Origin of the sequence: Azospirillum sp. 11R-A, from assembly GCF_049472615.1 — a bacterium.
Lineage (GTDB): Bacteria > Pseudomonadota > Alphaproteobacteria > Azospirillales > Azospirillaceae > Azospirillum > Azospirillum palustre.
Genome location: NZ_JBCEBL010000043.1, coordinates 1 through 41,123 on the forward strand (window position 1 = coordinate 1; position 41,123 = coordinate 41,123).

Here is a 41,123-nt window from a genome sequence, read left to right on the forward strand (position 1 = left end):
CTCGCTTGGTTCGCGCGCTTCCGTCGCATCGCCGTCCGATACGAACGGCGCGCTGACATCTTCACCGCATTCCACCAAATAGCCGCCAGCCTCATCTGCTGGCGTTTCGTCCAAAGATGGTTCTGTTAGGCGCTCTCAATGGCTGCCGGGACAACCAACCGGCCTCGAATCGGAAGCATTAACCCGTATGTGTTTCCTCTTGCGCCAAAAACCTACTTTTGGTTTTATGAACCGGTGGTTTAGATGCGCTGTCGAGGTTCGCGTGCGTATACGCATTGGATTGGCTGCGGTTCTTCTTGGTGCTGGGATGCTGTCTGCATGCCAGACAATGAACGATGTGGCGAAAACGGTCGGCAAACCGCCGGAGAAGGCGCTTGAGATGCGTGCGCTTCAGACGCGCCGTTTCGACAGCGAGAACGAGAAGCTTCTGCTCGAGGCAGGAACCCAGACCCTTCAGGATCTTGGCTTCACCATTTCCGAGGCGTCGAGCGATGTCGGCGTGGTGGTTGCTTCCAAGCAGCGCAGTGCGGAGGAGGGCGGGCAGGTTGCGGCACAGATCGGCCTGACGATCGCAATGGCTCTGCTTGGCGTGGCAAACAATCCCACCTGGGACCAAGAGCAGACCATTCGGGTGACGTTCATTGCCAGCCCGGTTTCCGGCGGCCGTCAGACCGAAGTGCGCACCGCTTTCGACCGGATCCTGATCAACAATCATGGAAACGCCTGGAAGGCGGAATTGCTGATGGAGCCGCAACTCTACCAGGAGTTCTTCGAAAAGCTCTCCGCCAGCGCGTTCCTTGAGGCTCACAAGATATGACATTGAGCAAGAGCATCCGTTTTGCGATCTTCGGCGCCATGGCGCTCGCGGTCGCAGGCTGTCAGACCAACACTCAACCGCAAATCGTGCTCAGCAAGAAAAGCCCCGTCGAATTGAGGGCAATGCAGGCACGTGCATTCGAAACCTCCGATCAGAACAAAGCCCTGCGGACCGTGATCGCCACGCTCCAGGATCTTGGCTATGGGGTCGACAAGGTCGAGCCGGCTGCCGGAACGGTTTCAGCCAGCAAGCTGGCCAAGCTTCGCATGACCGCCACGGTTTATCCGCGCGGCCCTTCCCGTATGATCATACGCTCCAACGCCGTGGTCATGAACCTCGGGGTGGAAAGTCAGGTGGACGATCCGGCTTTTTACAAGGATCTGTTCTTTGAGCCGCTGGGAAAGGCAATGTTCCTGACAGCTCTCGAACTGGGCAGTGAAGAGGATGTTCCGCCGGTGGCGGATACCGCATCGAAAACGACTGCCAAGCCGTAATCCCCTTCATATCGAGGTCTCCTTCCATGCTCTTCAAGAATTGCACGTTGGTCGTGATGGGGCTTGCCTCGGCGCTGCTGGCCGGTTGCCAGACGGCTGGGGAGCATGCCGCCGCTGTCCGTCAGGCACAGGATGCGGATCGCTTGACCGTCGGCAAGGTGCAGCGCGAGATCCGCATCGGTATGACGAGTGCGGAAGTCGTCGAGGTGCTTGGTTCGCCCAACATGGTAACGACGGATGACCGCCGCCGCGAGAATTGGGTCTATGACAAGATCTCGACGGAGACGGCGTACTCGTCCAGCAGCGGCGGCGTGAACGCACTGATTCTGGGCGGTGGTCCGATTGGCGCCGGCATTGGCGGTGCCTTGGGCGGCGCCGGCGTCAGCGGCTCCGCGGGCGCCCGCAGCACCTCGCAGCGGACGTTGACGGTGATCGTCAAATTCGACGAGGGCAGCCGGGTTCGCGATTTTTCGTATCGCTCCAGCAGCTTCTGACCGGAGCGGCAGCATGAAGTGCCGGGTCGTCGCATCCGTCCTGATCCTATCGGTGTTGGCGGGCTGCCAGCAGACGTCGGGAACGCAGCAGCAGACCGCTGCGCTTACGCTGGCGGCCGAGAGTCTTGGGCAGCGTCAGATGCAGACCCGGCGCTTCGACACGACCGATGAACGGAACATCCTCGCTGCTTGTGCCGGTGTGCTGCAGGACCTCGGCTTTACCACCGAGGAAACCAACCTCAAGGCCGGGTTGATCGTCGCCTCCAAGGACCGCGATGCGGTCGAGTCAGGACAGGTTGCCGGGCAGGTCTTCTTTGCTCTCCTGGTTGCGGCCATGGGAGGCCGTGCGGACCCGGTGTGGGACGCCAATCAGAAGATCAGGATCTCCATCGTGACGCGGCCGACAGGCGATCGAAGCGGCATCGCCGTCCGTGCGACTTTCCAGCGTGTGATTTGGAACACGAAGAATCAGGTCTCGCGCGTCGAGACGATCGACAAGTCCGAAATCCATCAGCAGTTCTTCGAAAAACTCTCGCAATCTGTTTTTCTTGAGGCGCACCAGATATGAGCATGACCGATCGCCGGAATTTGTCGGTCCGCGCTGGGGTCATGGCACTCGGGTTTGCTTTGCTTTCGCTTGGCGGATGCCAGACGGACTCGAAGCAACAGGTGATGGCCGTCGACAAGAGCCAGGTTGAGCTGCGCGCGATCCAGACGCGGGCTTTCGACACCAGCGACCGTAACCTGACGATTCGCACGGTAATCAGCAGTCTTCAGGATCTCGGCTTCGTCATCGATAAAGCCGATGAGCAGTTGGGCATCATCAGCGGAACCAAGCTGTCCGGCTATGCCATGCGCATGACGGTTACGGTTCGCCCACGCGGTAAGACCCAAATGGCGGTGCGGGCGAGCGCGCAATACAATCTGGTCGCAGTATCGGATGCCGAGCCTTATCAGCAGTTCTTCGCCGCCCTGTCGAAGGCGATGTTCCTGACCGCGAACGAAGTGGACTGACGCCTCGCGGCTGGTTCCCGAATGCTCCGGTCGGCCGGTTCGGCGCGGCGGACATACTTCCCGAGTCGTTTCCTGGCACAATAGAAAAGCCCGCCCCGCACTTGGCGATTGCCGGTGCGGGGCGGGCTGTCAGTCGTTTCCGGTGCCTGGAACGGAAGGGACCTTGCCCCTTACTTCGACCGCGACACGCGGCGCAGGAAGTCGATGAACTGCGTCTGCTCTTCCGGAGAGAGGTCCTTGACCATGCCCTGGTCATGAGCCTGGACGCGTGGGATCAGGTCGTCCATCAGCGTCTGGCCTTCCGGCGACAGGCGCAGGGCGTAGGAGCGGCGATCGTTGGGCGACGGGGCGCGGACGACCAGGCCGCGCGACTCGAGCCGGTCGATCACGGCGACCATCGTCGACCGGTCGATGCCGACCGCCGTGCCCAGATCGGACTGCGACAGGCCTTCATTCTCCCGGATCATGATCAGCACGCCGAACTGGCCGGGCGTGATGTCATGCGGAGCGACCGCGTTCTGGAAGCTCTGGAACACCGCGACCTGAGCCTTGCGCAGGTTGTACCCCACAAGCTCGGGAAGGGGGCCGAGGGCAAGCTTGCCGTTCTTTCCGGGCCGCAGACGCGACCGCCGGTCGGCGGGGGTGGAACGCTCGTTGTCAGTCACCGTGGATGCCATATTTTGGGTGAATTATCGGATGAACGGATAAAATGCGGGTATGGCTTTCGTTTGTCAGCAAGAACTGCACAGGCGATAGGCTATGCATGCCAGATATGCGTCTGGCGTATTGGTGGGAGCGCGCACAAATTCCATCTTGAAGAGTCAAGAAGTGATCGACGCCGATTCGACGCCGATCGCCCGCCCTGCGGTTTCCCCTGCCGCGCGCGGGTTCCCGAATCGGAGCTTCCGACGCCCGGTCCCCCCCAGACCGGGCGTCTTCGTTTCCAGACGGACCCGCCCCGAACCTTGCCCCCGGCACGCTGGAGCGCTTTGCAGGGCAGGGCGGATGGTTGGGCGCTTGGTCCGTTGCCGGCTTTCGGGTTAGCTGTTCGACAGTGTCCCAACCAGAGAGCCGATGCCATGGCCTTCGCCATTCCCCTGTGGTCCCAGCCGGCCGTCCCCGTCACGGGCGGCGATCCGTTCCCGGTGCGGCGTATCTACTGCGTCGGCCGCAACTATGCCGCCCATGCGCGCGAGATGGGCGCCGATCCCGACCGCGAGCCGCCCTTCTTCTTCATGAAGCCGGCCGATGCCATCGTTGCCGACGGCGCCACCATCCCCTATCCGCCGAAGACCGCCAACCTGCATCACGAGATCGAACTGGTGGTGGCGATTGGGACCGGAGGCCGTGACATCCCGGTCGACCGGGCGCTGGAGCATGTGTTCGGCTATGCCGTCGGGCTCGATATGACCCGGCGCGACCTGCAGAACGCGGCCAAGAAGGAAGGCAAGCCCTGGGACATGGGCAAGGGCTTCGACCAGTCGGCTCCCTGCTCCGCAATCCGCACCGTCGCCGACATCGGCCACCCGGCCAAGGGTGCCGTCACGCTGGAGGTGAATGGCGAGCCGCGGCAGAAGGGCGACCTGTCCGACCTGATCTGGTCGGTAGCGGAGACGATCTCCTACCTGTCCGGGCTGGTCGAACTGCAGCCGGGCGACCTGATCTACACCGGCACGCCGGAGGGTGTCGGCGCGGTGGTGGCCGGCGACGTGCTGACCGGTGCGGTCGAGGGCGTCGGCACCCTGACCCTGACCATCGCCTGAGCCGCCGCCGATGCGCATCGCGACCTGGAACATCAATTCGGTCCGCATGCGTCTGGACCTTCTCCTCCGCCTGATGGAAGAGGAGCAACCGGACGTGATCTGCCTGCAGGAAACCAAGGTGGTGGACGCCGACTTCCCGCTCGGCCCGCTGGCGGAGCGCGGCTATGTCCACGCCCACATCCATGGGATGAAGAGCTACAACGGCGTCGCCATCCTGTCGCGCCTGCCCTTCTCTTCGCACGACGTCCAGCACTGGTGCGGCAAGCAGGATTGCCGCCACGCCCTCGCCCATCTGCCGGGCGGGATCGAGCTGCACAGTGTCTATATCCCGGCGGGCGGCGACATCCCCGATCCGGCGGTGAACGACAAGTTCGCCCACAAGCTCCAGTTCCTGGACGAGATGACCCACTGGCTCAGCACGGAACGGACGCCCGACCGTCCGATGGTGCTGGTCGGCGACCTGAACATCGCGCCCCTGGAGCAGGATGTCTGGAGCCACAGGGAACTGCTGTCCGTGGTCTCCCACACGCCCATCGAGGTCGAGAAGCTGGCGGCGATGCAGGCTTCGGCCGGTTGGGTCGACGCTCTGCGCCGCTTCGTTCCGCCGGAGGAGAAGCTCTACACCTGGTGGAGCTACCGGGCGAAGGACTGGGCCGCCTCCAATCGCGGCCGGCGCCTGGACCATATCTGGGTGACGCCGCCGCTCGAAGGCGCGCTGAAGGGCATCAAGGTGCTGCGCGATGCCCGCGGCTGGGAACCCAAGCCGTCGGACCATGTGCCGGTGATCGTCGATCTGGATGTCTGATGGCTGACTGCCTGACGGGGGGAGGGGGCGGTCGCGCCCCCTCGCTCCGGTAAAGCCTTACTCGAGCAGGCCGATGTTCAACCGCAGCAGTTCCGGCGTGCCGTCCCTGGTCAGCCGGAACAGGTGGGCGCAGCCGTTGCGCAGCTCCTCCGCCGGATCGTCGCGCATGTCCCAGCCGGTGGCGAGCGCATAGAGCGCGCGCAGGATGCCGTTGTGGGCGACGGCGCCGGTCGGATGCCCCTCTGCCGCCAGATCGGCGAGCCAGGAGCGCAGGCGGGCCTGCACCTCGCGCGGGCTTTCACCGCCGGGTGCCTTGAAGTCCAGCCCCAGCCGGTCGTGGCGGACCGGCATACGGCCGTCGGCCCGCAACTCCTCGGTGCGCTGGCCTTCCCACTCGCCCCAATCCATCTCGACGATCCGCGGTTCCGGTCTGGGATCGAGGCCGAGCAGCAGGGCGGTTTCCCAGGCCCGGCGCTTCGGGCTGGCGACCCAGCGCAGTCCGACCGACCCGGACGGCAGGCGGTAGCGGGCGACCCGTGCGCGGCCGGCGTCGGACAGCGGCTCGTCGATGCTGCCCTGGATGCGCCCTTCGGCGTTCCAGGCGGTCGGGCCGTGGCGGGGGATCAGCAGGGTGGTCATGACGGTACCGGGACGCGGATGACGGGGATGCGCCGGCAGTTTAGCGCTTCGCCGTCTTCTGCACCGGCATTTCCTTCACCTGGGCCAGGGCCACGCGGACGCGCGACAGATCGGGCGGCGCGAGGGCGGCCGACTTCCCCGGAGCCTTGGCCGGCTTGCCCGCTTTCGCCCCCGCATCAGCCAGTTGGACGCGGCCCTTGCCGACGCTCTTCTGGGCCAGCGCCTGGGCCCTGGCGCGGGCACGGGCCTGCGCCTCCAGGATCTGCGGCGCGCGCGGCTCGCCGGTCTTCGGCGTCCAGGTGCGGAAGGGGCCGGTGTCGACATGGACATGGCCGGTGTGGGCGTACATCGCGTAGCCGCCGCGCTGCATCGCCGCCGCCTCTTCCGCCAGACGCGACGGCGGGATGCCGGCGATGGAGAAGTCGGCCGCCTGTCCGCGCAAGTGGTAGGAGTTCTCGGCGACGTTCGGGTTGGTGCGGGCGAGGCTGGCGTTGCTGGCGCTCGACCGGTAGCCCGAGGTGATGCGGATCGGCGAGTCAGGGAGGGCGCCGACGCGCTGGCGCAGTTCCACCAGCATGTCGACCAGGCCCGGATCGACCGGGATCACCTCGTCGCTGCGGCGGTCGCGGAACAGGACGGCGATCTCGCGCATCGCGGCCGGATCGTATCCGTCGCCGGGACGCCAGTAGGTGACGGATGTCGTCTCGCCGCTGGCGGGATGGTGCAGCACCACGCTGCGCGGGTCGCCGTCCAGCTTCGCGCTTTCCAGCGGCGGTGTGGTGGCGCAGCCGCCGAGCTGCGTCGCGACGGTCAGCACGGCAAGCATCCCCAAGGCACGACCGGTCATGCGCATCGCTTTCCCCCGAGCTTTGCACGCTTCAACGACCCCGCCCGCCCCAATCCAGGCGGGGTTGCACACCGATCTAATACCAAGATTGTCACAGGAGGCCAGTGTGACAAAGCAACCTGTGGCGTATTGAACACGCACAAGCACTTTTGTTCAGTGGATCTGATTGTTGAGGATTCAACCGGTAAGAACCATGCCGGCTCTTAGAGGGACAACTTCATCCCTTCGCGGGCGACCAGCGAACCGGGGCGCATCGCCTCCGCCTCTGCCGCAATGACGTCCAGCGCGTCGTCGGTGCGGGCGGGATCATGGTGGAAGATCACCGCGCGGCCGACTCCGGCGGCCTCGGCCAGCCGCAGGCACTCCTGCCAGGTCGAATGGCCCCAGCCGACACGCGACGGGTATTCGGCGTCGGTGTAGGTGCTGTCATAAACCATCAGATCGGCACCGCGCAGCAGGTCCAGGATCACCGGATCGCGGCCCTCGGACGGATGCTCGGTATCGGTCAGGATGCACAGGCTGCGGCCGCCATGCTCCACCCGGTAACCGGTGGCGCCGTCGGGATGGTTGAGGCGGCAGGTGCGCACCACGACATCCGGCGCCAGCTTCAGCGTCTGACCGGCCTGGAAATCGCGGAACTGGCAGTCGGCGCGGAAGATCTCGACCGGCACCGGGAACAGCGGCGCCGTCATCATGTCGGCCAGCACGGTGCGGAAGGGCCGCTCCGGCGGCAGATGGCCGGCCCACAGCCGAATCCGGCTGGCTGGATCGAAGGCCGGGGCGAAGAAGGGCAGGCCGCTGATGTGGTCGAGATGGCTGTGGGTCAGCAGCAGGTCGATGTCCACCGGTCCGCTCTCGCGCGACAGCGACTCGCCCAGCGGCCGGATGCCGGTGCCGCAATCGAAGACGATGTGGGTGCCGCCGCAGCGAACCTCGATGCAGGCGGTGTTGCCGCCATAGCGCACGGTTGCCGGGCCGGGCGATGCGATACTGCCGCGCACCCCCCAGAAGCGCATGACAAAGGGGGAGACGCCGCCGGCCCCGTCTTGGGCTGGCGGTTGCGCGGGATTGATGGTGGAACGAACGGTCATGACGGCGCCATCGTGGCTGCCAAGCTTGTCCAAGTCTAGTAAATCTCTCCCGCCCTTTTCTCTTCCGGACGACTCCCACGGATGGCGACCAAGGCTTTCGAACGCGGCCTGTCGCGAGTCGCCACCCTACGAAGGGCATCTGTCCAAACCCATAAGATGTGGTAGGTTGGGGCCTCGTCGCGTGGTGCGCGGCATGACTTCTCCCAGGTCCCCGCGCGGGTGGGGACCGGCTCCGGCGGAACCCGACGCGGATGGATCCTGACAAGCTCGCCAAAGTCCTCGCCATGGCCGAGTCGGAGCATCAGGGCGAGGCGCTGTCCGCACTGCGCGCCGCCCGCATCATGCTGTCCCGTGCCGGGCTGTCTTTCCGCGATCTGGCGGAGCGCGCACGCACGCCGGTGTCGTCCGCTCCCGAACCGCCACCGACCGTCCACCCGTCCGAACCGGCCCCCGCGCCGGCTCCGCCGCCGCCGCCGGACGAGCTGGTCCGCGGTCTGCGCCGGCAGGTGAAGGATCTGGAGCTGGAACTCGCCACCCTGCGCCGGCAGCTCGACAAGGCGGCGGGCGATGCCGACCGCCAGCGCGAGGAGGCCGACCGCTGGCGCACCCTGGCGCGCGAAACCGCGGAGAAGCTGTGGGACATGGGCAAGGCGCTGGAGCGCAAGCACTCCCGCCATGCCGACACCGACAAGCGGCGTGCCGTTCTGGAACTGCTGCAGGATCCCGGCAGCGCGCTGCTGTCGGATCGCGAGATCGCGCGCCGGGTCGGCGTTTCACCGCATGACGTTGCCCATTGGCGCCGCCGGATGGCGATTGTCGGGCGCAAGCTGCGGCTGCTGCCGGTGGTGCCGCGCGGCCGCGGGCTGTGGGTCGGTCCGTCCGCCTGCGGCCTGGGCGCCGCCCGGCTCAACCACCAGACGAAGTCTTATGCCAAACCCAATGCCAAGCTTCAGGCGGGCGAGCGTCACCGCTGGCTGGGTTTCGCCGGCGAGATCACCATCGCCGAACGGGGAAGCCGGCGGGGGCTTGCCCCCGTCGGGCGGTGATGTCGGGCGGTGACCGGCAGCCTCAATCGGTCAGCCGTTAAGGCACCAGCCGGTAGCCGCCGGGCTCCGTCACCAGGATGCGGGCATTCGACGGATCGGCCTCGATCTTCTGGCGCAGGCGGTAGACGTGGGTCTCCAGCGTGTGGGTGGTGACCGCGGCGTTGTAGCCCCAGACCTCCCCCAGCAGGGTTTCGCGCCCGACCACCAGATCGCCGGCACGGTACAGGTATTTCAGGATCGCCGTTTCCTTCTCGGTCAGGCGGATCTTGCGGTTGGCGGCCTCGTCCAGCAGCAGCTTGGCGCCGGGGCGGAAACTGTAGGGGCCGATGGCGAAGACCGCGTCCTCCGTCTGCTCGAACTGGCGCAGCTGGGCGCGCAGTCGGGCGATCAGCACCCCCAGGCGGAAGGGCTTGGTCACATAGTCGCTGGCGCCGGACTCCAGACCCAGGATGGTATCGGCATCGCTGGCCGACGCGGTCAGCATGATGACCGGGCAGCGCACACCCTCGCGCCGCAGCAACTTGCACACGTCGCGCCCGTCCATGTCCGGCAGCCCGACATCGAGCAGGATGGCGGAAAAGCCGGTCCCCGCCCCGGCCGCCGTGCGGACCGCCTTCAGTGCGCCGGCGCCGTCGCCCGCCTCCTCGGTCTCGACCTCCTCCAGCAGCCGAAGCTGCTCCGCCAGGGACTGGCGCAGGGCGGTGTCGTCATCGACCAGGAGGATGCGCTTTGCGATGGTCATGGGCTGTATGGGGGCTGCACGGGGCTGCGGCACGGGACCGGGAGGCGGATGCCGTCGGCGGCGGTGCCGGGGCCGCGCCTTAGTAGCATGGCGCCGGTGGATTGTCGTGATGGCTTGTGGCGAGAGGGGCAGCGGCCCTCGCCGAGGCGCTCAGAGGACCGCCAGCAGTGCCGCCGCCCCCTCCGCGTCCGGATCGGCACGGACGATCCGGTCGGGCTGAACGCCCAACTCCCGCACGGTGGCGGCGACCGCGTCGTCCGGCACCGCGATGCGGCGCATCAGCGCCAGCGCCCCCTGTTCCAGATTGCGGCGGGCCGCGGCCTCGTCGGCCGGCAGCGCGGGGTCCGTCCAGTGCAGGCGTTCGACCAGCGCGGTGAAGCGCAGGCGTTGGCTGTCGACCGGCAGGCTGGCGGCGAGATTGGCCAGGGCGTTGCCGTCCAGCAGGACCGGAGCGCCGTCGGGCAGCCGTGCCAGCGCGACGTCGGCCGCCAGGATCGCCGACGGGTCGACCTGCGGGTGCGGGCCGGGCAGGGCATGGATGGTGATGCCGGCCCCGGCGGCGCGCAGCGCTTCGACCATGCGGCGGCCATAGGCGTCGGCCGGAAGATCGGCAGGCATCACCAGATGCACGGATGCGGGCTGTTCAGGGGGCGTCGAACGGGTGGTCACGGGGGAAGGGCTCCCGGTTGAAGGGCTGTGGCTGTCATCCTAACGCCCGGGGTTCCGGTGGCGGAGCGGCCCGTTGGAGGTGCCGACTCCGTCCGGCATTCCGTCCCGATCCGGTCCCGAAGGGCTCCTGGGTCGGGCTGGCTGGCGGGATCGTTGCGCCTTCGGCAACGGTGTGGCGCGCGGGAATCGCTGGACAGGGGCGCGCCACCTGCGCTTTGCTTCGCCCGCCGAACGCACCATGTCCCGTTTTTCGCGCCGGAGCCGGCGCACCCGCTACGCAAAGCCGCTGACGATGCAAGCCGAACACTCCTCCGCCACCACCACGGTCACCCTGTCCGCGCCCGCGGCAGCTCCCAAAGCGGCTCCGATCGACGAGGCCGCCGTGCGCGCCGTCGACCGGGCTCTGGCCGCCCTGCGCCGGGGCGAGGTGGTGGCGATCGAGACGGCCGACGGCACCGTCGGCGCCGCGGTCTCGGTGGAGTCGGTGGCGCTCGATACGGTGGACCGGCTGAAGGCGCTGACCGGCGGCACTCCCCGGCTGGCGGTCACCCGCCGCCGCGCCGTCGTGCTGGGGCTGGCCGCCGCCGGTGCGGCGCAGCCGGCGAGCGACATCGCCGACGATCAGGCGCCCGGTGCGGCGGCGGAGGCATTCGGCGCCATGACGCTCGACCGGCCCGACGGGCTGACGGCCGACCAGGCCCATGCGCTGGCCGATCCCGAACAATATCCGCAGGCCCAGGATGCGCTGCCGGCCGGCTTGACCGCCACCGAGGCCTGCCCCGGCAGCCGCGAGGCCGCGGCGGTGGACCTCGCCCGGCTGGCCCGCCTGCTGCCCGCCGCCATCACCGCCGACCTGCCGTTGCCGGTATCTGGTGGGCCGGTTTCTGGTGGGGCGGTCCGGGGTGGGGCAGTGGTCAGCGCCGCGGAGTGGGCGGCGGAGCATGACCTGCTGCTGGTGCGGGCGTCGGACGTGGCCGATTACCGCGTGCATGTGGTGCGGACCCTGCGCCGCGTCGCCGATGCGCGGGTGCCGCTGGTCGGGTCGGAGAACACACGCATCTACGCCTTCCGCCCGGCCGACGGCGGGCCGGAGCATCTGGCCATCGTCATCGGCGAGCCCGATCCGACGCAGCCGGTGCTGGCCCGCCTGCACTCGGAATGCTTCACCGGGGACCTGCTGGGGTCGCTGCGCTGCGACTGCGGCGACCAGCTGCGCGGCGCCATCGCCGAGATCGCCCGGCAGGGTAGCGGCGTGCTGCTGTATCTGGCGCAGGAGGGGCGCGGCATCGGGCTGGTCAACAAGCTGCGCGCCTACCGCATCCAGGACCGTGGTTTCGACACGGTGGACGCCAACGAAATCCTCGGCTTCGAGGCCGACGAGCGCGTCTATCTGCCGGCGGCGGAGATGTTGCGGCAGCTTGGCTTCGATTCCGTCCGGCTGATGACCAACAACCCGGAAAAGCTGCGCCAGCTCGCCCGCTGCGGCATCGCCGTGGTGGAACGCGTGGCCCACATCTTCCCCGCCAACGGCCACAACGAGGCCTATCTCCGCACCAAGGCGGAACGCAGCGGCCACATGTTCTGAGCCTTCAGCCCGGCTTGAGCCGGCAGGGCAGGAATCGCCATGCCGGCCCGGCAGTTCTTGCCGCCCCTCCTACCGTTCATGCGGTGTTGGGAATCGGATTCCGGGTGCGACCGTCAGGATCCTCCCGAAACGGGTGATTCCGCACCGGTTCGGCCATGGGGGCTTGGCACGGCGCTTGCTGTACCTGCCGTGACCACCGAGCCGGGAGAGACCGCCCATGGCCATCGACGCCACCACCATCGACAGCAGCGCCGTTCCGCGTGCGGTGCCGCGCGAGAAGGCGTCGCCGGTCATCAACGACGGCCACAATGGCGGCCCGGTGGAAATCCAGGGCGACATGTCCTTCTGGGACTTCCTGGACATCATCAACCCGTTGCAGCACATCCCGATCGTCAGCACCGTCTATCGCGAGATCACCGGCGACACCATCCAGCCATCCATGCGGATCATGGGCGACATGCTGTATGGCGGCGTGATCGGCGGCATGGCCTCCATCGCCAACGCGGTGATGGAACAGGCGACGGGTCAGGATGTGGGGGAAACGGTCATGGCCTCGCTCGGCTTTGGGGGCGGTGACCATCCCGCCGCCTCCACTGCCGTTGCGGACGCCTCGGGGGGGCCGGCGGCGTCCGGCTCCCCCGCGGAGCCGCAGCAGGCGCCTGCCGCCGGGCTTGCCGCGGCACTGGCCGCCGCCAAGCCGGCCGACCTGGCCTCCGCACCGTCGCCGGCTCCCGCCGCCACCGGACAGCCGATCCGGCTTGCCGCCGCGTCGCCGGCCGCTGCCAAAGCCGCATCCGCGGAGGCCTCGCCGGCCCTCACCGCGCAGCTGGCCGCGGGTGCCGCCCCGCACCCCAGCAAGATGCCGGCGCGCGACACCCCGCTGGCCAGTTCGGCCCTGGCGAAGCACAGCGCCCCCCGCTATGCGGCGTCGGTTCCGGGAGCGGTGACAGCCTCCGCCCGCGCCATCGGTGCCACGGCGGCCAATGGCGGCCAGCCGCAGGCCGGCGCCGGGCAGCCGGCCCCCGCCCAGCCGGGCGATGCCGCGCCGGCCGCTTCACCGGCTGCCGGATCGGCTCCGGTCACGCCGGACATGCTGTCGGAGACGATGATGCGCAATCTGGCCAAGTATGAGCAGTCGCGCAAAGCGGCGCAGACGGCCACCAGCACCACGCGGGTTTCGGGATGAGCATCGAGATCGGTGTGACGCCGGATCGCCGCGGCACCGACAAGGTCGGACCCGACGGCGTCGGTCCGGTCACCACCGGCCGCCTGCGCTGGCCGGGCGGGGAGGCGCCCTGCGTGCTGGGTCGTGGCGGTGTCCGCCCCGACAAGCGGGAGGGCGACGGCGCCACCCCCGTCGGCCGGTTCCCGCTGCGCCGCGTGCTGTGGCGCGCCGACCGGCTGCCGCCGCCGGAGACCGGGCTGCCGCTCCACCCCATCGCCGAGCAGGATGGCTGGTGCGACGCGCCGGAGGATCCCGCCTACAACCGGCCTGTCGTCCGCCCCTATCCGGCCAGCCATGAGGAGATGTGGCGGGACGACCACGTCTACGACATCGTGGTGGTGATGGGGCACAATGACGACCCGGTGGTGCCGGGAATGGGCAGTGCCGTGTTCCTGCACCTCGTCCGTCCCGACCGGACGCCGACTGCGGGCTGCGTCGCGCTGGCGCCCGAGGACATGCTCCGGCTGCTGAAGGATTGCGGGCCGGGCAGCGCGCTCAGCGTTGCCGACCCGGGTGCCTGATGCTGCTGTCGAACCCCGGGCCGGGCCTTATTGGGCCGGGTAGGGACGCGCACCGAAGATCGCCGTGCCGACCCGCACATGGGTGGCGCCGAAGCGGACGGCGGTTTCGTAATCTCCGCTCATGCCCATGCTGATCTCCGGCAGCCCCAGCCGGCGCGCCATCCCGGCCAGCAGGGCGAAATGCATGGCCGGCTCCTCGTCCACCGGTGGGATGCACATCAGCCCGGCGACCGGCAGCCCCAGCCGGTCGCGGCAGTCGGCCAGGAAGGCCTCGACCTCCGCCGGGGCGATTCCAGCCTTCTGCGGCTCCTCGCCGGTGTTCACCTCGATCAGGCAGCGCGGCCGGCGGCCAGACTTCGCCATTTCTTCCGCCAGCGCCTCGGCCAGCTTCGGGCGGTCCAGGGTCTGGATCACGTCGAACAGGGCGACCGCATCCTTGACCTTGTTGGTCTGGAGCGGCCCGATCAGATGCAGTTCCAGGTCGGGGAAGCGCTCCTTCAGCGCCGGGAACTTGCCCTTGGCCTCCTGCACGCGGTTCTCGCCGAACACGCGCTGGCCGGCGGCAAGGGCCTCCTCCACCGCTTCGGCCGGATGGGTCTTCGACACCGCGACCAGAGTGACGGTATTCTTGTCGCGCCCGCAGGCGGATTCCGTCTCCGCAATGGCACGCCGCACCGAGTCGAGCCGTGCCGTCACGCTGTCCGCCACCGTAGAACCGCCTGCTTCGGCGCCGGTTTGCGTATCTTTGCCAGTGCCCTGCGTCGTCGTCATGGCCGCCCCCAATCCGGTCGCTGCGGGTGTACAGCGCTTCCGCGGCGTGTTAGCGGACGGTCCGCGGAAACGCAAGTGCCCCAAGCGACCATGCCCGACGCATCCACATCGCCGGCGGATCGCCGGCGCGGGTATCGTCATCGTTTTGCATATCGAGGAGACCTCCGCATGCGGAGTCCGTTTCGTTCCCTGCTCTCCGCCCTGACGCCGGCCGTCCCTGCCGGCCTGTTCGCCGCCGCAGTGGCCGTCTGGTGCGTCGCCGTTCCCGCCGCCAGCCCCGCCCATGCCGAAGAGCATCCGAAGCAGGCCCCCAAGGCCGCCGCCCCGGCGAAGCCCGGCGCCAAGCAGAGCAAGGCCAAGGTCATGCTGGGGTCGCCGATGACCAAGGTCCGCTTCAGCGAGCCGGCCTACCCGCTGACCGACGACGGCACCTATCGCAGCTTCATGGACAAGGTCCTGGACGAATACGGCCGCCGCTGCGTGCGGCAGGAACAGTTCGGCTGGGAGGTCGCGAAGGACGATCAGGAGCGGCTGGACTTCATCTTCCAGGGGACCATGGCGAATTACGGCCGCATGGGCTACCTGCTCGGCGAGATCCATCCCAAGTCCGTCGCCGATTCGGAGACGATCGTCTTCCTCGGCGACCGCGACAAGGAGCGTTACCTGCTGGTCTGGACGCCGCTGGAGTCGTCGGTGCTGTTCATGCTGTGCGACACGACCGACAAGGACGCCAAAACGGCTCCCAAGAAATAAGCCGGTCCCGAAAAACGACGAAGGGCGACGGATTGCTCCGTCGCCCTTTTCGTATCCGCCGTTGGAACCCTGCCGCTCAGAAGGCGAAGCGGGTATCCCACAGCACGATGTTGGCGTCGTTGTTTACGCCGCCGACCTTGTTGTCGAGATAGCTGTATTCCAGACCCGTGGTCAGGCCCGGCGCAACGGTGTAGGTCACACCGGCCTGCCAGACATGGGCGCGGGAGTTCAGGCCGGCGAAGTTGCTGTCGATGCCCTTCGCGTCGGTGTAGGTGGCGGCCAGGATCACCGAACCGAAATCGTAGTTGGCGCCGACAATCCAGACCTGCTGGTCGTCCACGCCGCGGGTGCCCTTGGCATAGCCGCTGTCGCCGCTGAAGGCGTAGCTGCCGCCGACCTTGAAGCCGGCGTAGGATACGTTGGCGCCGACATGGACCGAGGACAGATCCTCAAGCTGGCTGGCCGCCTTGGCGAACTGATAGGCGGCGCTCGCCTCCAGGCCGAAACCGCCGAACTCGCCCTTGTAGGTGGCCTGGACCTCGCCCATGTCGCGATAGGCAGTGCTGTTCTTGCGGCGGTTGATGTCGGTGTTGCTGCTGCCATAGACCGGCGTGTAGGCGGCGCCGACCTGGAAGCCGGCGAAGCTCGGCGTCAGGTAGATGATCTTGCTGCTGGCGTCGCCCGACTCCAGCGTGCGCAGGCTGCCCAGCGCATAGGGCGCGCCGTTGGCGTTCGCATAGTAGTTCAGGAACTGCGCGTCCGGCGAACCTTCGATGCCTTCGACGTTCGGGCCGATGATGCCGTATTCGTCCGACAGGCCGTTGATCACGCCGGCCTGGATGGTGCCGAAGCCGCCATTCACGAACATGAACGCGCGGTCGCTGTCGGTGCTGCGGTTGTTGTTGGTGCCGCCGGCGGCGCGCAGGCGCAGGCGGGCGCCGTATTCCAGGCCGTTGTCGGCCTTGGCCGTCGGGGTGATGGTCAGGCGGAAGCGGTTGGCGAACTCGGTCTTGCGCAGGCCGGTGTTGTCGTCCTGGTCGACATAGGCGCCCTGGAAATAGGCGTCGCCGCCCAGCAGGATGTCGAACTTGGACTGGGCAGAAGCGGTGCCGCAGCCGGCGGCGAGAGCAACGGCGGCGCAGCCAATGACGAGAGAACGCTTCATGGATGTCATCCTCGGTGCATGCGTCCCGTCAGGTTGGGGCGCGAGCGGTATCTTGTGACCCCAGACTTAGTCCCGCTACCGGCACTCCGGCAAGTGGCGGCAGGGATGGAAGTCACCTCATTCCGAGAACAGTGACGGGAAAAACACGGGACTCCGGATCATGTAAATCCATATATCAAATACTTGCCGATTAATTGAGTGTCGCGGTTAGGACTCTTGCGCCAAAGGGTTACCTACTTCGGGTGGGGCGAGGCGTTTCCCGTTCGGCACGCTCCGGCCTGTCTGTTGACTGGAAAATGGACAAAAAAAGAGGCGGCGGATTTCTCCGCCGCCTTCACGTTTGCTGCCAGGAACCCGTCCCTTAGAAGGAGAAGCGGGTGTCCCACAGAACGATGTTGGCGTCGTTGTTGCGACCGCCGGACTTGTTGTCGACGTAGCTGTATTCCAGACCCGTGGTCAGGCCCGGGGCAACGGCGTAGGTCACGCCGCCCTGGTAGACGTGAGCGCGGGCGTAGTCGGCGGCGGTGGCGGCACCGGTGCCGACATTGGCGCCCTTGGCGTCGGTGTAGGTGGCGGCCAGGATGACCGGGCCGATGGTGTACTGGGCACCGACCAGCCAGACCTGGTTGTCGTCAACGCCACGATGGCCCTTGGCATAGCCGCTGTCGCCGCTGAAGGCGTAGCTGCCGCCGATGGCGAAGGCGCCATAGGTGATGGTGGCGCCGGTGTGGACCGACGACAGATCTTCGAAGCCGGTCGGGGCCTGGGCGAACTGGTAGGCAACGCTCGCTTCGATGCCGACGCCGCTGAAGGCGCCCTTATAGTAGGCCTGAACTTCACCCATGTCGTTGTAGGTGACGTTCTTGCGGCGCTCGATGTTGGTGTTGCTGCTGCCGTAGGTCGGGGTGTAGGCGGCGGTCAGCTTGAAGCCGGCGAAGCTCGGGGTCGAGTAGACGATCTTCGTGCTGGCGTCGCCCGACTCGAGCGTGCGCAGCGAACCGACGACGTACGGCAGCGAGGTCACGCCGTAGTAGTTAAACACCCAGCCGTCCGGGCTGCCCGAGATGCCGTCGACGTTCGGGCCGATGACGCCCGAGTCGTCCGACGGGCCGTTGACGACACCGGCCTGGATCGAACCGAACGAGCCGTTCACGAACATGTAGGCGCGGTCGGCGTCGGTCTGGCGGTTGTTGTTGGTGCCGCCCGAGGCGCGCAGACGCAGACGGGCGCCGTACTCCAGGCCGTTGTCAGCCTTGGCCGTCGGGGTGACGGTCAGACGGAAACGGTTGGCGAATTCGGTCTTGCGCAGGTTGTTGTCGTTGTCCTGGTCGACATAGGCACCCTGGAAGAAGGCGTCGCCGCCCAGCAGGATGTCGAACTTGGACTTGGACTGGGCCGAGGCGGTGCCGCAGCCGGCGGCGAGGGCAACGGCGGCGCAGCCGATGACGAGAGAGCGCTTCATGGATTATCCATCCTTATGCGTACGCCCCGTTTTGGCCGGGAGCGGTCGGTTGTCTTTGTAAGCAAGACTTAACCGCTCTCCAATTACTCCGGCAAGAGGCAAACTGCGGCGCGCTCTCGCATTCGCAACACAGTTGCAACAAAAACACACTCATAACTGGTTGGAATGATTAAAAAATCCAAGAGTGGCTGAATTTTGCTCTTTGGTTGGGATGAAAATCAGGCGGCTTGCCTACAAAGTTGGCAGTGGAAGCGCGTGGGCAAGAAAAAAGGCGGTGGCCGAAGCCACCGCCCTTTCCATCCGTTGCCGGACGTTCGATCGAAAGATCGATTAGAACGCCAGGATCGAGCGAACCAGGACGACGTCGCCCTTGTCGTCGCGGAGCGAGGCGTCGTTGTCCAGCTTGAAGTGGTCGTACTGAGCCTGGACGGTCAGGCCCGGAGCGACGGTGTAGCCGACACCGATTTCGTAGACCTGCAGCTCGCGGTCGCCGGCGGTGAAGAACGAACCGGCGTCCTTGCCGTTCTTGTAGTTGGCACCGACAACGATCGGGCCGGCAGTGTACTGAGCGCCGACAACCCAGTTGCGGGTGTTCTCGGTGGCAACGCCCGGACGCTTGTTCTGGCCCGACTTGCCGTAGTCGATGTAGCCGCCGCCGATGGCGAAGCCGGCGTAGCCAACCTGAGCGCCAGCCTGCCAGGCGTTCAGATCCTTGTAGTTGGAACCGACGACGTCGTCGACGGCGCGGCCCCAGTTGTAGCCGGCGCTGGCCTTAACGGTCACGCCGCCGAAGGTGTTGTTGTAGTTGGCGCCGACTTCGACGATGTCGGTGTAGGTGCCAGCGCCGCCAGCGGCGAACGTGCCAACCGGCTTGACGCGGTTGACGTCGGTGGCCGAGCTGTCGTTACGCGGGGTGTAGCTGGCGCCGACCTGCAGGCCGGCGAAGCGCGGCGAGAAGTACACGATCTTGGTCGAGTTGGCTTCCGCCACCAGCGACTGGGTGATGATCGTGTTGCCGTTGGTGACGGTCGAGGCGGCGCCGCTGTTCAGACCGTTAGCGGTCGTGCCGATCCAGGCCGGCAGGGCGTCGTAGATGCCGAGCGGCAGGTAGTCGAGCGGGGCAGTCGTGTAGGTCTCGTCGTTGAACGAGTTGGTCACGCCGAGGCGGACCTGACCGAAGGAGCCCTGCGCGAAGATGTAAGCGCGGTCGGCGTCGGTGTTGCGGGCGTTGTTGGTGCCAGCGTTGGCACGCAGACGCATACGCGCACCGTACTCCAGGCCGTTGTCGGCCTTGGCGGACGGGATGATGTTGATGCGCATGCGGTTGCGGAATTCGGTCGAACGCAGGCCGGAGTCCAGATCCTGATCGACGTAGCCGGCTTCGAAGTAGGCGTCGCCGCCGATCTTGACTTCGAACTTGGCCTGGGCGTTGGCGGCGCCAGCGCCGAGGGCGAGAGCAGCGGCGGCAGCGCCGGCCAGCAGATAACGGGTCATGATTTTTGCCTCCATCCTGGCAGCAGATGTTTCAGCCTGGTTGACGTCCTGGCTGAGACTTTCGTACGCACCCCCGCCCTTGCCAGCAAGCGGCAAATCTCCGGGATTGCTGCATTGGGGGGACAGTGTGTCGCACGGAGCACACTAAGAAGGACCCCCTTCGCGAGCCCGCCACAGTGCAACCCGGCAGGCTTCGCCTGTTGTCGTCCTGTTGTGACGGGGTGGGGCAAAGACGCTTCCGCTGTTGCGTGGTGCCGTCCACTTATGGTCTGTTCACCGGCATTCCGCGCGTGACTCGCGCGCGGCAACCCCTTTTCTAAACCGGGTTCCCGACCATGCGCCGTTCGACCGCCCTTCGCCTTGTCCCTGTAATGCTCGCGGCTTCCGTCTCGATCGCCGGCTGCGCAAGCTGGGGCGGCAAGACCGAAACCGTCGAAGAGCAGATGAAGAACAAGGACTACAAGTTCGGCAGCCTGCTCGGCACCGACGGCGGTCTGAACCTGTTCGGCAAGAACAAGCGTGGCGGCGACCAGGACGCGGCCGGGGGCATCGGCGTGAACAGCTTCCTGTGGCGCGCCTCGCTCGACACCCTGTCCTTCATGCCGATCGCCTCGGCCGATCCGTTCGGCGGCGTGATCCTGACCGACTGGTACACCCCGCCCGACTCGCCGAACGAACGGTTCAAGGTCAACCTCTACATCATGGACCGCCAGCTGCGCGCCGACGGCGTCCGGGTGTCGGTGTTCAAGCAGCAGCGGACCGGCAACGACTGGCGCGACATCACCGTCGGGCCGGAAACCGCCGGCACCCTGGAGGACGCGGTGCTGACCCGCGCCCGCCAGCTTCGCGTGGCGCAGAACGCCGCCGCCCGCTGACACGGGCGGCCGGTCCGGGCTGGTATCCCGGCCTTTCGAGCATCTGGTACAACGGAAAACGGCGTCGCGCTCATGTCGCGTTACAATGTCAAGGAAACCGAGGCGAAGTGGCAGGGCGTGTGGGACAGCAAGGGCTGTTTCACCGCGCGCGAGGACGCCTCCCGGCCCAAATACTACGTGCTGGAGATGTTCCCCTATCCGTCGGGGCGCATCCACATGGGCCACGTCCGCAACTATACCATCGGCGACGTAATCGCGCGCTTCAAGCGCGCCAAGGGCTTCAACGTCCTGCACCCAATGGGGTGGGACGCCTTCGGCCTGCCGGCCGAGAACGCCGCGCTTGAGAAGAAGGTCCATCCCGCCGCCTGGACGCGCGAGAACATCGCGACCATGCGCGGGCAGCTGAAGACGATGGGCCTCTCCATCGACTGGGACCGCGAGATCGCCACCTGCGACGTGGAGTATTATCGCCACGAGCAGAAGATGTTCCTGGATTTCCTGAAGGCGGGCCTCGCCTACCGCAAGGAATCCTGGGTGAACTGGGACCCGGTGGACAACACCGTTCTCGCCAACGAGCAGGTGATCGACGGCCGCGGCTGGCGCACCGGCGCGCTGGTGGAAAAGCGCAAGCTGTCGCAGTGGTTCCTGAAGATCACCGCCTATGCCGAAGACCTGCTGAAGGGCCTGGAGACGCTGGACCGCTGGCCCGAGCGCGTCCGCATCATGCAGGAGAACTGGATCGGCAAGTCCACCGGCGTCCGCTTCCGCTTCAAGATCAAGGGGCGCGAGGACGATCTGGAGGTTTTCACCACCCGCCCGGACACGCTGTTCGGCGCCTCCTTCGCCGCGATCTCCCCGAATCACCCGCTAGCGGCCGAGTTGGCCGCGTCCAGCCCGGAACTGGCCGAGTTCATCGCCGAGTGCAACCGGCTGGGCACCAGCGAGGAAGTGATCGAGACGGCGGAGAAGCGCGGCTTCGACACCGGGCTGACGGTCATGCATCCCTTCGACCCGTCCTGGGAGCTGCCGGTCTACGTTGCCAACTTCGTGCTGATGGAATACGGCACGGGCGCCATCTTCGCCTGCCCGGCGCATGACCAGCGCGACCTGGATTTCGCCCGCAAGTACGGTCTGCCGGTCCGTCCGGTGGTGATCCCGGCCGATGCCGATCCGGCCGCCTTCGAGGTCGGGACCGAGGCCTACACCGGTCCCGGCGTGCTGCGGAACTCCGCCTTCCTCGACGGACTCGACACCGAGTCGGCGAAGGAGGAGGCCGGAAAGCGGCTGGAGGCGGCGGAGCAGGGCGAGCGCACCACCCAGTACCGCCTGCGCGACTGGGGCGTGTCGCGCCAGCGCTATTGGGGCTGCCCGATCCCGGTCATCCATTGCGAGTCGTGTGGCATCGTTCCGGTCCCGGACGACCAGCTGCCGGTCGTGCTGCCGGAGGATGTGACCTTCGACAAGCCCGGCAACCCGCTGGACCATCATCCGACCTGGAAGCACACCGGCTGCCCCCAGTGCGGCAAGCCGGCGCTGCGCGAGACGGACACCTTCGACACCTTCATCGAGTCGTCCTGGTATTTCGCCCGCTTCTGCTCGCCGAAGACCGAGAATGCGGCCTTCACCCACGAGGCGGTCGATTACTGGCTGGGCGTCGACCAGTATATCGGCGGCATCGAGCATGCGGTCCTGCACCTGCTCTACAGCCGCTTCTGGACGCGCGCGTTGAAGACCTGCGGCTACCTGAACCTGGACGAGCCGTTCACCGGCCTGTTCACCCAGGGCATGGTCAACCACGAGACCTACAAGGACACCGGCACCGGCGCCTGGCTGGCCCCGACCGACCTGACGAAGAACGACAAGGGTGACTGGGTCCGGGCCGACACCGGCGCGCCGGTCAATGTCGGCCGCGTCGAGAAGATGTCGAAGTCCAAGAAGAACGTGGTGGATCCGGCGCACATCATCGGCACCTACGGCGCCGACGCCGCCCGCCTGTTCATGCTGTCCGACAGCCCGCCGGAACGCGATCTGGAATGGACCGAGGCCGGCATCGACGGTGCCTGGCGCTACATCAACCGCCTGTGGCGGATGATGACCGAGGCGGACCTGCCGGCCGCCGGCGCGCCGAAGCCCGAGTCGCTTGGCCCCAGGGCCGAAGCCGCCCGTCGCCTGGTCCACAAGACCATCGCCGGCGTGTCTGAGGATCTCGACAAATTCCGCTTCAACAAGGCGGTCGCCCGCGTTCGCGAGCTGTCCAACGCGCTCGGCGAGCTGGACGGCAAGGGCGAAGGCGAGGGCTGGGTCCTGCGCGAGGGCTTCGAGTCGCTGGTCCGTCTCGTCGGTCCGATGATGCCGCATCTGGGCGAGGAGCTGTGGGCGCAGCTGGGCCACGGCAGCCTGCTGGCCGACCAGCCCTGGCCGGAGGCCGACCCCGCCCTGGTGGTGGAGGACAGCGTCAAGGTCGCGGTCCAGGTCAACGGCAAGCTGCGCGCCACGCTGGAGCTGCCGCGCGACATGGACAAGGATGCGGCGGAGCAGGCGGCGCTTGCCGACGTCAACGTCCAGCGCGCCATGGACGGCAAGCCGGCGCGCAAGGTCATCGTCGTCCCGAACCGGGTGATCAATGTCGTCGTCTGATCCCAGATCGATCCGCCAGGGCCCGTTCCGCCGGAGCCCGCTCCGTCAGGTCATGGCGCGGGGGCTTTTCGCCCTCGCGCTCGGCCTGTCCGCCGTGTCGCTGTCGGGCTGCGGGTTCCAGCCGCTCTATGGCGGCAAGGGCATCGGAGCCGCCGCGTCCGAGCGGCTGATGGAGGTCGACATCGCGTCGATCCCCAACCGGGAAGGGCAGAAGCTCCGCAACCTGCTGATCGACAACTTCTATCCGTCGGAGCGGCCGGGAAATCCGCGCTACCGTCTGGATGTGTCGCTGTCGGCGTCGGAACAGAAGCTGGCCTTGCAGAAGGACGCCACCGCGGTGCGCGCCCAGCTGCTGGTCAACGCCCCCTACCGGCTGACCGATACCCAGACCGGGCAGGTGGTGTTCCAGTCCAGCTCGCGCTCGATGGTCAGCTACAACACGCTGGAGCAGCATTACGCCGCCATCGCGACGGTGCAGAACGCCTATGACCGGGCGCTCGAAGACATCTCCAACGACATCACCACCCGCGTCGCCATGTTTCTCGGCCGCGGGTCCTGACCGGCCGGGGATGCGCGGGTGAAGCTCCAGCCCAAGGCAATCGACGGTTTTCTGCGCAGCCCGGACCGCAAGGTTCGGGCGGTGCTGCTTTATGGCCCCGACTCGGGGCTCGTCCGCGACCGCGCCCAGACGCTGGGCAAGACGGTGGTGCCGGACCTGTCCGATCCCTTCCGCGTCGCCGAGTTCCAGGGGCGCGCCGTCGCCGACGATCCGGCGCGGCTGGCGGACGAGGCGGCGGCGATCTCCTTCACCGGCGGCCGGCGCCTGATCCGCGTCCGCGATGCCGAGGACAACGCCACCGCCGCCTTTACCGCCTTTCTGGAAAATCCGCCGCCGGGCGACAGCCTGGTGGTGGTCGAGTCGGGCGACCTCTCGGCCCGCTCCAAGCTGCGGCTTCTGTTCGAGGGAGACGATGCCGCCGCCGCCATCCCCTGCTATGTCGAGGAGGAGGCGTCGCTCGGCCGCGTCATCGCCGACATTCTGCAAGGCCATGGGCTGACCGCCGATCCCGACGTGCTGAGCTTCCTGGCCGGCAATCTCGTCGGCGACCGCATGGTGGCCCGCGGCGAGGCGGAAAAGCTGGCGCTCTACATGGGCAGCGAAAAGCGCGTGCGGCTGGAGGATGCCCAGGCCTGCATCGGCGACAGCGCCGCCCTGTCGATGGACGAGCCGGTGTGGGCGGCGGCGGAGGGCGACTTCGCCACGCTCGACCGTTCGCTGGCGCGCCTGTTCGCCGAGGGCACCTCGCCGGTGCCGATCCTGCGCGGCGCCCAGCGTCATTTCCAGCGTCTGCAACTGCTCACCGCCCAGGTCGCTGCCGGCAAGTCGCCGGAGGCCGCCGTCGAGTCGCTGCGCCCGCCGGTCTTCTTCAAGCTGAAGACCCGGCTGGTCAGGCAGGCGCGCCACTGGTCGCCCAACCATGTCCGGCAGGCGCTGGAACGGCTGGTCGATGCCGAGGCCGACTGCAAGCGCACCAACATGCCGGACGAGACCCTGTGCGCCCGCGTGCTGTTCCAGCTCGCCTCGCTGGGAGCCCGGCGCTGAAGCATGGCGCTGACTTGACCGTTGGGGGCGGCGCGCTATCTGGCGGAGCATGAGCGACGCCACTTACACCGCGCCACCGCCCACCCCCTTCCGGGTCCGCTGGTGGCAACCCCTGCTGTTCTGGGTCATCGTCAACGCCTGGGGCTTCGTTGAACGGGGCGGACAACCCTTCGCCGGTCACCACCCGTCGCCCCTGCAGCCGCCGGGCTGGGTCTTCCCGGTGATGTGGTTCACGTTGAATGTGTTCCAGATCTGGGGCGACATCCGCCTGATCGACCCGGCGCGGCCACTCCGCAGCCGCGGGCTTCTGATCGGCCTCCAGGCGGTAACCTGGGTGATCTACGCCACATTCAGCCTCGTCTATTTCACGCTGGGCAGCTCGATCCTCGCCGCGGCCTGGACGGTGTGCTTCTTCGTCATCACGTCGATCTGCATCGCGCTGGTGGGGCGGGACGACCGAAGCATCGCGCTGATCTGGACGCCGCTGATCCTGTGGACCGGTTTCGCCTCGGTGGTCGGCATCCACAACGCCCTCATCAACCCCGATCCACTGTTCGGGACTCCGGCCCTTTGGGGATAATACCCGGATAAAAACCTTGCGTGGAATATCACCCGGGTATAACCAGTCGGGACTGATAACCCGCGGGGGAACGAAGGCTATGGCGGCCACGGCTGGGAAAGAGAATCGCAAGGCGGCGCTGGCCGCCTACAAGGAGCGCAAAAGCGTGGCCGGCGTCTTCGCCGTCCGTTGCGGGGCCGCCGGTGCGGTATGGGTGGGCGGCGCGCCGGACCTCGACAAGATCCAAAACCGCCTCTGGTTCCAGTTGAAGATGGGCGGTTGTCCGCACCGCAGCCTGCAAGCGGCGTGGAACACCCATGGCGCCGAGTCGCTGGCGTTCGAAATCGTCGAGCCGCTGGAGGATGAAGAGCTTGCCTTCGCCCGCGCCGCCGCCCTGAAGGGGCGGGTCGCCCATTGGGTCGCGGCCTTGCGGGCGGAAGCGATCTGAGGGCGAGCGCTCAGCCGCGGTAGTCGTGAACCCGGCCGGTGAAGTCGGTCACCCGATAGCCGCCCTCGCCCTGCTTCTCGATCCAGGCCGGGGCGGCAGGGGCCTTGCCATGGCCGCCGGGAATGTCGAGCACGTAGGTCGGCTGGCACAGGCCGGACAGTTTCCCGCGCAGGCCGTTCACCAGTGCCTGCCCCTCCGCCAGCGTCGGGCGGAAATGGCTGGTGCCGGCGGCAAGGTCGGGATGGTGCAGGTAATAGGGCTTCACCCGGTTGCGGACCATCCCGCGGAACAGAGCCTCCAGCGCGGCATGGCTGTCGTTGATGCCCTTCAGCAGCACGGTCTGGCCGACCAGCGGGATGCCGGCCTCGACCAGCCGGGCGAGGGCCGCCCGCACCGGCGGGGTCAGTTCGTCGGCATGGTTGATGTGGACGGCGACCCAGGTGGCGAGGTCCGGGGCGGTCAGCGCCTCCACCAGTTCCGGCGTGACACGGTCGGGATCGGCGGCGGGGATGCGGCTGTGCAGACGGACGACACCGACATGCGGCATGGCCGACAGCGCCTGGACGATCCCGCGCAGCCGGCGCGGCGACAGCAGCAGCGGGTCGCCGCCGGTGACGACGACCTCCCACACCTCCTCATGATCGCGGATGTAGGCCAGGGCGGCGTCCAACTCGTCGGGGGTCAGCGCTTCGCCGCCCGGGCCGACCATCTCGCGGCGGAAGCAGAAACGGCAATAGACCGCGCAGGCGTGCAGCGGCTTCAGCAGCACCCGGTCGGGATAGCGGTGGACGATGCCCTTCACCGGGCTGCGCGCCACGTCGCCGATGGGATCCTCGAGTTCCTCCGGCGTGCTGTACGCCTCGGCCGGGGAGGGGACATACTGGGCATAAAGGGGATCCTGCGGATCCATGCGTCCGGCCAGCGTCTCGCGCAGGTACGGGGTCAGCGCCACGGCATAGCGGTCGGCGACCGTACGCACGGCATCGCCGGCCTCCGGTGTCATCAGCCCGGCGGCCACTAGATCGGAAACGCTGTGCAGGGCCTTCATCGCTCTTTCCCGCTTCGACGGAATGGGTCATGTAGGAAAGCGACCGCTCTTACTCCTGCGAGACCCATGCTGTCGACTCTTCCCCGCCTGATCGGCCATCGCGGCGCCAAGGAAAGCGCCCCGGAAAACACCCTCGCCTCGATCCGCGAAGCCGCCCGCCAAGGCGCCCGCTGGGTCGAGGTGGACGTCATGCTGACCCGCGACCAGCGCCCCGTGCTGATCCATGACGACACGCTGGACCGTACCACCACCGGCAGCGGCGCTGTCCCGCTGCTGGATCTGGCGGATTTGCAGACGCTCGACGCCGGGCGCTGGTTCGATGCCGCCTTCGTCGGCGAGCGCGTGCCGACGCTGGAGGAGGCGGTGGCGCTGGTCCATGACCTGGGCCTTGGCCTGAATCTGGAGATCAAGCCCTATCCGGGGCAGGAGGAGATCACGGCGGAGGTGGCGCTGAACGCCTTGCGCCCGCTATGGCCGTCCGACCGGCCGCTTCTGCTCTCCAGCTTCGAGGTTCCCTGCCTGGAGGTGGCGCAGCGGCTGTGGCCGGAGATCCCGCGCGGCTACCTGATGTGGGACCCTCCCACCGATTGGGCTTCCATTGCCGACCGGATCGGCGCGGCGACGCTGAACGTCCACCAGGACCGTCAGACGGCGGACAGCGTGGCCGAGTACCGCGCCACCGGCCGGCCGGTGCTGGCCTACACCGTCAACGACGCGGAGCGCGCCCGGACGCTGTTCGGCTGGGGCGTGTCGGCGGTCTTCACCGATGCGCCGGGCCGGCTGGCCGACGAACTGGCGGCGGACGCCTGATGGGGAGCCCGATGATCCGCCGGCGGACCGGTCGATATGCTGACGCTTCCGTTCGCGACTGCGGCAATTCATGAACGTTTTTTGCGCGGGGGGATGAATCCGCTCGTCGGGCGCGCCAATTCCTCATATATAGAACCGCACTGGCGATCCAGCCGGAACCCATGCGGATTCCGGCGGAGCTTTTCGTCGTCCGGTAGTCCGCCGCTTTGGTCCGGCGTCCCACGGGATGCCACGTTCGGTCTTTGGAGGGTTCGTTGAAGGCGTTGAAGCCGTTGCCGATGTCCGGCCGGGAGGTTTTGCCGCTCGTCGAGGGTGGCAAGGGTATTGCCGTTTCCAACGGCGAAAGCTCCGGCGCCTGGGCGGCTGCCGGCGGGATTGGCACCTTCTCGGGTGTCAACGCCGACAGCTATGATGAGAACGGCAACCTTCTGCCGCAGATCTATAATGGCAAGACCCGGCGCGAGCGCCATAACGAGCTGATCGCCTTCGGCATCGAGGGCGGCATCGCCCAGGCGCGCATCGCGCACGAGACGTCGAACGGCCAGGGCCGCATCCACATGAACGTCCTGTGGGAGATGGGCGGCGCCGAGCACATCCTGCATGGCGTGCTGGAAGGCGCCCAGGGCATGATCCACGGCGTCACCTGCGGCGCCGGCATGCCTTACAAGGTTGCCGAGATCGCCGTGAGCTACGGCGTCCATTACTATCCGATCGTCTCGTCGGCCCGCGCCTTCCGCGCCTTGTGGCTGCGCGCCTACCACAAGTTCCGGGAACATCTCGGTGGCGTGGTGTACGAGGATCCGTGGCTGGCCGGCGGTCACAACGGCCTGTCCAACTCCGAAGACCCGCAGAAGCCGGAGGATCCGTTCCCCCGCGTCCTGGCCCTGCGCCAGATGATGAACAGCTTCGGGCTGAACGACACCCCCATCGTGATGGCGGGCGGCGTCTGGTGGCTGTCGGAATGGGAGGACTGGATTGACAATCCCGACCTGGGGCCTATCGCCTTCCAGTTCGGCACCCGTCCGCTGCTGACCCAGGAGAGCCCGATCTCCATGGCGTGGAAGCGCAAGCTGGTGGCGCTGCAGCCGGGCGACGTCTTCCTGAACCGCTTCTCCCCCACCGGCTTCTACTCGTCGGCGGTGAAGAACCCCTTCCTGCTGGATCTGATGGCCCGGTCCGAGCGTCAGGTCGCCTATCTGTCCAAGCCGGTGGGCGAGCATTCGGCCGAATTCCCGGTCGGTCCGCGCGGCCGTCCGGTCTACGTGACCGAGAGCGACAAGCAGCGCGCCGAGGGGTGGCTGTCCCAGGGCTTCACCACTGCCCTGAAGACGCCGGACAGCACGCTCGTCTTCGTCACGCCCCAGCAGTCTGACAAGATCCTGCACGATCAGGTCGATTGCATGGGCTGCCTGTCGGCCTGCGGCTTCTCCAACTGGGCGCAGAACGAGGAAGGCACGACGGGCAAGCGCGCCGATCCGCGCTCCTTCTGCATCCAGAAGACGCTCCAGGCGGTCAGCCATACCGACGACTGCGAAAACCAGCTGATGTTCGCTGGGCACAACGCCTACCGCTTCGCCAGCGATCCTTATTACAACGACGGCTTCATCCCCACGGTGAAGCAGCTGATTGAACGGATCGCCACCGGCTACTGACCGGTCGCATCCACCGGATGGGCAAGGCCGTCGGCGGGAAACCGTCGACGGCCTTTGCATTGGGCCATTACGGGCATTCTTCCGGTTCGGGCGGCTCCCCAAACCATGTCTCCATTGACGTCGCTGCGACAATGGCTTGCGTGAGCTTTCCGAATGGTTTTACTCTTAAACAGAATGCGGCCTAGTGCCGCGCTTCTGTTTTGGACTCCGTGTCCGATCCCACTGTCGACAGTACGGGTGCCTCGCCCATGATGACCGCCGAACGCCCCTTCAAGCGAGCCCTCGACCGGCTGAACGGCGCCGGACTGCGCCCGACCCGCCAGCGCCTTGGCCTCGCCCGTATGCTGTTCGAAGGCTGCGACCGGCATGTCACGGCGGAGCAGTTGCACTGCGAGGCGCTGGCCGCCGACCTGCCGGTGTCGCTGGCGACCGTCTACAACACGCTGAACCAGTTCACCGCCGCAGGGCTTCTGCGCGAGGTGGTGGTGGAGGCAGGCAAGTCCTACTTCGACACCAACACCAGCGACCATTACCATTTCTTCGTCGAATCCACCGGCCGGCTGGAGGACATCCCCGCCGACCGGCTGACGGTGCAGAATCTTCCGGCCGCCCCCGCCGGCACCCGCGTCGCCCGCGTCGACGTGATCGTCCGCCTGATCGAGGACGAGGTCTGATCCAGGACGAGGTCTGATCCTGCCCCCTTGCCGATGGTCCGGTGCTCAGCCCTCGTCAGGCTGCGCCGGAGCGGGAGTGCGGTCGACGAAGGGCCAGCGGATGAAGGCGAAGGCCCAGACCGCCAGGACGTTGAGGTAGGGGAACAGCAGCAGCAGGATCCACAGCGGGCTGCGCCCGGCCTTGGCCAGAACCCAGCCGCCGGCGATCAGCATGTACATCGTGACGATGGAGCCGATCAGCAGTTCCCAGAAGCCGAGCTGGATCACGGTCTCCGTCATGCCGTCCTCCGTGCCTTGACCTTGCGCGCCTGCCGTGCCGGCAGCACCGGCCATCGGCTGTGCGCCATTACGCCGATGGGCACCACATGCCCGAGCGGCACCAGGGAGAACAGGGCCCACAGCGGCGAGAAGCCGGCCCGCCGCAGGATGCGCGACAGCGGCCAGACGATGGCGACCTGGAACAGCATCAACCCCAGGAGCGGCCCCTGGGACAGGCTATCGATGAAATCCTGCAGCATGCCCGACGGGATCCTCCTTCACATCGTCACCGGGCAGAGAAGCGCGGGCTGCGGGCTTTGTCGAGGCAAACTTTTCCTCAAGCTCTTCCCCCAAATCCTTCCCATGCACGACAGCCGGTCCCCGCATCTCTGATCCTGCCCGGATCAGGGGTAACCGAACGTGAAACTGCCCGCGCCGGCATGCTACAGTTCGTCGCGTCCGGCCGTTCCGGCTTGACGCCTCTCCAGCATTCAGACGCGGCGGACCATTTCCTTTGACGGATCTCTCCGAACCGGACGGTGGCGCGCGCGGGACGTGGTGGCGCTTATCGGCTCTGCCGCCCGTCGCCGCGCTGCGCATCGGCCTGCTTGTGGCGGTGATCGCCGGCTTCTGGCTGGTCGCCTATGCCGACCTTGAGCGGGCGCGCGACCGGGCGATCCATGATGGTCTGCGCCAGACCGCCAACCTCTCGACCCTGCTGGAGGAGGATGCCCGCCGCGTCATGATCGTGGCGGACCATGCCCTTCGGGCGACGGCGGCCGAAGGGACGATTCCTGCCTATCTGGTTGGGGAAACGGCGGGGGCATTGGGGTCGACCACCGGTCCTGGGCCGGCTCTGCGGAATTTGATGATCGTTGAGCGGGATGGCCGGGTGCGGCAGGCCGCCGGTCTGCACAAGCCCGCCCATGTCGCCGATTCCCCGTTGGCTGAGGCGTTGATGGGGGAATCGCGTGCTTTTGTCGGGCCTTATCGCGAGGCTGACGGCGGTTGGCGGGCTGCGATGATCCGTCCGCTTGCCAACGGCAGCGCCATGGCGGTGGCTGTGCTCGATCTCGACCGTTTCGCCCGGCTTTATGCGACCCAGGACATCGGCCCGCTCAGCATCATTCTGTTTTATGGTGAAAATGGCGTGGTCCTGTCCCATTCGCGGAGCGGAATGCGCGCTCTCGATGAGAACCGCGCTTTCTTCGCCTCGGTCCTGCCGCGTCTGCCTGCCGGCGAGAATGCCCGGACGCTGTCCGGTCTCGATCCCACGGAGGGACGGGAACGCATCGGTACGGTGCGCCGTGTGGCGGGGTGGCCGCTTTACGTCTATGTCCGCATCCGGACCGAGGACGTGCTGGCCGGCTGGTACGACGACCGCTGGAAACGCATTCTGGAAACCGCTGCGGTGTCGGTGGTGGTGCTGTTGCTGGCCTGTCTGGCGTTGCGGCAGCTCGGCCGGCTGGAGACGACGACGCAGGCATTGCGCGCCAGCGAACGGCGGTCGCAGGCGCTGTTCGACAGCAGTTTCCAGATCATGGGGCTGCTGGCGCCGGACGGCCGGGTGCTGGCGCTGAACCGGCCGGCCTGCGCCCTGGCCGGCCTGCCTGCCGAAGCGCTGGTCGGACACCGCGCCTGGGAGTTCCGCGGCTGGGCCCGCACGGACGAACTGGCGGCGGCTTTCCGCCAGTCCATCGAAAAGGCGGCTTCGGGGCGCTTCGTCCGTTACGAGACTGATGTGGTCGCCGACGGGCTCACCCGCGTGATGGATGTGACGATCAAGCCGGTCTATGACGACGGAGGCGTCGTCACGGTGCTGGTGGTCGAGGCGCGCGACATCACCGAGCGGGTCGAGGCTGCCGAAAGGCTCGCCACGGCGCTCGATCAGGCGGAGGCTGCCAACCGGGCCAAGAGCGCCTTCCTGGCGACCATGAGCCACGAGTTGCGCACGCCGCTGAACGCCATCATCGGCTTTTCCGACATCATGCTGCACGAGCTGTTCGGTCCGCTGGGCAGCCCGCGCTATCGCGACTATGCCCGCCATGTGCAGAACAGCGGCCGCCACCTGCTGGACCTGATCAACGACGTGCTGGACATGTCGAAGCTGGAGGCCGGGCGCTACACGCTGGATGAAAGCTGGATGGAGCCGGCCGAGGCCATCGAGACCTGCCGGGCGCTGGCCGCGGTGCCGGCCGATGTCGGTGGGGTGACGCTGGCGGTCGAATGCCCCCCCGACCTGCCCAATCTGCTGGCCGACGAGCGTGCCTTGCGCCAAGTGCTGCTGAACCTGCTGTCGAACGCGGTCAAATTCACCCCGCGCGGCGGCCGGGTGACGGTGAGTGCGGTGCGGGAAGGGGATGGCCGGATCGCCATCACCGTGCGCGATACCGGCATCGGCATCGCCGCCGACGCGCTGGCCCGCATCCTTGAGCCGTTCCAGCAGGCCGACAGCAGCATCTCCGGGCGGTTCGGCGGCACCGGGCTGGGCCTGTCGATCTGTCGCGACCTGATGGCTCTGCATGGCGGAAGCCTGTCCATCGACAGCGAGCCGGGCCTCGGCACCGCCGCCACCATCCGCTTCCCCGCCGACCGTACCGGCCGGCCGGTTGCAGTGGATGGGCTGCCGGCGTAAGCCTGTCGGCGATCAAGAGCATCGAAAGGCGGACGAGATGATCGGGAATGACGGGAAGCCGGTGTCCAAGGAGAAGCTGCGCGAGCACATCGCCGCCTATAATGGCCAGTCGCGCGGCTCCAAGGAATTCGCGGCGATCCCCCGCGCGCTGGTCACCATTCTGGACGGGCTGAAACCGGGCAAGACCGGCTACGTCAAATGCCTGGACGGGCAGGTCCAGCTGTCGCGCCGCAAGGACAACAGCGTCTCGGCCGGCTGACAACGGACCGGCTGACAACGGAAAGGCGTCCTTCCCCGGGGCTGGGGAAGGACGCCTTCCATTGAAGCGTCAGGCCGTTGGACCGTCAGGCGATCAGTGCTTGGCCGCGGCGGCGGCACCGATGCCGGTCTGGGAGCGGACGAACTGGTCCTCGAAGGCCTCGCGCTCGGCGCGGGCCGACGCGCTGCTGTCCAGCTTCGAGACGATGATGGTGACGAGGAAGGCCAGCGTCATCGAGAACAGGGCCGGCTGCTCGTAGGGGAAGATGGGGGCCGGGTTGTTCAGCACCACGACCCACACCGCGTTCGACAGGACCACCAGCGTGACGGCGGAGATCAGGCCGGCGATGCCGCCCGCCAGCGCGCCGCGGGTGGTCAGGCCCTTCCAGTACATCGACAGGATCAGCACCGGGAAGTTCACCGATGCCGCGACGCCGAAAGTCAGGCCGACCAGGAAGGCGACGTTCTGCTTCTCGAAGGCGATGCCCAGCACGACGGCCAGCACGCCCAGCACCAGCGAGGCGATCTTGGACACGCGCACCTCCTCGCGCTCCGTCGCCTCGCCCTTGCGGATGACACGGGCGTAGAGGTCGTGGGCGATGGCGGACGCGCCGGCCAGCGCCAGGCCCGACACCACCGCCAGGATGGTGGCGAAGGCGACCGCTGACAGGAAGCCCAGGAACAGGTCGCCGCCCAGCGCCTTGGCCAGATGCATCACCGGCATGTTGCCGCCGCCGATCAGCTTGCCGCCGACCTTGCCGCCTTCGAAGAACTGCGGGTCGGTGCCGACGATGGTGATCGCCGCCATGCCAAGGATGCAGACGAGCAGGAAGAAGAAGCCGATGAAGCCGGAGGCGTAGAAGACCGACTTGCGGGCCTCGCGCGCGTTGGGGACGGTGAAGAAGCGCATCATGATGTGCGGCAGGGCGGCGGTGCCGAACAGCAGGCCCAGCGACAGCGACACCGCCGACACCGGGTCGGCCAGCAGTGTGCCCGGCCCCATGATCTTCACGCCGTCCTTGTGCGAGGCGATGGCGCTTTTGGCGATGGCCTCCAGGCTGAAGCCGAAGCGCGACAACGCCAGGAAGGCCAGGACCATGCCGCCGCCCAGCAGAAGCACGGCCTTGATGATCTGCACCCAGGTGGTGGCGATCATGCCGCCGAAGGTGACATAGACCACCATCAGCACGCCGACGACGATCACCGCGACGTTGTAGTCCAACCCGAACAGCAGCTTGATCAGCTGGCCGGCGCCGACCATCTGGACGATCAGGTAGAAGCACACCACCGTCAGCGAGCCGATGGCGGCGAAGGTGCGGATCTTGCCCTGGTCCAGCCGGTAGGATGCAATGTCGGCGAAGGTGAAATGGCCGAGGTTGCGCAGCCGTTCGGCCAGCAGGAACAGGATGATCGGCCAGCCGACGAAGAAGCTGATGGTGTAGACGAACCCGTCATAGCCCTTGGCGAACACCAGGCTCGACAGGCCGAGCAGCGTCGCCGCCGACATGTAGTCGCCGGCAATCGCCAGACCGTTCTGGAACCCGGTGATGCCGCCCCCCGCGGTGTAGAAATCGGAGGTGGACCGGGTGCGGCTGGCCGCCCAATAGGTGATGCCCAGCGTCATCAGCACGAAGGCGATGAACATGCCGATGGCCGACAGGTTGATCGGCTGCTTTTCCAGCTGACCGACATCGCCGGCCGCCAGCGCCGGCACGGCGGCAAGGGTGGCGAACAGGGTGGCGGCGCTGGCCGCGAGGAGGATCCGGCGGGCGGTCATTGCAGCGTCTCCCGGGTGATCTCGTCGGTCAGGTCCTGGAAGCGGCCGTTGGCGAAATGGGAATAGACGCCGGTCAGCAGCCAGGACAGGATGATGATGGCGGCCCCGATCGGGAAGCCGACGCTGAGCGACGACTCGTCGGACATCGGCTTGTGCAGCAGGCCGGGCGCGAAGGCGACCACCATCATGAAAGCGTAGTAGCCGACCAGCACGACGGCCGACAGGATCAGGGCCAGCCGGCTGCGCTGGCGCACCAGCTCGTGGAATTTGGGGTTCCGGCGAACCCTCTCATAGACGGGAGTGTTGGCGGGGGAGTGCATATTTCCTCCAGACGCTGAGCGTCCTTGGTTTGCGCCGACCCGAATTGATGGGGCTGGGCTTATGTCCTTCCGGCTAACAAAACACTGTTTCGCAAATTTCCCGGAAATATGACGAATTGTTTCAGTGCAATTCAGGCAACAATCTCACCGATTCGCGTTGAGCCTCAGCGGTCAAGCTGGAATGATGGCGGGGATTCCACCGATCCCCGCATCCCGCCATCCCCGCCCGGAAAATGATCCGCTCGCCCCTGTTCCTTCGGCTGTTCTCGGCGATCCTGATCTCGCTCGGGCTGTTCTCCGCGGCGGCCTACGTCTTCTCGGTCCCCTTCATCGAGGAGAAGGCCTACGAGATCGAACGCGACGCCAGCCGGACCATCCTCGACAACGTGTTCGAACTGGTCAGCCGCATCCGCGGTGGGCTGGAGGAGCAGCGGGTGGCGACCGTCGACTCCTACAAGACCCGGCTGCGCGACGTGCTGGAACTGGCCGTCGGCTATATCGAGCATGTCTACGCCCGCGCCGACCGTGGCGAGATCACGATGGAGCAGGCGCGGCGCGAGGCGATGGAGGGGCTGCATGCCTTCCGCTACGGCAACGGCGACTATGTGTGGGCCATCGGCTACGATTCGGTGATCCTGTCGCACCCCTCGCCCGACTATCAGGGGCGCAAGGCCGACGATCTGCGCGACAATCTGGGCCGCCACATCCTGCCCACCATCGTCGCCACCGCCAAGCGCGAGGGGGAGGGGTTCCAGACCTATCCGTGGTGGCGGCCGAACGGCGACGAGCGGGCGCCGAAGCTCAGCTTCTTCAAGGATCTGCCCCGGCGCGGCATCATCGTCGGCACCGGCGCCTATCTGGCCGACGTCGACGCCGAGGTGGAGCGGCGCAAGGCCGACGCCATCGAGGATCTGCGCCAAGCCCTGCGCAAGCTGCGCATCGCCCGCACCGGCTATCTCTACATCTTCGATTCGGCGAACCGGATGATCATCCACCCGAATTCGAACATCGAGGGCACCGCCTTCGGCGACCGGCTGAACTCAGCCACCGGCCGTCCCATCGCCGAGGATTTGAAGGTCGCCGCGGCAAAGGGGGAGCCGCTGACCTACCTGTGGGACAAGCCCGACGATCCCGGCAACTACGCCTACGAGAAGATCAGCTGGGTCCGGCATTTCGAGGGGTTCGACTGGTATATCGCGTCGTCGGTCTATGTGGACGAGCTGCGGCGGTCGTCGGTGGTGCTGGGCAACCGCATCCTTGCCATCGGCATGGCGCTGATGGCGGCGGGCAGCCTGCTGGGCTACATCGCGGTCGGGCGGCTGGTGCGGCCGCTGCGCCGGCTGGCCGACACCGCGGTGCAGGTGAGGGCCGGCGACCTCGGCGCCCAGAGCGGCATCCGCCGCGGCGACGAGATCGGGCTGCTGGCCTCCGCCTTCGACGGCATGGTCCGGCAGTTGCGCGACACCGTCGCCACGCTGGACAGCCGGGTACGCGACCGCACCGCCGCATTGGCGGAGGCTGAGACCCGGCAGCGCGTGATCCTGGATGCGATCCCCGCCTGCATCGCCGGGCTGGACCGCGACGGCCGGCTGACCTTCGCCAACCTGCGCTGGGCCGAACTGGTCGGGCGCGACAAGGCGGCGGTCATCGGCCGCGATCTGGCGTCGGTCGTCGGCCGGCGGGCGATGGCGGCCCTCGCCCCCCACCTCGACCGCTGCCTGTCGGGGGAGGTGGTGACCTTCGAATATGCCTTCCCGCGCCATGGCGGCACCATTGTGACCAAGACCACGCTGATCCCCCATCGTGGCGAGGGGCGGGGCGAGGGGCGGGCAGAGGAGGGCGCGGTCACCGGCCTGTTCGTCCTGACCCTCGACATCACCGACGAGAAGCAGACCGAGCGCCAGCTGGTGGAGGCACAGCGGCTGAAGGCGGTCGGACAGCTGTCCGGCGGGCTGGCGCACGACTTCAACAACCTGCTGTCGATCATCATCGGCAACCTGTCGGCGGCGCGCGACCGCTACGCGGCGGTGGAGGGGCTCGACGCCTATCTGGAGCCGGCCCAGCGCGCCGGCCGGCGCGGCGCCGACATCACCGCCCGCCTGCTCGCCTTCTCCCGTCAGCAGCCGCTAAAGCCGGAGCCGATCGAACTGTGCGGCCTCTTGCGCGACATGGCGGTTCTGCTGCGCCGGTCCTTCCCCAGCTCCATCGCCATCGGCGTGCCGGGGGAGGGGCGGGAATGCTGGACCATCGCCGACCAGACCCAGCTGGAGAACGCGCTGGTCAACCTCGCCATCAACGCACGCGACGCCATGCCGAACGGCGGGCGGCTCGACATCGCCGTCGGCATCCGCAAGGTGGAAGGCGACCAGTCCTTCGACGAGCCGGTCCACTCCGACGATTATCTGGAGATCCGCGTCACCGACACCGGCACCGGCTTCACGCCGGAGGCGCTGGCCCGCGCCGTGGAGCCCTTCTTCACGACCAAGGCCCTCGGCTCCGGCCTGGGGCTGTCGATGGTCTATGGCTTCGTCAAGCAGTCGCGCGGCTATCTGCGCATCGACAGCCGGCCGGGGGAGGGGACCGCCGTCACCCTGCTGCTGCCGCGCGCCGAACCGGTGCCCCGCCTGCAGGAGGCCGATCTGGCGGCGGCCGAACCGCAGCCCGGAGGCTGGTCCGGCCAGCTGGCGCTGGTGGCGGAGGATAATGACGATGTCCGGCAGGTGATGCGCCAGCAGCTGGTCGACCTCGGCTTCTCGGTGGTGGAGGCGGCGAGCGGCGACGAGGCGGCGGAGCTGGTGGAGCAGATCGACGGGCTGTCGCTGCTGGTCTCCGACATCGTCATGCCCGGCTTGTCCGGGGTGGAACTGGCGCGGCGCGCCCGGCTGCTGCGGCCGACGATGCGGGTGGTTCTGGTCAGCGGATTCGCTGTCGAGTATGGCGACGTTCCCGCCGATGCCGTCATACTGCGGAAGCCATGGGACAAGCGGGAGCTGGTGGCGGCCATCGGCCACGCCGCCGAACCCGCGCCGGCCTGATAGGATTGGGCCAACAGAACGCACCCAATAGAACGCACCTGGAAAAAGCAGGGCGACGAGTGCCGGGGGGAAACGCGCGTGGGACAGAAGAAGCGCATCTATGTGATCGAGGACGAGGCCGACATCCGGCGGCTGGTGACGGAGGTGCTGGAGAGCTACGGCTATGAGGTGACCGGCTGGGCCAACGGGCGGGAGGCGCGGACGGCGATCCAGCGCCAGGCCCCCGACCTCTGTCTGGTCGATCTCGGCCTGCCGGACATGGATGGGCTGACCCTGGTGCGCGAGCTGTGGGAGGATGTGCGCTTCGGCGTCATCATCCTGTCCGGGCGCGGCGGCACCTCCGACCGGGTGCTGGGGCTGGAGCTTGGTGCCGACGATTACATCGTGAAGCCGTTCGAGCCGCGGGAACTGGTCGCCCGCGTCAACAGCGCCATCCGCCGCCGCGAGCAGCTGGCCGGCGCCACCGCCGCAGCGGAGACCGCGCGGGCGCGTTTCGGTCCCTGGGTGTTCGATCTCGGCAACCTGACGCTGACCGCCGACGACGGCCGGCAGGAGAGCCTGACCGCAGCGGAAGCCTCGCTTCTGCTCATGCTGCTGAAGGCGCCGAAGCGCGTGCTGTCGCGCGAGCATTTGCAGGGCCCGGATCAGGATCGCGACGATTTCCCCTACGACCGCAGCATCGACGTCCGCATCTCGCGCATACGCAAGAAGATCGAGGAGGATCCCCGCGCGCCGCGGCTGATCAAGACGGTCTATGGCGCCGGCTATCTGTTCGCCGGCGATGTGAGCTGGTTGCGCTGAAAGTGGCGCCACTCCTGCGTTTGCGCCGCAACACCCTCAATAACAATTGGTCATAATCCTGAGAAAGTTGCGCAAAGCTGATCTGGTACAGGCTGTTTCCAACACCGCCGCGCCCAATGTCGGCGCGCAACAAAGAACCCCTGGGGAGAACGGTCCGATGAGTGAAACTGCCGCCGCAGCCGATGTCCGCGCCAATCCGTACGACCGCGATCTCGGCCGCAATGCTGCCAATTTCGTCGCCCTGACGCCGCTGACCTTCCTGGAGCGTGCCGCCGCCGTGTGGCCCGACCGGCCGGCCGTCGTCCATGGCACGGTGCGCCGGACCTGGGCCGAGACCTTCATCCGTGTGCGCCGTCTGGCCGCGGCGCTGGCGAATGTCGGCATCGGCACCGGCGACACCGTCGCCATGCTGGCCGCCAACACGCCGGAACTGTTCGAGGCCCATTTCGGCGTGCCGCTGGCCGGCGCCGTGCTGAACGCCGTCAACACCCGCCTGGACGCTGAGGCCATCGCCTTCATCCTGAAGCATGGCGAGGCGAAAATCCTGATCGTCGACCGCGAGTTCTCCGGCGTCGCCAAGAAGGCGCTGGCCCTGCTCGACGCACCGATCCCGGTGGTGGACATCGACGATCCGACCTACACCGGCGGCGAGCTGATCGGCGACCGCGATTACGAGTCCTTCATCAGCGATGTCGGTGCAGAGCATCCCTGGACCCTGCCGGCCGACGAATGGCAGGCCATCGCGCTGAACTACACCTCCGGCACCACCGGCAACCCGAAGGGCGTCGTCTATCACCATCGCGGCGCCTACCTGAACGCGGTGTCGAACGCCCTGTCCTGGAACATGGGCGATGCGCCCGTGTATCTGTGGACGCTGCCGATGTTCCACTGCAACGGCTGGTGCTTCCCCTGGACCATCGCGGTCACCGCCGGCACCGCCGTCTGCCTGCGTCAGGTCCGCCCCGATACCGTTCTGAAGCTGATCCGCGACGAGCGGGTAACCAACTTCTGCGGCGCGCCCATCGTCCTCAACATGCTGAACAATGCCCCGGCCGAGCTGAAGCAGGGCATCGAGCAGAAGGTCAAGGTGATGGTTGCCGGTGCTGCCCCGCCCGCCGCCGTCATCGCCGGGATGGAGCGCATGGGCTGGGAAGTTACCCATGTCTACGGCCTGACCGAATGCTACGGCCCGACCGTGGTCTGCGTCTGGCACGACCGCTGGGACGGCCTGTCGCTGGACGAGAAGGCGGCGATCAAGGCGCGTCAGGGCGTGCGCGGCCCGATGCTGGAGGCGGTGATCGTCGCCGACCCCTTCACGCTGGAGCCGGTGCCGAAGGACGGCCGGACGATGGGCGAGATCATGATGCGCGGCAACAACGTCATGAAGGGGTATCTGAAGAACCCCAAGGCGACCGAAGAGGCCTTCACCGGCGGCTGGTTCCACACCGGCGACCTCGCCGTCTGGCATGAGGACGGTTATGTCGAGATCAAGGACCGCTCGAAGGACATCATCATCTCCGGCGGCGAGAACATCTCGTCCATCGAGGTGGAGGATGTGCTCTACAAGCATCCCGATGTGCTGGAGGCGGCCGTCGTCGCCCGCCATGACGAGAAGTGGGGCGAGACGCCCTGCGCCTTCGTCACGCTGAAGGACGGCGCCGCCTCGACCGAGGCCGACATCATCGCCTTCTGCCGGTCGCACATGGCCCACTTCAAGTGCCCGCGCACGGTGGTGTTCGGCCCGCTGCCGAAGACCTCCACCGGCAAGATCCAGAAATACGTCCTGCGCAAGCAGACCGAGGGGCTGTAAGGGGCGCTTTGCCCCACCCTGACCCTTTTTCCGCACATCGGCCGAAGCTCGCCTCTCCATCCCCTGTCCAGCGGGGAGAGAGGTGAGCTGTGCCCTTCCATGCCTGCACGCCGCCCATTTCCAAAGGGACCCGCGCCATGAAGATCCTCTGCGCCGTGAAGCGCGTCGTCGACTACAACGTCAAGATCCGGGTGAAGACCGACCAGTCCGGCGTCGAGACGTCCAACGTGAAGTTCTCGATGAACCCGTTCGACGAAATCGCCGTCGAAGAGGCGGTTCGTCTCAAGGAGGCCGGCACGGCGACCGAGATCGTGGTGGTTTCCGTCGGTCCGACCCAGGCCCAGGAGACGCTTCGCACGGCACTCGCCATGGGCGCCGACCGCGCCATCCTGGTGCAGACCGACGTGACGACCGAACCGCTGGCCGTCGCCAAGGTTCTGAAGGCGCTGGTCGAGAAGGAAGCGCCGGGGATGGTGATCCTCGGCAAGCAGGCCATCGACGACGACTGCAACCAGACCGGCCAGAT

42 protein-coding genes and 1 pseudogene are annotated in these 41,123 nt (G+C 67.2%); 28 read left to right on the top strand and 15 right to left on the bottom strand.

Features of this window, described 5'->3' with window-relative positions:
* The 6 genes and pseudogenes from VH569_RS33340 to VH569_RS33365 form a co-directional block, all read left to right on the top strand.
* Positions 1-129: pseudogene (locus tag VH569_RS33340) on the top strand (IS5/IS1182 family transposase); the annotation flags it as partial.
* 199 nt (positions 130-328) lie between these two features.
* Positions 329-817, top strand: coding sequence for a hypothetical protein (locus VH569_RS33345; RefSeq protein ID WP_209798513.1), 489 nt, complete (start codon positions 329-331; stop codon positions 815-817).
* Between the two features lie 2 nt (positions 818-819).
* A complete protein-coding gene (locus VH569_RS33350; RefSeq protein ID WP_423321347.1) occupies positions 820-1,311 on the top strand; it encodes a hypothetical protein in 492 nt (163 codons plus the stop codon).
* A gap of 26 nt (positions 1,312-1,337) precedes the next feature.
* Positions 1,338-1,805, top strand: coding sequence for a hypothetical protein (locus VH569_RS33355; protein ID WP_174473298.1), 468 nt, complete (start codon positions 1,338-1,340; stop codon positions 1,803-1,805).
* A gap of 13 nt (positions 1,806-1,818) precedes the next feature.
* Complete coding sequence (locus tag VH569_RS33360; protein ID WP_423321349.1) at positions 1,819-2,373, top strand: hypothetical protein; 555 nt, start codon at positions 1,819-1,821, stop codon at positions 2,371-2,373.
* Positions 2,370-2,819 carry a hypothetical protein gene (locus VH569_RS33365; RefSeq protein WP_423321350.1) on the top strand — a complete coding sequence of 150 codons (450 nt, stop codon included), beginning with the start codon at positions 2,370-2,372 and terminating at the stop codon, positions 2,817-2,819. The genes VH569_RS33360 and VH569_RS33365 overlap by 4 nt, the downstream gene beginning before the upstream one ends.
* 170 nt (positions 2,820-2,989) lie before the next feature.
* Here VH569_RS33365 and VH569_RS33370 read toward each other — a convergent pair whose 3' ends face one another.
* Positions 2,990-3,484, bottom strand: a complete 495-nt coding sequence (locus VH569_RS33370) for a MarR family winged helix-turn-helix transcriptional regulator (protein WP_244592894.1) — start codon at positions 3,482-3,484, stop codon at positions 2,990-2,992.
* 414 nt (positions 3,485-3,898) lie between these two features.
* Between VH569_RS33370 and VH569_RS33375 the strand changes: the two genes are divergently transcribed.
* Positions 3,899-4,582 (top strand): fumarylacetoacetate hydrolase family protein, encoded by a 684-nt coding sequence (locus VH569_RS33375; protein ID WP_376958085.1) that lies wholly within the window; start codon positions 3,899-3,901, stop codon positions 4,580-4,582.
* A 10-nt stretch (positions 4,583-4,592) separates the two neighbouring features.
* A complete protein-coding gene (gene xth / locus VH569_RS33380; RefSeq protein ID WP_376958086.1) occupies positions 4,593-5,387 on the top strand; it encodes an exodeoxyribonuclease III in 795 nt (264 codons plus the stop codon).
* Positions 5,388-5,444: 57 nt separating this feature from the next.
* Here the strand turns inward: xth and VH569_RS33385 are convergent, their stop codons facing one another.
* The 3 genes from VH569_RS33385 to VH569_RS33395 form a co-directional block, all read right to left on the bottom strand.
* Positions 5,445-6,026 (bottom strand): histidine phosphatase family protein, encoded by a 582-nt coding sequence (locus VH569_RS33385; protein WP_423321353.1) that lies wholly within the window; start codon positions 6,024-6,026, stop codon positions 5,445-5,447.
* Positions 6,027-6,066: 40 nt separating this feature from the next.
* On the bottom strand, positions 6,067-6,873 hold the full coding sequence (locus tag VH569_RS33390; protein WP_423321355.1) for a YcbK family protein: 807 nt from the start codon (positions 6,871-6,873) through the stop codon (positions 6,067-6,069).
* Between the two features lie 203 nt (positions 6,874-7,076).
* On the bottom strand, positions 7,077-7,964 hold the full coding sequence (locus tag VH569_RS33395) for an MBL fold metallo-hydrolase (RefSeq protein ID WP_423321357.1): 888 nt from the start codon (positions 7,962-7,964) through the stop codon (positions 7,077-7,079).
* Positions 7,965-8,215: 251 nt separating this feature from the next.
* Here VH569_RS33395 and VH569_RS33400 point away from each other — a divergent pair, with 251 nt between their 5' ends.
* Positions 8,216-9,010 carry a hypothetical protein gene (locus VH569_RS33400; protein WP_423321359.1) on the top strand — a complete coding sequence of 265 codons (795 nt, stop codon included), beginning with the start codon at positions 8,216-8,218 and terminating at the stop codon, positions 9,008-9,010.
* 37 nt (positions 9,011-9,047) lie between these two features.
* Here the strand turns inward: VH569_RS33400 and VH569_RS33405 are convergent, their stop codons facing one another.
* Complete coding sequence (locus VH569_RS33405) at positions 9,048-9,752, bottom strand: response regulator transcription factor (RefSeq protein WP_109095845.1); 705 nt, start codon at positions 9,750-9,752, stop codon at positions 9,048-9,050.
* Between the two features lie 150 nt (positions 9,753-9,902).
* Positions 9,903-10,421: a glycosyl transferase gene (locus VH569_RS33410; RefSeq protein WP_423321361.1), complete on the bottom strand. Its 519-nt coding sequence runs from the start codon at positions 10,419-10,421 to the stop codon at positions 9,903-9,905.
* A 292-nt stretch (positions 10,422-10,713) separates the two neighbouring features.
* On the opposite strand from VH569_RS33410, the gene ribA reads away from it, so the two are divergent.
* The 3 genes from ribA to VH569_RS33425 all read left to right on the top strand — a co-directional run bounded on the left by ribA (position 10,714) and on the right by VH569_RS33425 (position 13,752).
* Entirely contained in the window at positions 10,714-12,006 is a 1,293-nt protein-coding gene (gene ribA / locus VH569_RS33415) for a GTP cyclohydrolase II (protein WP_423321396.1), read from the top strand.
* 217 nt (positions 12,007-12,223) lie between these two features.
* Positions 12,224-13,192, top strand: coding sequence for a hypothetical protein (locus VH569_RS33420; RefSeq protein WP_423321363.1), 969 nt, complete (start codon positions 12,224-12,226; stop codon positions 13,190-13,192).
* A complete protein-coding gene (locus VH569_RS33425; protein ID WP_423321365.1) occupies positions 13,189-13,752 on the top strand; it encodes a L,D-transpeptidase family protein in 564 nt (187 codons plus the stop codon). Before VH569_RS33420 ends, VH569_RS33425 begins: the two co-directional genes overlap by 4 nt.
* 27 nt (positions 13,753-13,779) lie before the next feature.
* Here the strand turns inward: VH569_RS33425 and VH569_RS33430 are convergent, their stop codons facing one another.
* Positions 13,780-14,523 (bottom strand): YggS family pyridoxal phosphate-dependent enzyme, encoded by a 744-nt coding sequence (locus VH569_RS33430; protein WP_423321367.1) that lies wholly within the window; start codon positions 14,521-14,523, stop codon positions 13,780-13,782.
* Positions 14,524-14,691: 168 nt separating this feature from the next.
* Here VH569_RS33430 and VH569_RS33435 point away from each other — a divergent pair, with 168 nt between their 5' ends.
* Positions 14,692-15,276 carry a hypothetical protein gene (locus tag VH569_RS33435; RefSeq protein WP_423321369.1) on the top strand — a complete coding sequence of 195 codons (585 nt, stop codon included), beginning with the start codon at positions 14,692-14,694 and terminating at the stop codon, positions 15,274-15,276.
* Between the two features lie 76 nt (positions 15,277-15,352).
* Here VH569_RS33435 and VH569_RS33440 read toward each other — a convergent pair whose 3' ends face one another.
* The 3 genes from VH569_RS33440 to VH569_RS33450 all read right to left on the bottom strand — a co-directional run bounded on the left by VH569_RS33440 (position 15,353) and on the right by VH569_RS33450 (position 19,397).
* Complete coding sequence (locus VH569_RS33440; RefSeq protein ID WP_395458679.1) at positions 15,353-16,441, bottom strand: porin; 1,089 nt, start codon at positions 16,439-16,441, stop codon at positions 15,353-15,355.
* A 361-nt stretch (positions 16,442-16,802) separates the two neighbouring features.
* Positions 16,803-17,903 (bottom strand): porin, encoded by a 1,101-nt coding sequence (locus tag VH569_RS33445; protein ID WP_098740707.1) that lies wholly within the window; start codon positions 17,901-17,903, stop codon positions 16,803-16,805.
* 330 nt (positions 17,904-18,233) lie between these two features.
* Positions 18,234-19,397 (bottom strand): porin, encoded by a 1,164-nt coding sequence (locus VH569_RS33450; protein WP_098741167.1) that lies wholly within the window; start codon positions 19,395-19,397, stop codon positions 18,234-18,236.
* Between the two features lie 335 nt (positions 19,398-19,732).
* Between VH569_RS33450 and VH569_RS33455 the strand changes: the two genes are divergently transcribed.
* From VH569_RS33455 to VH569_RS33480, 6 genes are all read left to right on the top strand, one after another.
* Positions 19,733-20,272 (top strand): DUF3576 domain-containing protein, encoded by a 540-nt coding sequence (locus tag VH569_RS33455; protein ID WP_423321371.1) that lies wholly within the window; start codon positions 19,733-19,735, stop codon positions 20,270-20,272.
* Between the two features lie 72 nt (positions 20,273-20,344).
* The gene (leuS, locus tag VH569_RS33460) at positions 20,345-22,909 is read left to right on the top strand and encodes a leucine--tRNA ligase (protein WP_423321372.1); all 2,565 of its coding nucleotides are present in this window, start codon (positions 20,345-20,347) and stop codon (positions 22,907-22,909) included.
* Positions 22,910-22,961: 52 nt separating this feature from the next.
* Entirely contained in the window at positions 22,962-23,468 is a 507-nt protein-coding gene (lptE, locus tag VH569_RS33465) for an LPS assembly lipoprotein LptE (RefSeq protein WP_109047743.1), read from the top strand.
* Positions 23,469-23,486: 18 nt separating this feature from the next.
* Positions 23,487-24,512 (top strand): DNA polymerase III subunit delta, encoded by a 1,026-nt coding sequence (holA, locus tag VH569_RS33470; protein WP_423321374.1) that lies wholly within the window; start codon positions 23,487-23,489, stop codon positions 24,510-24,512.
* Positions 24,513-24,561: 49 nt separating this feature from the next.
* Positions 24,562-25,092: a tryptophan-rich sensory protein gene (locus VH569_RS33475; RefSeq protein ID WP_423321376.1), complete on the top strand. Its 531-nt coding sequence runs from the start codon at positions 24,562-24,564 to the stop codon at positions 25,090-25,092.
* A gap of 79 nt (positions 25,093-25,171) precedes the next feature.
* On the top strand, positions 25,172-25,519 hold the full coding sequence (locus tag VH569_RS33480) for a GIY-YIG nuclease family protein (RefSeq protein WP_377808078.1): 348 nt from the start codon (positions 25,172-25,174) through the stop codon (positions 25,517-25,519).
* A gap of 10 nt (positions 25,520-25,529) precedes the next feature.
* Here VH569_RS33480 and VH569_RS33485 read toward each other — a convergent pair whose 3' ends face one another.
* Entirely contained in the window at positions 25,530-26,567 is a 1,038-nt protein-coding gene (locus tag VH569_RS33485) for a lysine-2,3-aminomutase-like protein (RefSeq protein ID WP_423321379.1), read from the bottom strand.
* A gap of 66 nt (positions 26,568-26,633) precedes the next feature.
* Between VH569_RS33485 and VH569_RS33490 the strand changes: the two genes are divergently transcribed.
* The 3 genes from VH569_RS33490 to irrA all read left to right on the top strand — a co-directional run bounded on the left by VH569_RS33490 (position 26,634) and on the right by irrA (position 29,703).
* On the top strand, positions 26,634-27,377 hold the full coding sequence (locus VH569_RS33490; protein ID WP_423321380.1) for a glycerophosphoryl diester phosphodiesterase: 744 nt from the start codon (positions 26,634-26,636) through the stop codon (positions 27,375-27,377).
* Positions 27,378-27,631: 254 nt separating this feature from the next.
* Complete coding sequence (locus tag VH569_RS33495) at positions 27,632-29,029, top strand: NAD(P)H-dependent flavin oxidoreductase (RefSeq protein ID WP_423321381.1); 1,398 nt, start codon at positions 27,632-27,634, stop codon at positions 29,027-29,029.
* 251 nt (positions 29,030-29,280) lie between these two features.
* Positions 29,281-29,703, top strand: a complete 423-nt coding sequence (irrA, locus tag VH569_RS33500) for an iron response transcriptional regulator IrrA (protein ID WP_423321398.1) — start codon at positions 29,281-29,283, stop codon at positions 29,701-29,703.
* 45 nt (positions 29,704-29,748) lie between these two features.
* Here the strand turns inward: irrA and VH569_RS33505 are convergent, their stop codons facing one another.
* Together VH569_RS33505 and VH569_RS33510 are read right to left on the bottom strand one after the other, a co-directional pair.
* Positions 29,749-29,982: a hypothetical protein gene (locus tag VH569_RS33505; protein WP_395458672.1), complete on the bottom strand. Its 234-nt coding sequence runs from the start codon at positions 29,980-29,982 to the stop codon at positions 29,749-29,751.
* The gene (locus tag VH569_RS33510) at positions 29,979-30,221 is read right to left on the bottom strand and encodes a hypothetical protein (protein ID WP_109047734.1); all 243 of its coding nucleotides are present in this window, start codon (positions 30,219-30,221) and stop codon (positions 29,979-29,981) included. Before VH569_RS33510 ends, VH569_RS33505 begins: the two co-directional genes overlap by 4 nt.
* Positions 30,222-30,475: 254 nt before the next feature.
* Between VH569_RS33510 and VH569_RS33515 the strand changes: the two genes are divergently transcribed.
* Together VH569_RS33515 and VH569_RS33520 are read left to right on the top strand one after the other, a co-directional pair.
* Positions 30,476-32,596 carry a sensor histidine kinase gene (locus VH569_RS33515; RefSeq protein ID WP_423321383.1) on the top strand — a complete coding sequence of 707 codons (2,121 nt, stop codon included), beginning with the start codon at positions 30,476-30,478 and terminating at the stop codon, positions 32,594-32,596.
* A gap of 37 nt (positions 32,597-32,633) precedes the next feature.
* Entirely contained in the window at positions 32,634-32,855 is a 222-nt protein-coding gene (locus tag VH569_RS33520; RefSeq protein ID WP_098740694.1) for a hypothetical protein, read from the top strand.
* A 93-nt stretch (positions 32,856-32,948) separates the two neighbouring features.
* Here VH569_RS33520 and VH569_RS33525 read toward each other — a convergent pair whose 3' ends face one another.
* Positions 32,949-34,631 (bottom strand): cation acetate symporter, encoded by a 1,683-nt coding sequence (locus tag VH569_RS33525; RefSeq protein WP_423321385.1) that lies wholly within the window; start codon positions 34,629-34,631, stop codon positions 32,949-32,951.
* A complete protein-coding gene (locus VH569_RS33530) occupies positions 34,628-34,951 on the bottom strand; it encodes a DUF485 domain-containing protein (protein ID WP_423321387.1) in 324 nt (107 codons plus the stop codon). Before VH569_RS33530 ends, VH569_RS33525 begins: the two co-directional genes overlap by 4 nt.
* 233 nt (positions 34,952-35,184) lie before the next feature.
* Here VH569_RS33530 and VH569_RS33535 point away from each other — a divergent pair, with 233 nt between their 5' ends.
* From VH569_RS33535 to VH569_RS33550, 4 genes are all read left to right on the top strand, one after another.
* Complete coding sequence (locus tag VH569_RS33535) at positions 35,185-37,986, top strand: cache domain-containing protein (protein WP_423321388.1); 2,802 nt, start codon at positions 35,185-35,187, stop codon at positions 37,984-37,986.
* Positions 37,987-38,064: 78 nt separating this feature from the next.
* Positions 38,065-38,787, top strand: coding sequence for a response regulator transcription factor (locus VH569_RS33540; protein WP_423321390.1), 723 nt, complete (start codon positions 38,065-38,067; stop codon positions 38,785-38,787).
* 157 nt (positions 38,788-38,944) lie between these two features.
* Complete coding sequence (locus tag VH569_RS33545; protein ID WP_423321392.1) at positions 38,945-40,597, top strand: acyl-CoA synthetase; 1,653 nt, start codon at positions 38,945-38,947, stop codon at positions 40,595-40,597.
* Between the two features lie 137 nt (positions 40,598-40,734).
* Positions 40,735-41,123 (top strand): electron transfer flavoprotein subunit beta/FixA family protein (locus tag VH569_RS33550; RefSeq protein WP_423321394.1); only part of this gene is annotated, 389 nt, incomplete at its 3' end.

What these genes read in the sequence shown, in the direction of transcription:
- VH569_RS33345 (WP_209798513.1), top strand. Translation starts at nt 329, where the DNA reads ATGAACGATGTGGCGAAAACGGTCGGCAAACCGCCGGAGAAGGCGCTT.
- VH569_RS33355 (WP_174473298.1), top strand. Translation starts at nt 1,338, where the DNA reads ATGCTCTTCAAGAATTGCACGTTGGTCGTGATGGGGCTTGCCTCGGCG.
- VH569_RS33360 (WP_423321349.1), top strand. Translation starts at nt 1,819, where the DNA reads ATGAAGTGCCGGGTCGTCGCATCCGTCCTGATCCTATCGGTGTTGGCG.
- VH569_RS33365 (WP_423321350.1), top strand. Translation starts at nt 2,370, where the DNA reads ATGAGCATGACCGATCGCCGGAATTTGTCGGTCCGCGCTGGGGTCATG.
- VH569_RS33375 (WP_376958085.1), top strand. Translation starts at nt 3,899, where the DNA reads ATGGCCTTCGCCATTCCCCTGTGGTCCCAGCCGGCCGTCCCCGTCACG.
- xth (WP_376958086.1), top strand. Translation starts at nt 4,593, where the DNA reads ATGCGCATCGCGACCTGGAACATCAATTCGGTCCGCATGCGTCTGGAC.
- VH569_RS33385 (WP_423321353.1), bottom strand. Translation starts at nt 6,026, where the DNA reads ATGACCACCCTGCTGATCCCCCGCCACGGCCCGACCGCCTGGAACGCC.
- VH569_RS33390 (WP_423321355.1), bottom strand. Translation starts at nt 6,873, where the DNA reads ATGACCGGTCGTGCCTTGGGGATGCTTGCCGTGCTGACCGTCGCGACG.
- VH569_RS33395 (WP_423321357.1), bottom strand. Translation starts at nt 7,964, where the DNA reads ATGACCGTTCGTTCCACCATCAATCCCGCGCAACCGCCAGCCCAAGAC.
- VH569_RS33400 (WP_423321359.1), top strand. Translation starts at nt 8,216, where the DNA reads ATGGATCCTGACAAGCTCGCCAAAGTCCTCGCCATGGCCGAGTCGGAG.
- VH569_RS33405 (WP_109095845.1), bottom strand. Translation starts at nt 9,752, where the DNA reads ATGACCATCGCAAAGCGCATCCTCCTGGTCGATGACGACACCGCCCTG.
- ribA (WP_423321396.1), top strand. Translation starts at nt 10,714, where the DNA reads ATGCAAGCCGAACACTCCTCCGCCACCACCACGGTCACCCTGTCCGCG.
- VH569_RS33420 (WP_423321363.1), top strand. Translation starts at nt 12,224, where the DNA reads ATGGCCATCGACGCCACCACCATCGACAGCAGCGCCGTTCCGCGTGCG.
- VH569_RS33425 (WP_423321365.1), top strand. Translation starts at nt 13,189, where the DNA reads ATGAGCATCGAGATCGGTGTGACGCCGGATCGCCGCGGCACCGACAAG.
- VH569_RS33430 (WP_423321367.1), bottom strand. Translation starts at nt 14,523, where the DNA reads ATGACGACGACGCAGGGCACTGGCAAAGATACGCAAACCGGCGCCGAA.
- VH569_RS33435 (WP_423321369.1), top strand. Translation starts at nt 14,692, where the DNA reads ATGCGGAGTCCGTTTCGTTCCCTGCTCTCCGCCCTGACGCCGGCCGTC.
- VH569_RS33440 (WP_395458679.1), bottom strand. Translation starts at nt 16,441, where the DNA reads ATGAAGCGTTCTCTCGTCATTGGCTGCGCCGCCGTTGCTCTCGCCGCC.
- VH569_RS33445 (WP_098740707.1), bottom strand. Translation starts at nt 17,903, where the DNA reads ATGAAGCGCTCTCTCGTCATCGGCTGCGCCGCCGTTGCCCTCGCCGCC.
- VH569_RS33450 (WP_098741167.1), bottom strand. Translation starts at nt 19,397, where the DNA reads ATGACCCGTTATCTGCTGGCCGGCGCTGCCGCCGCTGCTCTCGCCCTC.
- VH569_RS33455 (WP_423321371.1), top strand. Translation starts at nt 19,733, where the DNA reads ATGCGCCGTTCGACCGCCCTTCGCCTTGTCCCTGTAATGCTCGCGGCT.
- leuS (WP_423321372.1), top strand. Translation starts at nt 20,345, where the DNA reads ATGTCGCGTTACAATGTCAAGGAAACCGAGGCGAAGTGGCAGGGCGTG.
- lptE (WP_109047743.1), top strand. Translation starts at nt 22,962, where the DNA reads ATGGCGCGGGGGCTTTTCGCCCTCGCGCTCGGCCTGTCCGCCGTGTCG.
- VH569_RS33475 (WP_423321376.1), top strand. Translation starts at nt 24,562, where the DNA reads ATGAGCGACGCCACTTACACCGCGCCACCGCCCACCCCCTTCCGGGTC.
- VH569_RS33480 (WP_377808078.1), top strand. Translation starts at nt 25,172, where the DNA reads ATGGCGGCCACGGCTGGGAAAGAGAATCGCAAGGCGGCGCTGGCCGCC.
- VH569_RS33485 (WP_423321379.1), bottom strand. Translation starts at nt 26,567, where the DNA reads ATGAAGGCCCTGCACAGCGTTTCCGATCTAGTGGCCGCCGGGCTGATG.
- VH569_RS33490 (WP_423321380.1), top strand. Translation starts at nt 26,634, where the DNA reads ATGCTGTCGACTCTTCCCCGCCTGATCGGCCATCGCGGCGCCAAGGAA.
- irrA (WP_423321398.1), top strand. Translation starts at nt 29,281, where the DNA reads ATGACCGCCGAACGCCCCTTCAAGCGAGCCCTCGACCGGCTGAACGGC.
- VH569_RS33505 (WP_395458672.1), bottom strand. Translation starts at nt 29,982, where the DNA reads ATGACGGAGACCGTGATCCAGCTCGGCTTCTGGGAACTGCTGATCGGC.
- VH569_RS33510 (WP_109047734.1), bottom strand. Translation starts at nt 30,221, where the DNA reads ATGCTGCAGGATTTCATCGATAGCCTGTCCCAGGGGCCGCTCCTGGGG.
- VH569_RS33520 (WP_098740694.1), top strand. Translation starts at nt 32,634, where the DNA reads ATGATCGGGAATGACGGGAAGCCGGTGTCCAAGGAGAAGCTGCGCGAG.
- VH569_RS33525 (WP_423321385.1), bottom strand. Translation starts at nt 34,631, where the DNA reads ATGACCGCCCGCCGGATCCTCCTCGCGGCCAGCGCCGCCACCCTGTTC.
- VH569_RS33530 (WP_423321387.1), bottom strand. Translation starts at nt 34,951, where the DNA reads ATGCACTCCCCCGCCAACACTCCCGTCTATGAGAGGGTTCGCCGGAAC.
- VH569_RS33535 (WP_423321388.1), top strand. Translation starts at nt 35,185, where the DNA reads ATGATCCGCTCGCCCCTGTTCCTTCGGCTGTTCTCGGCGATCCTGATC.
- VH569_RS33545 (WP_423321392.1), top strand. Translation starts at nt 38,945, where the DNA reads ATGAGTGAAACTGCCGCCGCAGCCGATGTCCGCGCCAATCCGTACGAC.